This window comes from Nocardia aurea (assembly GCF_003123685.1).
Lineage (GTDB): Bacteria > Actinomycetota > Actinomycetes > Mycobacteriales > Mycobacteriaceae > Nocardia > Nocardia aurea.
Genome location: NZ_QCYJ01000085.1, coordinates 171,655 through 228,278, shown reverse-complemented (window position 1 = coordinate 228,278; position 56,624 = coordinate 171,655). Strand labels below are relative to the sequence as shown.

At 67.6% G+C, this 56,624-nt stretch carries 60 protein-coding genes (2 of these 60 only partly in view); 15 read left to right on the top strand and 45 right to left on the bottom strand.

What is annotated here, in order from left to right; genetic code table 11:
• From DAT37_RS17770 to DAT37_RS17740, 7 genes are all read right to left on the bottom strand, one after another.
• On the bottom strand, positions 1-107 hold the 5' end (the start) of the coding sequence (locus tag DAT37_RS17770) for a hypothetical protein (protein WP_109525885.1). Its footprint begins 607 nt before the window's first position; only the first 107 of its 714 coding nucleotides appear in the window; its start codon is at positions 105-107; the stop codon falls past the left edge of the window.
• Positions 108-110: 3 nt separating this feature from the next.
• Positions 111-1,172 carry a DUF7405 family protein gene (locus tag DAT37_RS17765; RefSeq protein ID WP_109525884.1) on the bottom strand — a complete coding sequence of 354 codons (1,062 nt, stop codon included), beginning with the start codon at positions 1,170-1,172 and terminating at the stop codon, positions 111-113.
• On the bottom strand, positions 1,169-1,882 hold the full coding sequence (locus DAT37_RS17760) for an NAD(P)H-binding protein (protein ID WP_109525883.1): 714 nt from the start codon (positions 1,880-1,882) through the stop codon (positions 1,169-1,171). Before DAT37_RS17760 ends, DAT37_RS17765 begins: the two co-directional genes overlap by 4 nt.
• A gap of 49 nt (positions 1,883-1,931) precedes the next feature.
• Entirely contained in the window at positions 1,932-3,245 is a 1,314-nt protein-coding gene (locus DAT37_RS17755; RefSeq protein ID WP_109525882.1) for an NtaA/DmoA family FMN-dependent monooxygenase, read from the bottom strand.
• A gap of 27 nt (positions 3,246-3,272) precedes the next feature.
• Positions 3,273-4,337, bottom strand: a complete 1,065-nt coding sequence (locus DAT37_RS17750; RefSeq protein WP_109525881.1) for an aldo/keto reductase — start codon at positions 4,335-4,337, stop codon at positions 3,273-3,275.
• 355 nt (positions 4,338-4,692) lie between these two features.
• Complete coding sequence (locus DAT37_RS17745) at positions 4,693-5,598, bottom strand: TIGR03564 family F420-dependent LLM class oxidoreductase (protein ID WP_109525880.1); 906 nt, start codon at positions 5,596-5,598, stop codon at positions 4,693-4,695.
• 115 nt (positions 5,599-5,713) lie between these two features.
• On the bottom strand, positions 5,714-7,213 hold the full coding sequence (locus tag DAT37_RS17740; protein ID WP_109525879.1) for an aldehyde dehydrogenase family protein: 1,500 nt from the start codon (positions 7,211-7,213) through the stop codon (positions 5,714-5,716).
• Positions 7,214-7,499: 286 nt separating this feature from the next.
• Here DAT37_RS17740 and DAT37_RS17735 point away from each other — a divergent pair, with 286 nt between their 5' ends.
• From DAT37_RS17735 to DAT37_RS17715, 5 genes are all read left to right on the top strand, one after another.
• Positions 7,500-8,144 (top strand): ABC transporter permease, encoded by a 645-nt coding sequence (locus DAT37_RS17735; RefSeq protein WP_109525878.1) that lies wholly within the window; start codon positions 7,500-7,502, stop codon positions 8,142-8,144.
• A complete protein-coding gene (locus DAT37_RS17730; protein ID WP_109525877.1) occupies positions 8,141-9,424 on the top strand; it encodes an ABC transporter ATP-binding protein in 1,284 nt (427 codons plus the stop codon). Before DAT37_RS17735 ends, DAT37_RS17730 begins: the two co-directional genes overlap by 4 nt.
• On the top strand, positions 9,421-10,158 hold the full coding sequence (locus DAT37_RS17725) for an ABC transporter permease (protein WP_109525876.1): 738 nt from the start codon (positions 9,421-9,423) through the stop codon (positions 10,156-10,158). The genes DAT37_RS17730 and DAT37_RS17725 overlap by 4 nt, the downstream gene beginning before the upstream one ends.
• Positions 10,155-11,138 (top strand): glycine betaine ABC transporter substrate-binding protein, encoded by a 984-nt coding sequence (locus tag DAT37_RS17720; protein WP_109525875.1) that lies wholly within the window; start codon positions 10,155-10,157, stop codon positions 11,136-11,138. The genes DAT37_RS17725 and DAT37_RS17720 overlap by 4 nt, the downstream gene beginning before the upstream one ends.
• 263 nt (positions 11,139-11,401) lie before the next feature.
• Positions 11,402-11,659, top strand: coding sequence for a hypothetical protein (locus DAT37_RS17715; RefSeq protein WP_109525874.1), 258 nt, complete (start codon positions 11,402-11,404; stop codon positions 11,657-11,659).
• Here DAT37_RS17715 and DAT37_RS17710 read toward each other — a convergent pair.
• Positions 11,644-12,396, bottom strand: a complete 753-nt coding sequence (locus tag DAT37_RS17710) for a DUF4184 family protein (protein ID WP_157978531.1) — start codon at positions 12,394-12,396, stop codon at positions 11,644-11,646. The genes DAT37_RS17715 and DAT37_RS17710 overlap by 16 nt on opposite strands.
• Before the next feature lie 90 nt (positions 12,397-12,486).
• The gene (locus DAT37_RS17705; protein WP_109526062.1) at positions 12,487-13,371 is read right to left on the bottom strand and encodes a LysR family transcriptional regulator; all 885 of its coding nucleotides are present in this window, start codon (positions 13,369-13,371) and stop codon (positions 12,487-12,489) included.
• A 77-nt stretch (positions 13,372-13,448) separates the two neighbouring features.
• On the opposite strand from DAT37_RS17705, the gene DAT37_RS17700 reads away from it, so the two are divergent.
• On the top strand, positions 13,449-14,513 hold the full coding sequence (locus DAT37_RS17700) for a lactonase family protein (RefSeq protein WP_109525872.1): 1,065 nt from the start codon (positions 13,449-13,451) through the stop codon (positions 14,511-14,513).
• An 11-nt stretch (positions 14,514-14,524) separates the two neighbouring features.
• A complete protein-coding gene (locus DAT37_RS17695; protein WP_198654314.1) occupies positions 14,525-14,770 on the top strand; it encodes a hypothetical protein in 246 nt (81 codons plus the stop codon).
• A gap of 21 nt (positions 14,771-14,791) precedes the next feature.
• On the opposite strand, the gene DAT37_RS17690 is transcribed toward DAT37_RS17695, so the two are convergent.
• The 4 genes from DAT37_RS17690 to DAT37_RS17675 all read right to left on the bottom strand — a co-directional run bounded on the left by DAT37_RS17690 (position 14,792) and on the right by DAT37_RS17675 (position 18,545).
• A complete protein-coding gene (locus tag DAT37_RS17690; protein ID WP_109525870.1) occupies positions 14,792-15,253 on the bottom strand; it encodes an SbtR family transcriptional regulator in 462 nt (153 codons plus the stop codon).
• An 84-nt stretch (positions 15,254-15,337) separates the two neighbouring features.
• Entirely contained in the window at positions 15,338-16,462 is a 1,125-nt protein-coding gene (locus DAT37_RS17685) for an NADH:flavin oxidoreductase (protein WP_109525869.1), read from the bottom strand.
• Between the two features lie 333 nt (positions 16,463-16,795).
• Positions 16,796-18,043, bottom strand: coding sequence for an AI-2E family transporter (locus tag DAT37_RS17680; RefSeq protein ID WP_109525868.1), 1,248 nt, complete (start codon positions 18,041-18,043; stop codon positions 16,796-16,798).
• Positions 18,044-18,269: 226 nt separating this feature from the next.
• On the bottom strand, positions 18,270-18,545 hold the full coding sequence (locus DAT37_RS17675; protein WP_109525867.1) for a GlsB/YeaQ/YmgE family stress response membrane protein: 276 nt from the start codon (positions 18,543-18,545) through the stop codon (positions 18,270-18,272).
• A gap of 285 nt (positions 18,546-18,830) precedes the next feature.
• On the opposite strand from DAT37_RS17675, the gene DAT37_RS44150 reads away from it, so the two are divergent.
• The 3 genes from DAT37_RS44150 (at position 18,831) to DAT37_RS17665 (ending at position 20,433) form a co-directional block, all read left to right on the top strand.
• Positions 18,831-18,995 (top strand): hypothetical protein, encoded by a 165-nt coding sequence (locus tag DAT37_RS44150; RefSeq protein WP_157978530.1) that lies wholly within the window; start codon positions 18,831-18,833, stop codon positions 18,993-18,995.
• Between the two features lie 585 nt (positions 18,996-19,580).
• Complete coding sequence (locus DAT37_RS17670; RefSeq protein WP_109525866.1) at positions 19,581-19,859, top strand: HAD family hydrolase; 279 nt, start codon at positions 19,581-19,583, stop codon at positions 19,857-19,859.
• A gap of 193 nt (positions 19,860-20,052) precedes the next feature.
• Positions 20,053-20,433 (top strand): VOC family protein, encoded by a 381-nt coding sequence (locus DAT37_RS17665; RefSeq protein ID WP_109525865.1) that lies wholly within the window; start codon positions 20,053-20,055, stop codon positions 20,431-20,433.
• Between the two features lie 454 nt (positions 20,434-20,887).
• On the opposite strand, the gene ppk2 is transcribed toward DAT37_RS17665, so the two are convergent.
• A complete protein-coding gene (gene ppk2, locus DAT37_RS17660; RefSeq protein ID WP_109525864.1) occupies positions 20,888-21,826 on the bottom strand; it encodes a polyphosphate kinase 2 in 939 nt (312 codons plus the stop codon).
• A gap of 336 nt (positions 21,827-22,162) precedes the next feature.
• Here ppk2 and DAT37_RS17655 point away from each other — a divergent pair, with 336 nt between their 5' ends.
• Complete coding sequence (locus tag DAT37_RS17655) at positions 22,163-22,807, top strand: TetR/AcrR family transcriptional regulator (RefSeq protein WP_109525863.1); 645 nt, start codon at positions 22,163-22,165, stop codon at positions 22,805-22,807.
• 49 nt (positions 22,808-22,856) lie between these two features.
• Positions 22,857-23,339, top strand: a complete 483-nt coding sequence (locus tag DAT37_RS17650; protein WP_198654313.1) for a nuclear transport factor 2 family protein — start codon at positions 22,857-22,859, stop codon at positions 23,337-23,339.
• 52 nt (positions 23,340-23,391) lie between these two features.
• Here DAT37_RS17650 and DAT37_RS17645 read toward each other — a convergent pair whose 3' ends face one another.
• The 6 genes from DAT37_RS17645 to DAT37_RS17620 are packed head-to-tail and all read right to left on the bottom strand — an operon-like array spanning position 23,392 to position 30,347.
• Positions 23,392-24,093 carry a hypothetical protein gene (locus DAT37_RS17645; protein ID WP_232839815.1) on the bottom strand — a complete coding sequence of 234 codons (702 nt, stop codon included), beginning with the start codon at positions 24,091-24,093 and terminating at the stop codon, positions 23,392-23,394.
• Between the two features lie 44 nt (positions 24,094-24,137).
• On the bottom strand, positions 24,138-25,199 hold the full coding sequence (locus DAT37_RS17640; protein WP_109525860.1) for an LLM class flavin-dependent oxidoreductase: 1,062 nt from the start codon (positions 25,197-25,199) through the stop codon (positions 24,138-24,140).
• 46 nt (positions 25,200-25,245) lie between these two features.
• Complete coding sequence (locus DAT37_RS17635) at positions 25,246-26,457, bottom strand: ketosynthase chain-length factor (protein WP_109525859.1); 1,212 nt, start codon at positions 26,455-26,457, stop codon at positions 25,246-25,248.
• Positions 26,454-27,716, bottom strand: coding sequence for a beta-ketoacyl-[acyl-carrier-protein] synthase family protein (locus tag DAT37_RS17630; RefSeq protein WP_109525858.1), 1,263 nt, complete (start codon positions 27,714-27,716; stop codon positions 26,454-26,456). The genes DAT37_RS17635 and DAT37_RS17630 overlap by 4 nt, the downstream gene beginning before the upstream one ends.
• A 31-nt stretch (positions 27,717-27,747) precedes the next feature.
• Positions 27,748-29,343, bottom strand: coding sequence for an FAD-binding oxidoreductase (locus tag DAT37_RS17625; RefSeq protein WP_157978529.1), 1,596 nt, complete (start codon positions 29,341-29,343; stop codon positions 27,748-27,750).
• Positions 29,340-30,347 carry a ketoacyl-ACP synthase III family protein gene (locus DAT37_RS17620; RefSeq protein WP_198654312.1) on the bottom strand — a complete coding sequence of 336 codons (1,008 nt, stop codon included), beginning with the start codon at positions 30,345-30,347 and terminating at the stop codon, positions 29,340-29,342. The genes DAT37_RS17625 and DAT37_RS17620 overlap by 4 nt, the downstream gene beginning before the upstream one ends.
• A 202-nt stretch (positions 30,348-30,549) precedes the next feature.
• On the opposite strand from DAT37_RS17620, the gene DAT37_RS17615 reads away from it, so the two are divergent.
• On the top strand, positions 30,550-31,578 hold the full coding sequence (locus DAT37_RS17615) for an acyltransferase domain-containing protein (RefSeq protein WP_157978528.1): 1,029 nt from the start codon (positions 30,550-30,552) through the stop codon (positions 31,576-31,578).
• Here the strand turns inward: DAT37_RS17615 and DAT37_RS17610 are convergent.
• The 20 genes from DAT37_RS17610 to DAT37_RS17515 all read right to left on the bottom strand — a co-directional run bounded on the left by DAT37_RS17610 (position 31,562) and on the right by DAT37_RS17515 (position 51,425).
• Positions 31,562-32,962: a dihydrolipoamide acetyltransferase family protein gene (locus tag DAT37_RS17610; RefSeq protein WP_109525854.1), complete on the bottom strand. Its 1,401-nt coding sequence runs from the start codon at positions 32,960-32,962 to the stop codon at positions 31,562-31,564. The two genes, DAT37_RS17615 and DAT37_RS17610, sit on opposite strands and share 17 nt — an antisense overlap.
• A gap of 10 nt (positions 32,963-32,972) precedes the next feature.
• Positions 32,973-33,926 (bottom strand): alpha-ketoacid dehydrogenase subunit beta, encoded by a 954-nt coding sequence (locus DAT37_RS17605; RefSeq protein WP_198654333.1) that lies wholly within the window; start codon positions 33,924-33,926, stop codon positions 32,973-32,975.
• A 41-nt stretch (positions 33,927-33,967) separates the two neighbouring features.
• Entirely contained in the window at positions 33,968-34,921 is a 954-nt protein-coding gene (locus DAT37_RS17600; RefSeq protein WP_109525853.1) for a thiamine pyrophosphate-dependent enzyme, read from the bottom strand.
• Positions 34,922-35,061: 140 nt separating this feature from the next.
• Positions 35,062-35,844: an SDR family NAD(P)-dependent oxidoreductase gene (locus DAT37_RS17595; RefSeq protein ID WP_109525852.1), complete on the bottom strand. Its 783-nt coding sequence runs from the start codon at positions 35,842-35,844 to the stop codon at positions 35,062-35,064.
• 98 nt (positions 35,845-35,942) lie between these two features.
• Positions 35,943-36,797 carry an SDR family oxidoreductase gene (locus DAT37_RS17590; protein WP_109525851.1) on the bottom strand — a complete coding sequence of 285 codons (855 nt, stop codon included), beginning with the start codon at positions 36,795-36,797 and terminating at the stop codon, positions 35,943-35,945.
• Between the two features lie 11 nt (positions 36,798-36,808).
• A complete protein-coding gene (locus DAT37_RS17585; protein ID WP_198654311.1) occupies positions 36,809-37,651 on the bottom strand; it encodes an AfsR/SARP family transcriptional regulator in 843 nt (280 codons plus the stop codon).
• Between the two features lie 323 nt (positions 37,652-37,974).
• Positions 37,975-38,910: an MBL fold metallo-hydrolase gene (locus DAT37_RS17580; protein WP_109526060.1), complete on the bottom strand. Its 936-nt coding sequence runs from the start codon at positions 38,908-38,910 to the stop codon at positions 37,975-37,977.
• A gap of 66 nt (positions 38,911-38,976) precedes the next feature.
• Positions 38,977-39,867, bottom strand: coding sequence for a glutathione S-transferase C-terminal domain-containing protein (locus tag DAT37_RS17575; protein ID WP_109525849.1), 891 nt, complete (start codon positions 39,865-39,867; stop codon positions 38,977-38,979).
• A 5-nt stretch (positions 39,868-39,872) separates the two neighbouring features.
• On the bottom strand, positions 39,873-41,603 hold the full coding sequence (locus tag DAT37_RS17570; protein WP_198654310.1) for an ABC transporter ATP-binding protein: 1,731 nt from the start codon (positions 41,601-41,603) through the stop codon (positions 39,873-39,875).
• On the bottom strand, positions 41,600-42,415 hold the full coding sequence (locus tag DAT37_RS17565) for an ABC transporter permease (protein WP_109525847.1): 816 nt from the start codon (positions 42,413-42,415) through the stop codon (positions 41,600-41,602). The genes DAT37_RS17570 and DAT37_RS17565 overlap by 4 nt, the downstream gene beginning before the upstream one ends.
• Complete coding sequence (locus DAT37_RS17560; protein WP_157978527.1) at positions 42,402-43,391, bottom strand: ABC transporter permease; 990 nt, start codon at positions 43,389-43,391, stop codon at positions 42,402-42,404. Before DAT37_RS17560 ends, DAT37_RS17565 begins: the two co-directional genes overlap by 14 nt.
• A complete protein-coding gene (locus tag DAT37_RS17555) occupies positions 43,391-44,962 on the bottom strand; it encodes an ABC transporter substrate-binding protein (protein WP_109525845.1) in 1,572 nt (523 codons plus the stop codon). Before DAT37_RS17555 ends, DAT37_RS17560 begins: the two co-directional genes overlap by 1 nt.
• Positions 44,959-45,432, bottom strand: coding sequence for a nuclear transport factor 2 family protein (locus DAT37_RS17550; RefSeq protein ID WP_157978526.1), 474 nt, complete (start codon positions 45,430-45,432; stop codon positions 44,959-44,961). The genes DAT37_RS17555 and DAT37_RS17550 overlap by 4 nt, the downstream gene beginning before the upstream one ends.
• A 38-nt stretch (positions 45,433-45,470) precedes the next feature.
• Entirely contained in the window at positions 45,471-46,430 is a 960-nt protein-coding gene (locus DAT37_RS17545; protein WP_109525843.1) for an aromatase/cyclase, read from the bottom strand.
• 36 nt (positions 46,431-46,466) lie between these two features.
• Positions 46,467-47,213, bottom strand: a complete 747-nt coding sequence (locus DAT37_RS17540; RefSeq protein ID WP_109525842.1) for an SDR family NAD(P)-dependent oxidoreductase — start codon at positions 47,211-47,213, stop codon at positions 46,467-46,469.
• Complete coding sequence (locus DAT37_RS17535) at positions 47,210-47,434, bottom strand: ferredoxin (protein WP_109525841.1); 225 nt, start codon at positions 47,432-47,434, stop codon at positions 47,210-47,212. The genes DAT37_RS17540 and DAT37_RS17535 overlap by 4 nt, the downstream gene beginning before the upstream one ends.
• Positions 47,435-47,443: 9 nt before the next feature.
• A complete protein-coding gene (locus DAT37_RS17530; RefSeq protein WP_109525840.1) occupies positions 47,444-48,646 on the bottom strand; it encodes a cytochrome P450 in 1,203 nt (400 codons plus the stop codon).
• 34 nt (positions 48,647-48,680) lie between these two features.
• Complete coding sequence (locus DAT37_RS17525) at positions 48,681-49,625, bottom strand: SRPBCC family protein (RefSeq protein WP_109525839.1); 945 nt, start codon at positions 49,623-49,625, stop codon at positions 48,681-48,683.
• Complete coding sequence (locus tag DAT37_RS17520; RefSeq protein ID WP_109525838.1) at positions 49,622-51,118, bottom strand: MFS transporter; 1,497 nt, start codon at positions 51,116-51,118, stop codon at positions 49,622-49,624. Before DAT37_RS17520 ends, DAT37_RS17525 begins: the two co-directional genes overlap by 4 nt.
• A 40-nt stretch (positions 51,119-51,158) precedes the next feature.
• Positions 51,159-51,425, bottom strand: a complete 267-nt coding sequence (locus tag DAT37_RS17515; RefSeq protein ID WP_109525837.1) for an acyl carrier protein — start codon at positions 51,423-51,425, stop codon at positions 51,159-51,161.
• A 260-nt stretch (positions 51,426-51,685) separates the two neighbouring features.
• On the opposite strand from DAT37_RS17515, the gene DAT37_RS17510 reads away from it, so the two are divergent.
• Positions 51,686-52,033, top strand: a complete 348-nt coding sequence (locus DAT37_RS17510; protein ID WP_109525836.1) for a winged helix-turn-helix transcriptional regulator — start codon at positions 51,686-51,688, stop codon at positions 52,031-52,033.
• 24 nt (positions 52,034-52,057) lie between these two features.
• Here the strand turns inward: DAT37_RS17510 and DAT37_RS17505 are convergent, their stop codons facing one another.
• From DAT37_RS17505 to DAT37_RS17495, 3 genes are all read right to left on the bottom strand, one after another.
• Entirely contained in the window at positions 52,058-52,237 is a 180-nt protein-coding gene (locus DAT37_RS17505; RefSeq protein WP_157978525.1) for a hypothetical protein, read from the bottom strand.
• Positions 52,238-52,353: 116 nt separating this feature from the next.
• Positions 52,354-52,980 carry a response regulator gene (locus tag DAT37_RS17500; RefSeq protein WP_109525834.1) on the bottom strand — a complete coding sequence of 209 codons (627 nt, stop codon included), beginning with the start codon at positions 52,978-52,980 and terminating at the stop codon, positions 52,354-52,356.
• A complete protein-coding gene (locus DAT37_RS17495) occupies positions 52,977-54,128 on the bottom strand; it encodes a sensor histidine kinase (protein WP_109525833.1) in 1,152 nt (383 codons plus the stop codon). The genes DAT37_RS17500 and DAT37_RS17495 overlap by 4 nt, the downstream gene beginning before the upstream one ends.
• A gap of 137 nt (positions 54,129-54,265) precedes the next feature.
• Here DAT37_RS17495 and DAT37_RS17490 point away from each other — a divergent pair, with 137 nt between their 5' ends.
• A complete protein-coding gene (locus tag DAT37_RS17490; RefSeq protein ID WP_109525832.1) occupies positions 54,266-54,862 on the top strand; it encodes a hypothetical protein in 597 nt (198 codons plus the stop codon).
• A gap of 209 nt (positions 54,863-55,071) precedes the next feature.
• Here the strand turns inward: DAT37_RS17490 and DAT37_RS17485 are convergent, their stop codons facing one another.
• Both DAT37_RS17485 and DAT37_RS17480 read right to left on the bottom strand, forming a co-directional pair.
• Positions 55,072-55,533, bottom strand: coding sequence for an SRPBCC family protein (locus DAT37_RS17485; protein ID WP_109525831.1), 462 nt, complete (start codon positions 55,531-55,533; stop codon positions 55,072-55,074).
• 271 nt (positions 55,534-55,804) lie between these two features.
• Positions 55,805-56,624, bottom strand: the 3' portion of a protein-coding gene (locus DAT37_RS17480) for an alpha/beta fold hydrolase (protein ID WP_109525830.1). 5 nt of this gene lie beyond the right edge of the window; 820 of the gene's 825 nt are visible here — the last part of the coding sequence; its start codon lies beyond the right edge, outside the window; it ends in the stop codon at positions 55,805-55,807.

Sequence of the window (56,624 nt, the reverse complement as noted above, 5' to 3'; positions counted from 1 at the left end):
GCGGTGGTCGCCACCGGGATGGCGGGATCGTCCAGGATCTCTCGCAGAGCGTCCACCGAATCCCGGTCGATGACCTCTTCGGCGCGAATGTCGTTCGGAGCGACCATCGCTCAGCTCCTCAGGTACGGGTAGGCGCGCGACGCGCGTGGCGGTATGCCGACGGTCGCGCGATGGGTGACGTCGAAGAAGGCGTTGATGCCGTTGCGCCTGCGCGCTCCCACCGCGCGGTGGTAACCCGGCCCGTCCGCGGCGTTCATGATGGCGCGAGTGTTGTTGAAATCGCGCAACTCTCGTTGCAGTGCGACGAAATGCGTGCCGGGTTTTCCGTCGTCGACGGTGGCGAAGTCACGGCGGTTGATCACCGGCACGTTGTCGACCCGTGCGCGGGCGGCGGCCTGGGCGTGGCCGACGATGCCGTGCGACCTCGCGGTCTGTTCGTAGGACTGGTAGTCGCTCGGCGCGTCGTCGGCGAATTTCTCGGCCTGCGCCGCGGTGACGGTCGGCGCGTACAGCAGCGCGGCCTGCGCGTCGCGGCTTCTGGCGTGCCAACGTTCGACATCGAGTTCGATCCGGCTGACGTGCGCGGTGGTACCGCCCGCCAAGGGACCGTCACCGATGGTGATCGACTGTTCGGTGGCCTGATTTCCGCGATGGATCGAGTGGAATCCGAAGAGCAGCGGTGAATGCTGCGGAATCCCGAGTTCGGGCAGCGCCTCGCTCGGCAGCCCCGCGCCGACGAATCCGCGCCGCACGCTCTGTGCCTTCAGGTACTGCCCCTGCGCGTTCGGTCCGTCACCGAACAGGGTGTCGAACGCGTCGTCGAGAACCTCGGCGTGATCGCTGGCCAGGTGGAAGATCGCGTGCGGGGTCTCGATCACCGGGTCTTCCCAGCGCGACATCCGCGCCGCGACATTGATCAGCCCGAGGTGTTCGGTGTGCCGGTCGAACCACGCGGTGCCCCAGCCGACCGTGGTGAGCAGTCCGTCGGGACCGTAGGGGTAGCGGCTCTCCAGCAGCGTGAGCGCCGATTCGAGATGGGCCGCCCCCGCCGCGCTCGGCGCGTCGGCCAGATCGGCGAACACCAGCAGTTGCCGTCGCGGCGGTATCGGACGGTCGAGTTCGTCGTGACCGAAGGTGGCTTCCCATTCGTGCTGGCCCGCGGGCAGACTCATTCGGTCACCGCCGCGAACACGAGTTCGGCTTCGAAATCACGGTCTAGCGCGCCGAATTGGGAGACGAGATCGGTGCTACCGGTCTCGGGGATGCTCAGGTTGTAGATCGCCGCGGTCCGGCCGCTCGCGGCCTCCGGGTTCTCGATGGCGGTGAGCACCGCGGCGGCCACGCTCTCGGTGCTGACCAGGCCGTCGGCGTGGCGGTCGCCGGTGAGTCTGGTCTGGTAGGACGGATCGTGAATGGTCGACAGCCAGGTGGGCCGAAGAATGGTCCACGGATTGGGGCCTGCGCGCAGATGCGCCTCCAGCGCACGCAGACTCCAGGTGTTCGGCTTGGCGTTGCGGTGGGTCACGCCGTGGCCGACGAGGAAATGCGAGACGAGCACGATATGCAGATCCGGGCGGTGCTCACCGATCCGGTCGAGGACACGGTGACCGATGAGCCTGCCCGCTTCCTCGCCGTCGGCGGGCTGCCACATCCCGGTGGCCGCGGCGACGGTCGGGGCCAGGATCAGCGCGTCCGCGCTCGCCAGTGCCTCGGCGGCCTCCTCGTAGGTGACGCCGCCGTCGGCGGGACGGTGGTAGGCGTGCCCGCGTTCGCGGGCCAAGAGCTCGGTGGGCTTGCGCGAGTTCCAGATTCCGTTGACGTGGTGGAAGCGCGAGTCGGCGGCCTCGGCGAATACCGGGCTGAACTCTACGATGTCGACCATGGCGGTTACTCCTCGTTCGAGTGACGGTCGGGGTGGGATTCGGGCGCGATCACCACGTGGGGGTGGGAAGTCCCAGGTGATCGCGCAAAGTGGTGCCGTGATAGCGGCGACGGAAGAGGCCGCGCTCCTGCAGGATGGGTACGACTTCGTCGACGAAGGGATCGAAACGTTCGTCGATCACGTCGAACATGATGTTGAAGCCGTCGACGTAGCCGGTCGAGAACCACGCCTCGATCGTGTCCGCCACGGTCTTCGGGCCTCCGGTCACCGCGAGATGACCGATACCGTCGCGCACGATCTCGCGCACCGTCCTGCCTGATTCGCCGAGCGAGGCCAGTGAGCGCAGGAATCCCTCCGAGGTGGCGTGGCGCTGCTTCTCGAAATGCGAGTCGTCCAGTGCCAGCGGGGAGTCCAGGTCGATGTCCTCGGCGGGGACGCCGAGCCGCTGGGCGAGCATCGCCAGCGTCGCGGCCTCGGATTCCGGGTCGGCGAGTTCCTCGCGTCGTCGCCGAGCCTCCTCGTCGGTCGATCCGAGCGTGAGCACGAGACCGGGCAGGGCGAGCACCGGTGTGCGCCCGGGCGTCCTGGCGGCCGCGGAGGCCGCGTCGAGTCCGACGCGGTAGTCGCGGGCGGCATCGATGGTCGCGGCCGCGACGAAGGTGGCGTCCGCGTGACGCGCGGCCAGGTCGAGGCCGTCGGCCGAGCCGCCCGCTTGGAACACGACGGGAATGCCCTGCGGTGACGGTGGCACCAATCCGCCGCCGGTGACGGAGAAGAACTCTCCGCGGTGCCGGATCGGTCGGACGCCGTCGGCCGCGGCGTATCGCCCGTTGCGTTTGTCCGCCACGATCGCCTCCGGCGACCAGGTGTGCCACAGATCCTGCACCACATCGAGGAATTCCCGTGCCCTGGCGTACCTTTCGGTCTTGGGCGGCAGCACGTCGAGTCCGTAGTTCGGCGAGACCAGCGGGTTGTAGCTGGTCACCACATTCCATCCGGCCCGCCCGCGCGAGATCCGATCCAGCGTGGCGATCGAACGCGCCAGGTTGTACGGGTGGTGCCACGTCGAGGAGACCGTGGCCACCACCCCCACGTATTCCGTCTCGTGGGCGGCGAGGGTCAGCGCCACTACCGGATCGAGCGTGGCGCGCTGGGGTTCGGTCTCCCAGCTCGGTGTCAGCGCGGGGACGTCGGCGGTGAAGATCGCGTCGAAGAGTCCGCGCTCGGCCGTTCGTGCCACGCGCACATAGAAATCCGGATTGGCGGTGCCGAGCGGATCGATGCCGTCACGACGCCAGGCGTTGCGGTAGGACCCGAGCCCCGGGCAGTTGACACCCAGATGCAGCGGCGGTTGTCCTGACATGACCTCACCTCACCCCGACAGCGGGTTTCAGACGGCCGCGAGGGCGGCCGTCGCGCGGACCGGATGGTGGCGTCGCCGCGACGCGGGCTCGTTCTTCAGCCACGGCGGCAGCCAGCCCTCGTCCGCGCGATTGAGAGTCACGCCGGGCGGGACGATCTCGTCGATCGCGTCGAGCACGGACTCGTCGAGCACGATGTCGGGAACCCCGAGCAGGCTCTCCAGATGGTCGAAGGTGCGCGGGCCGACGATCACACTGTCCACGTCCGGATGGTTCAGCACGAACGCGACCGCGAGTTCGGGCAGGCTCAGCCCGGCCTGTCGGGCCAGCTCACCGAGGCGGATCGCGATATCGCGTTTGGTCCGGTTGATCGGCAGGTCGGGATCGTGACGGTCGGGCTGGCGCGCGGCACGTGCCGACGGCCCGGCCTCACTCCCCTCGACATGCCTACCCGACAGCCAACCGCCCGCCAGCGGACTCCAGGTCAGCACGCCGAGCCCGTATTTGCCCGCGATCGGCAGGGTCGCGCGCTCGACGCCCCTGGCGAGAATGGAATACGGGGCCTGCTCGGTCGCGGGGCGGCTGCGCCCGTCCCGGGTCGCCGCCCACTGCGCCTCGACGAGCAGGTGCGGTTCGTTGGTCGTGGTCCCGTAGTAGCGGATCTTGCCCTGGCGCACCAGGTCGTCGAGCGCACCGACGGTTTCGGCGATATCGACCTCGGGGTCGGGTTTGTGCTGCTGATACAGATCGATGTAGTCGATATCGAGTCGGCGCAGCGAGTTCTCGACTTCCTGGAAGATCCATCGCCGCGAGCTGCCACGGGTATTGACCCCGTCGCCCCACTGGCTGTGGAATTTCGTCGCGACGACGATATTGTCGCGATGACCCTTCAATGCCTTGCCGACAATCGTTTCACTCTCACCCTGCGAATACGAGTCGGCGGTGTCGACGATATTGATACCCGCGTCGAATGCCCGGTGGATGATCCGGATCGCTTCGTCGTGATCGCCGGTGGCACGCGAACCGAAGTTCATCGCGCCCAGGGTCAGCGGGCTGACCTTCACTCCGGTCCTGCCGAGCGTGCGGTAACTCAATGCTCCATCCCATCCTTCGTCGGTGCGAGCGCGTCCGCGACTCCGGCACGGTCGTGAGAGACGTGCCGCGCCATTCACTTCGGACACGCGCAGACCAAGTCTGGAATCTCGACGGGATGCGATCAACGAACTTCCGCTACGACAATTGCGAAGAAAATCCGATGAATGGCACGGAGAGTGCCACTCATGGATTTCGCGATATATATCCGCAGGATGATTCGAATTATCGGGCAGGTCGTCGGCGCACCGGAGAAAAAATCATGGAGGACCGAATGATTCCCGTCGACGGGCGCGAATTCGCGTGACCGCCGACTCTACGCCGACCGCGCCGCGGCGGACTACTCGAAGCGGGCGGTCATCGCGGGCCCTCGCGCCGTAGCGAGGCCAGGAGGTCGAGTGTGCGGCGCTGTTCTTCCTCGCCGCCACGCACGCTGAGGACGAGATCGGTGGTACCGACGGCGGCGAACGCGCGAATTCCCTCGGCCACCACCTCTTCCGATCCGAGCAGGGCGGTCTCGTGGACTCCGCTCAGGCCCTGTCGGTCCAGAAGTTCTCGATAGCTCGGCAGGTCGGACACCCCCGCGGTCTGCCGCGCCAATTCCCGGCGCAACGCGTCCGGGTCGTCGGTGACGGCCGTCGACACGACCGCCGCGATCCGCGGCGCCCGCCGTCCCGCCGCCGCGGCCGAGAGCCGGGGTGCGATATGTTCGGCGATGATCTGCGGTGTGGCCCAAGTGGTTACGGTGCCGTCGGCCAGTTCGCCCGCGATACGCAACATGGTCGGCCCCAATGCCGACAGCAGTACCGGCGGCGCGACCGCGCCGGGAACCTCGACCGTGCCCGCGGCCCGCAACGTCTCCCCCCGGTAGTCGACGGTCTCCCCGCGCAGCAGCGGCACGAGCGCCGAGAGGTATTCGCGGATGTGGCGAGCGGGACGTTCGTAGCTCAGCCCGAACATGTTCTCGACGACATGCGGATGGCTCGGGCCGATCCCCAGGGTGAAGCGGCCCGGCCCGAGCGCGGTGACGGTGAGCGCCTGTGACGCCAGCGCGAGGGGATGTCGCGGAAATGTTTGCGCGACCGCCGTTCCCAGTTCGATATCGGGCACCTCGCGCACCGCGAGCGCCGCGACGGTGATCGCGTCCCAACCGAACACCTGGTTCAGGAAGACACTGTCCAATCCGGCCCGCGCCGACGCCCGGATCCGGTCGAGCACGTGGTCGATCGGTGGTGTGCCGCCGATGTAGAGACCGATGCGCACCGCAGCCCTCCAAAGATGAATCCGATATTCACATTCCGATGCCGAGGCTACCTCCATGGAGACCATCGCCCACCGCGCCGGCGCGGTGGGCAGCGTGCGCGCAGATCTTCCCGCACTACTCGGCGAACCAGCCACCGACGGCCGGTGCGGTGTTGTGCCAGATGTGTTTGGTCTCGCGATACTCGGCCAATCCGCTCGGCCCCAACTCGCGACCGTTGCCCGAGCGTCCGAAACCGCCCCATTCCGCACCGGGCGTGTACGTCCCGAAGTCGTTGAGCCACACCGTTCCGTGCCGCAGCGCGCGCACGACCCGCTCACCCCGGGCCGGATCACCGGTCCGGACACCCGCCGCGAGCCCGTAGGAGGTGTCGTTTCCGAGTGCGACGGCCTCGGCCTCGGTCTCGAATCGCTCCACGGTGAGGATGGGGCCGAAGGTCTCCTCCTGGACGATCCGCATATCGCGGCGGCAGTGGTCCAGAATCGTGGGCAGGTAATAGCTTCCGTCCGCCAACCGGGGGTCGGCCGGGCGTCCACCACCGGCGACCAGTACAGCTCCTTCCGAAATGCCCAGCGCGACATACGCTTCTACCTTCGCTCGATGCTCCGGCGACACCAACGGCCCGGTCTGCGAGGAAGGATCGGTGCCGGAACCGACGCGGATCAGGGCGGCGCGGCGGACCAGTTCCGCGACGAAGGCCTCGGCGATGGACGCGTGCACGATGAGCCGGGTACCCGCCGAGCACACCTGCCCGGAATGCAGGAATGCTCCGGTCAGCACCGCGTCGACGGCACTGTCGTAGTCGGCGTCGGCGAAGACGATATGCGGATTCTTACCACCGAGTTCCAGGGTCACCCGCGTGACGTTCGCGGCGGCCCCTCGCGCGATGGCGGCCCCGGTCGCCGGACCGCCGGTGAAGGAGATCAGATCGACGTCGGGGGTTTCGGTGAGCGCGGGCCCCACGACGGCGCCGTCGCCCTGCACCAGATTGACCACACCGGGCGGCACTCCGGCCCGGTCGAGCAGCCGTACCAGCGCCAGTGTGCTCAGCGGCGTCACCTCGCTCGGCTTCATGACCATCGTGCATCCGGCCGCCAGTGCGGGCGCGATCTTCCACGACATCTGCAACAGCGGATAGTTCCACGGGGCGATCAGCGCGCACACCCCGACCGGTTCGTGCACGACACGACTGATTACGGCCGGATTCCCGGTGTCGACGATGCGGTCCGCATCCGTGGTGACCAGGTGGGCGTAGTAGCGGAAGACCGCGATCACGTCATCGATGTCGAGCAAACTCTCGCGCAGCGTCTTGCCGGTGTCGAGTGTCTCGATTCGCGCCAACTCGTCACGGTGTACCGCCAGCAGTCCGGCGAGACGAACCAGCAGCGCGGCTCGCTCTTCGCTGGTGGTGGCCGCCCAGCGGCCCTCGTCGAACGCGGCGCGGGCCGCCGCGACCGCCCGCACCGCGTCCGCTCGATCCGCCTCGCCGACGACGGCGATCACCGTGCCGTCGGCCGGATCGTGGATCTGCCTGGTGCCGCCACCGGCGGGATGGACCCAGTTGCCGTCGATGTAGAGGCCGGGTGAGCCGAGTGCGGGCTCGTCGTGGAGGAGCATCGCGACCTTCTCTCGTTCGCCGACGGTGCCGAGTTTCGATCAGCCCGACTGTAATACTGGCCGCGCCCGTGGCCCGGCGGTTATGTCTGATGTCCGTCCGGTTCGAGCGAGAGGCCGAATTTGTTTCGCGTTCGCGATCGCGGGAAAAGCTGGACAAGATCGGCGATCGGCACCCCGCGCGCCGTACGGAGTGGACACGTGGATTCGATTAGTCTTCGACGGCTGCGCGTCCGGTGATCCTCGGCAAGGAAATCTCGACCGGTATTCGGCTGACGATGGGAATCCCGTGAATCTATGGAACTACATCCAGGGGCGGGGGGAGTTTCTGACGTTCCTGACGTATCAGCACGCGTCCCTGGCGTTCCAGACGGTGCTGGTCGGAACACTCGTCGCGGTGCTCGTCGCGGTCGCGGTGTATCGACTCCCGCTCGTGTCGGCCCTCACGCTGACCTCGAGCCGCGTCGCCCTGACGATTCCGTCGCTGGCCCTGCTCGCGTTGTTGCTCGTCCCGTTCGGACTCGGCGTCGTTCCGTCGTTCATCATGCTGGCGTTCTTCGCCGCGCTGCCCGTCATCGGTAACGCGATCGTCGGATTGCGCTCGGTACCGGAATCGGTCATCGAATCCGCGCGCGGCATCGGGCTCTCGCGTCGGCGCATCCTGCTGACCGTCGAATTGCCGATCGCCTGGCCGGTGATCCTCACCGGCATCAGGGTCTCGACCCAGATGATCGTCGGTGTCGCCGCCATCGTGGCCTATGTGCTCGGCCCCGGTCTCGGCTCGCTGATCTTCAACGGCCTGTCCCGGCTCGGCGGCGCGAACGCGCTGGCGATGGCGTTGACAGGCACCATCCTCATCGTCGTCATCGCGTTGGTGTTCGACGCCCTGCTCGTCCTGCTCGGACGCTTCACCATCGCAAAGGGACTGTCATGACCGACGCTGTGACCAGCAGACCCGCCCCGGCCGCCCCCGAGCGGAACGTGACCGGCGCTTCCATCCGGCTCGACTCGGTGGTCAAGCGCTACAAGGGCCAGGAAAAACCGGCGGTGCAGCGCCTGGACCTCCAGATCGACGCGGGCGAGATCGTCGCGTTCGTCGGTCCGTCCGGTTGCGGCAAGACCACCACCCTCAAGATGATCAACCGGCTGATCGAGCCGACCGAGGGCCGGATCTTCATCGGCGATCGTGACGTCACCAAGGAGGATCCGGACAAACTGCGGCAGTCGATCGGCTACGTCATCCAGTCCGGTGGCCTGTTCCCGCACTGGACGGTCGCCAAGAACGTCGGCGCGATCCCCCGAGTGCTCGGCTGGGACAAGAAGCGGATCTCCGAACGGACCGAATACCTGCTCGATCTCGTCGGTCTCGACCCCGCCACCTTCGCCGACCGGCTGCCCAAGGACATGTCCGGCGGCCAGCAGCAGCGAGTGGGTGTGGCACGCGCGCTCGCGGCCGACCCGCCGGTGCTGCTCATGGACGAGCCTTTCGGCGCGGTCGATCCGATCACCCGGGTCCGCCTACAGGACAGTCTCATCGCGATCCAGCACGAACTCGGCAAGACCATCGTGATCGTCACCCATGATTTCGAAGAAGCCACCAAACTCGGTGACAAGGTGCTCATCCTGTCCGAGGGCGGCCACGTCGAGCAGTACGCGCGGCCCGAGGAGATTCTGACCAGCCCGGCCACGCCGTTCGTGGAGGAGTTCGTCGGATCCGGCGCGAAACTGGCGTACCTGACTGTCTCGAGGGTTCGTGATGTGCCCTTCGACGAGGTGATCACCGCGCGGGTCGGCGAATCCTCCGGGACGGTGATCGAACGAGCGAAGGCCGCGGGCCAGAGCTGGGTGGTCGTCGTGGACGGGGCCGGGCGGCCGCGGTCCTGGCCGACACTCGGTGAACTGGCCAGTAAGCCGGAGGTCTCGGATTTCCTCGATCGGCGGCTACCCGTCGTCGCCCAGTCCTCGACCCTCAACGACGCGCTCGACGCCATGCTGGCGACCAGCCAGGGCGCGACCCTGGTCACCGACGGCCGCGGCGCGGTACTCGGCTCGCTCGGGATCGGCTCGGTGACCGAGGTGATCCGCGACAAACTCGCCGAAGGGCACTCCGACGGGGAGGACCCGTCCTACGAGACCTACGTCGACGGCAGCGATCCCACACCGACACCGGTGATCGCCGCCGACGAGGGCCCCGGATCGGCCGGACAGTCATGAACCGGTTGCGCCGCGTCCCGATCGACGTGTGGTTCGAGCCGATCATCATTCTCGTCGTCGGCATCGGCTACATCTTCTGGTACCGGTCCCAGGAATTCACCGCGACCGAGCAGGCATCGCTGGGCTGGGACAACCTCCGGACCACCATCCTCGAACACGTCAGACTGACCGTGGTCGCGACCGTGATCGTGGTCGTCGTCGCGATTCCGCTCGGTATCGCGTTGACCCGGCCTGCGTTGAAGCGGTTCGAACCGATCGCGGTCAATATCGCCAATATCGGCCAGGCCGCGCCCGCCGTCGGTCTGCTGGTGCTGTTCACCTTCTGGCTCGGCACCGGTTTCCGCACCGCGATCGTCGGCCTGGTCGTCTACGCGATCCTGCCCATCCTGCAGAACACCATCGTCGGGCTCAGGCAGGTCGACCAGCGCACGATCGAGGCCTCGCGCGGCATCGGCTATTCGGGCGCCAGGACGTTGTTCCAGGTCGAACTACCACTCGCGGTCCCGGTGATCCTCAACGGTGTGCGCACCGCGCTGGTCATCCTGGTCGGCACCGCGACACTGAGCACATTCATCGGCGCGACGAGCCTGGGCACCCTGATCACGACCGGCGTTACGCTCTTCCTGCCGAAACTGCTCATCTCCGGCGCCATCCTCGTCGGACTGCTCGCGCTGATCATCGATTGGCTCGGTCGACTCGTCGAACTGGCCGCGACACCGCGAGGAGTCTCATGAGATCGCGACGAGCCCGACTTGTCACCCTGCTCTGCGCGTTCGCCGCGGCGATATCGCTCACCGGATGCGGACTGGTCAGTTCCTCGGGAACATTCCACGACGCGACCCTGCCCGGCGGCGACAAACCACTCGACGGCGCGAAGCTGACCGTCACCTCGAAGAGTTTCACCGAGGGCGTGCTGCTGGGCAAGATCACCGCGACCTACCTGGCCGCGGCGGGGGCCGACATCACCGACCTGACCGGCGCGCCGGGATCTGCCTCGTCGCGCCAGGCCCAGCTCAACGGCGACGCCGACGTGCTGTGGGAATACACCGGCACCGGCTGGGTCAACTACCACAACGAGACCGAGACCATCTCGGACCCGGGCGAACTCTGGCAGCGGGTGCACGACGTCGAGAAACGCGATCACAACCTGGAGTGGCTCCCGCCCGCCAACTTCAACGACACCTACGCCTTCGGAGCGTCCACCCCGACCGCCGACCGCCTGAAGGTGAAATCCCTCTCCGATGTCGCCGCGCTCCCCGTCCCGGACCGGACCTTCTGCGTCGACGACGAATTCTTCAGCCGCTCCGACGGTTTCATCCCGATGCTGGAAAAGTACGGCATCCCCTACAACACTCCGAACGGCGTGCCGTCCGGCAACGTGACGCGCATGGACGCCGGCGTCGTCTACACCGCGACGGCCAAGAGCTCCCCGTGCAATTTCGGCATGGTGTACACCACCGACGGCCGGGTCAAGAATCTGAACCTGGTGGTCCTCGACGACGACAAGAAGTTCTTCCTGCCCTACAGCGGGACGGCGGTCGTGCGCGGCGAGATCATCGACCGGTACCCTCAGCTGCGGACCCTGCTCGGGACGATCTCCGAACGTCTCACCGATCAGCTGATGCAGGACCTCAACGGTCGCGTCGACATCGACGGCGAGGATCCCGCGGACGTGGCCTACGACTGGTTGAAAAGTGAAGGACTCATCGAGTAGGACCGCCGGAGTCACCCCGAAGTCCGCGCCCAGCTAACAGTAGGAAATCCGATGATGAGGCCGTTCGACCGGACTCGGCGGCCCGAACAGGGCGGACAACGCTTCGACAGTGGAAATGTTCCTGTTTCAGCCCGCTCGACTGTTCGCCTGCTGGTAACCATGTTACCGTGGTCCGATCCCGTTCCCGGGAACTGCCAGTCATCTCGAAGTGGAGGCGTGTTGCTCACACTCTCGCCGACCATCCGATCGGTTCGAATCATCGGATGCCACAGGTCATCGGCCTCGACCGAGCAAACGATCTCCCACGAGAACAATCGGTAGCGGTCATGGAGCGTCACGTATCGGTCGAGTTCGGCATCGAAGGCATGCCCGTACTGCACTATCGCGCGGAGGAATCCGCCGCGACGGAATTCGCCGCCGAGATGCGCAGGCTCCGCCCGACCGGCACGGTTAGCGTCGACGATTGCGTGACCGGGGAGATGGAACCCCTGCCCTGTCAGCGGCTCTACCGCCGCTGCTGAATCGGTCGATCGGCCCGGCCGGGTGCCGCCACGAGGTGCCAGGCCGCCGCGTAGATCATGACCGCGACCACACCGCCTCGGACCGCGCCGATGAGACAGGCCCGGACAGCGTCGTACCCGCTGTCGTGACCACCGCCGGCCGCCACCACCCCGCCCATGATCGCGAACACCACGATCGTGGGCAGTGCGAGACTCCGCCACGTGGGGGACGGATCGACGGTCCGGATCACGGGGGCACGCCGGTACCAGCGCACGGCCACCACCCCCACGAGCACCATCCCGCCGATCGATGACAGGTATCCGATCACGTTGTAGAGCTTGTGCGGTTCGACGACGCCGACCCGCAACCACGCCCAATGCCGCACCGCCATACCGTCGGTCTGGGTGAACGCGTCCCATGCCAGATGCGTCCCCGCGCCGACGACGATCGCGACAGCCGCTGTCACCCATTCCGCAGGCGATCGAAACCCGCTGTCGAACGCGGGGATTCGCCGACGAAGCCCGGACGGGGCGAGCGCGAGCAGCGGATTCACGGTGAGGCGGAAGATCGCGAGCAGCGTGAATCCGAACAGCAGATCCCACCCCGGCAGTGCCGCTGTCGCATGTGTCGACACGGGCGGCGACAACGGCAGGTAGTAGACCACATCCGGTGCCATGGTGCCCGCCACGAGCGCCGCGAGAGGCAGGTGACGACCGAACAGGAGCGCTGCGGCCGGGTGGGCGAGGGTGAACGGCACCGGACCGAGACTATCCCGCCGCGAAATCCTCAGCAGGACAACGCTCCGCAGGGCGCGCACCCGCCGCACGTCGCATCGGGAGTTCGGCCGTCACACCGCCGAGAAATGAGCTTCCGCCACATCGAGAAAGCGTTGGCCTATCGCCGAATTGCCGGATTCGGCCCAGGCGATCGCCAACGGCACGGCGGGCGCGCCCGCCACCTCACGGAACACGACGCCGGGACGAGTCGCCGCCGCCACCCCTCGGGTCACGAATCCGATCCCCGCGCCCGCGGCGACCAGGCCCGCCAGTGTGGTCACCGGCGTGGCTTCCTGCACGATCCTGGGTTCGACACCGGCGGAGCGCAGACACGAGGTCACGGCGTCGAACAGGACGGGGCCGACGTTGCGCGGGGCGGCGAGCATCGGTTCTCCCGCCAGATCGGCGAAGCCGATACTCGACAGCCCGGCCAGACGATGTCCCGCCGGAATCGCCAGGACGAACGGTTCGTCGGGCAGTGCGCGAGTTCGCAGATGAGAACGTTCCAGGGGCGGGTGCAGTACGCCGAGGTCGATCTCGCCGCGATCGAGCGCCGCTTCCACCGCGGGGGAATTGATTTCGAGCAGGTCGAGGGTCACTTGCGGACAGGCGTGCCGAAACGCCTGGATCGCCCCGGGCAATGCCGTGTAGGAGGCGATCACGGTGAACCCGAGACGCAGTCGCCCGTGCAGCCCCCGCGCGGCACGGCGGGCGGCATCGGCGGCTCGCTCCCCCTGTGCGACAGCGGCTTTCGCGGGCTCGATGAAGGCCTGTCCGGCCTCGGTCAGCCGGACACCGCGACGATCGCGATCGAGCAGAACAGCGCCGACATCACGTTCGAGAGTCCGGATCCGTTGACTCAGCGCCGGCTGGCTCAGGTGCAACTCCGAGGCCGCCCGCCCGAAATGCAGCGTCTGCGCCACCCGAAGGAAGCATTCGATCGACCGAAGATCCACGCTGTGATCGTATTTCACTATCACAGCGTCCGATATACCGATTGAAATACGATCACAGTCGCGCCAACACTGGGCCTATGACCGGAATGAAAGCCCTCAGCCTCTGTCTGGCCGCAGGTGTGGTCGCCGCGTGCGGATCCGGCGATCCCACGACCGGCCTCACCCTCGACCGCGTCGTCGCGATCTCCGACGGCGACTACCTCGCGAGCACCTACGCCGACGGCATCCTCCCGCCCGCCGAGGCCGGTCACCGCGACCTGTTGACCACCACCGGCATCATCGACGGCACCGTCCGCACCCAGGAGATCGAAATCTCCAACTCGGTCACCGCCGCACCCGAAGTCCTCGCCCTCTCCCCCGACGGTTCCACCGCCTTCGTCGCCGAACGACTCGGCCGACGCGGGTCCGGCGACACCATGGCGGGACAACTGCCGCCGGGGAATCAGCTTGCCGCCGTGCGTATTTCCGAGGAGAACACGATGGCGGTCGCCGCCTCGGCGACCATCGCCCCGGCGCCGGAGGCCATCGCGGTCAGCCCCGACGGGAACCACATCGCCGTCGTGTCCAGCGGTGCCGAGGCCACGCGTTTGCAGCTGATCCCTTGGAGCGGAACAGCATTCGGCACGCCTGCGGACTTCGACCTGGCGGCCCTCGGCATCACCGGGAACTCCCCCGGCCCCAGGGGCGGAGTCCTGGCGACCAACGTCCAGTGGCATCCCGGCGGCCGCGCACTGGCCGTCAACATCACCACCCAGGACCGCGTGGCATTCTTCTCGGTCGACGCGCGGCCGAACGGCACGGTGGCCGTGGCACCCTGGGGTGCGCCGGTGCGCACCGGCCCCGATCCTTTCGTCGGCCGCTTCACCCCCGACGGACGCCACTACCTCACTTCCGACTGGGGCCGCGACCTCGCCGCCACCACCCTCGCCGACCGACTGCCCTCGGACCGCTCGAAACTCGGCGTCATCCGACTCGGCGAGCCCGGCACGACCAGCCGACATCGGGTCTCGCCACCGCCGACACGGACAAGTCGGCCGAAGGGCTCGCCATCAGCCCCGACGGCACGCATATCGCCACCGTCAACATGCACGGCAGCGCGTTCCCGCCCGGCTCCCCCGGCTACGACGAGTACGCGTCGGTGACCCTACTGCGCATGGACGGCGCCACCGGAGCGGTGACCAAGATCGGCGACTACCCACTGCGGGGCGTCCTGCCCGAAGGCGGCGCCTTCGACCCCACCGGCGAATACTTCCTCGCCACAGTGTTCCAGGGACGCGGCCCGCAGGACCCGGGGCCGGGAATCGAGATATTCCGGGTCGGCTCCGACGAGCAACCGGGTCTGACTCCCGTGCAACGGATCCCGCTACCCCACGGTGTTCACCACGTCGCCGTCGGCTGACCGACCGGGAGCTGTCCGGTGTCAGTTCCGCGGTGCCGCATCGTTCGAAGACCGCGACAGCATGAGCCCTTCGAGTGTGAGCTCGAGCAGGCGGTGTGCCCGGCCGGGGTCGTCGCTGATGTGGGCGACCGCGGAAACCAAGGCCATCAGTTCGTCGACGCGCAGGTCCGTTCTGATCACCCCTGCCGCTTCGGCATCGGCCAGCAGCGGTTCGACGGCGGCATCGGTGAGGCGATGCCACTGCTCGACTTCGGGCGACGGTTGCCCATCGCGGAGTTGGTGTGCGTCGACGAACGCTTCACGCAGGCCACGACCAGCGGCGAGATCGTCGATGACCGCACGCAACCAGCGGAGCAACGCGGCGCCCGCGGGTTCGCGGGCCCGCATGTCGACCGCCAGAGCGCACAGCGCACCGATCCGCTCGGCGTAGACGGCCGAGATCAGCTGGGCTCGGGTCGGGAAATGCCGAGAACTTCTTCTCACACAACAGAAGTCACCACGAAGCCAGCCGTGCCGCCCCACCGGCACGCACGGCAGGTTCGCGGCACATTCGGTATTCGCGGCAGGCTAATGCAGCGAGGACAGGTGCTCAACGCTGTACGGCAGCACATCCTCCGACCGCCCGGTCAGCGTCTTGCGCGCCCACTCGGCATCGGCGATCAAGGCTCGGCCGACCGCGACCAGATCGAATTCGTCGCGCTCGGCCCGGTCGAGCAATTCCTCGATACCGGTCACCGCGCTTTCGGATGCCCTCCCGGCGGGGCCGACGAATTCCTTGTCCAGGCCGACCGAACCGACGGTGATCGAGGGCTTTCCGGTCAGCTTCTTGGTCCAGCCGGCCAGGTTCAGCTCGCTGCCGTCGAATTCCGGGAGCCAGTAGCGACGAGTCGACGCGTGGAACACGTCCACGCCCGCCTCGGCCAAGGGAGTGAGGATGCGCTCGAGTTCGGCCGGGTTCTCCGCGATCCTGGCGTCGTAGTTCTCGGATTTCCACTGCGAGAGGCGGAAGAAGATCGGGAACTCCGGTGTCACCGCGGCGCGCACGGCGGTGACGATCTCCTCGGCGAAGCGGATGCGCGACTCCAGGTCACCCCCGTAGCCGTCCGTGCGCCTATTCGTGCGCTCCCACAGGAACTGGTCGATGAGATAGCCGTGCGCACCGTGCAATTCGAGACCGTCGAAGCCGAGGCGTTGCGCGGCGGCCGCGGCGTCGACGAAGGCCGTGACGACATCGTCGATATCCTTCGCGCTCAACGCCTCACCCTTGGGCGCGCCGTCCAGTCCGATACCGGAGGGGCCCACCGGCGGTGCGTCGGCGACCGGCCCCGAGCCCGCTTCCCTGGTCACCCCCACATGCCACAGTTGCGGAATGATCTTCCCGCCGGCATCGTGCACGCCCGCGACCACACGGGCCCAGCCCGCGAGCGCGTCGTCACCCCAGAAACGCGGGATCCGGTCACTCATCCCGGCCGAAGGATGTCCGACGAAAGTCCCCTCGGTGATGATCAGCCCCACGTCCTCCGCGGCCCGCCGGGCGTAGTACCGCACGACGTCGTCGTCGGGTACGCCACCGGGCGAGAATTTGCGCGTCATCGGCGCCATGACGATCCGGTTGGGCAGTGCGAGATCACCGATACGGAACGGCCTGCCGAGAATCTGCCCGGCCCTGGCGGTATCGATGGTTCTTGTCACGTGTGCCTCCCGGCCCGATAAGTGCGCGACACTCGACCCGGGTCGTGCGCCGTCACGACTGAAACTGCTCCGAAATGCGACGATGCCGCTGCGTATGCATATCGACGCAGTGGCATCAACCTTCGGATCCCCGCGTTCATTCCCGGAACGGCTGTGGATTCGCCCACGGTGACCGGCGGTATCTCCTCGCGTATCGGCGGCGCCTCAGCAGCGGCGCCGAGCGAAGGCGCAGGCAGGTCGTCGTTTCCTCATGACAGCTTCGCGCGCGGCCATCCGCGGGTAGACAGGTCATCGGCGCGGCCCGCGCCGATCCACCGCGACCCCGAGTTCGGGCTACGCGGTGCCGGATTCGGGCGAGGGTGCGGTGACCTTGCCGGGATCCGGCTCGTCCGCTTCCGGTGGTGGGGCGGTGACCGCGTCGATCTGCTCGCCGATGTAGCGGATCACCACCGCGAACATCGCGACCACCGGAACCGCCAGGAACGCGCCGGTTATGCCGTAGAGCGAACCGCCCGCGGTCACCGCGAGCAACACGATCACGGCGTGCAGTTCCATGCTGCGGCTTTGCAGGACCGGTTGCAGCACATTGCCTTCCAGCTGCTGCACCGCGATGACGATGCCGAGCACGATCAGCGCGGTCGTCAACCCGTTGCCGACCAGGGCGACGAGTACGGCCAGGGCGCCTGCGACGAAAGCGCCGACCATGGGGACGAATCCGCCGATGAAGGTGATCACCGACAGCACCATCGCCAAGGGGACGTCGAGGATGAACAGGCCCGCGCCGATGAATACCGCGTCGACGAAGCTGACGACCGCTTGGGTCCGGATGAATCCGCCCAGCGTCGCCCATACCCTTTCGAGCACCGCTTCGACGTGGCGGCCGCTGCGGTTACCGAACACCGAATGCATCCACGGCAGCAGTCGTGGGCCGTCCTTGAGGAAGAAGAACACCAGCACCAGCACCAGGAATACGGTGATCAGGACCGACGTCGCGGTGGTCACGCCGGTGAATACGCCGTTGGCGATCTGCGCGCCGCTGGACTGCAGTCGTTGCACGATGGCGTCGACGGCGGAGTCGAGTTGCTCGTCGCGGATGTTCAGCGGCGGTCCCTGGACCCAGTCGCGCACCTGGTTGACACCGGCGGTGGACTTGTCGGCGAGTTCGGGCGCTTGATCGGCGACCGACGGCACGATCAGCGCGATCACACCGGACAGCAGCGCGAGGAATCCCAGCAGCGCGAGCGAGGCCGCGGCCGCGGGCGGCAGCCCGCGCCGGGTCAGCCAGCGGGTGGGCGGCCACAGGATCGTGGTCACCACGATCGCCAGCGCGACCGGCAGGATCACCACCCACAGCCGGGCGGCGACCGAACCCAGTACCCACGCTCCGGCCGCGATCGCCACGATGCACAGCGACCATTTGGCCAACCACAGCAAGCCGCCACCGATCACGTCACCGCGATCGCGCCACGACTTTCCATTCTGTTGCGTCCCAGCGCTTTTCTTCCCCGTCCCGCTCACGCTGTCAGTCTGACACGCGACGCGGTGGTGAGCGCGCTCGTCATTACCTGCACGATCTCCCATCGAGGAGGTGGTCCTTTCCTGTCGGCGAGGCGGTGCCCGCCCGTCTCACAAGACGCGAAGGGTTGCGGGTCGGACGAAACATCGACCTGCGGTAGCGAAAGCGGTCCGAAGCCTTCTCGGCTGTCGGACCGCTTCGATGGAGAGTTCCCCGGCGAGGGCTGCGGTCGGGTCGCTCTCGGCTGGAACAGCCGATCACGACCCTGACGCCACCGCGCCTTCGGTGTGATTACCGCAGCGCGCGATTGCGGCCGGTGACGAGTCGAACCAGGAACAGCAGGATGACCGCGCCGCCCAGGCAGGTGAAGAAGCTGAACCACAGCCCGCCGCCCTCGACGTCGGTGCCGAGCAACTTCAGCAGGAATCCGCCGAGCAGACCGCCGATGATTCCGACGACGATATTGAGCAGAATGCCCTGCTGGGCGTCGGTTTTCATGAGCTTGCTGGCGATCCAGCCCGCCAGTCCGCCGATGATGATCCACCCGAGAATTCCCAGACCCAGCATTGCCTTCTCCTCTGTTCACGAACCGTCGACGCTCACCGTCCGAGCGTGCTTCGCTGCCCGACATACCCCGTATCTCGGGAACAAACCTCCACGACGAGCAAATCCGATCTCCCTGCCGAGCAATGGGGTTCGCACCTCCGGTCGGGTTCGAGATCGACACCGGGGACTCGGTGCCATGTCGTGACGATTGGCACCGGTCGGAGGCGGGTACTCCACGTTCATTCCGCGGGTCCGGATGGCGGGGCGGATGGATTGTCGGGGATCGAACTGCGAGAGGCGTCCGCGATGACGAAGAAGCCGTATTCGAATGCCCACATTCGTGGTGCCGTGGTGTGGCCCGACCCGAGTCCGTTGAGTCAGTGGTGGGCTCAGGTCATGGGACTGCCGACGCGCGGGGACGAGAGCGGTGAGAACACCGAGGCGACGCCGGGGCCTGCTCTGGCCGCCTGACCGTAACCGACAGGCGGGGATCTCCCGTCGGATCCGCCCTGCGATCGCCATCCGGCAGGACAGACCCGCGGGGCCCACGAAGCGAGCCGCACGGGCGCGAAGGCCGGCACGGTCGTGTCGTGGCCTGGATGCGACCCGAGTCGAGGTGGTCGCACCCTGAAGTGCCGCATACCCGCACCGACGGTGTTGTCACATCGAGACCCGAGGACTGTTCGCGGTCAGTGACGAAAGCGCGGCATATCGACCGATGTGGACGGGCGATCAGGTGCGCTGGAGAACACCGGGACCGGCACGACCTGCTCCTGTGCCGAGGCAGGCAGTGGTTCGCACTGCGAGGGATGGCTGAACAGCCGGGCGTAATCGACGTCACGCACGTGAAAGTACCTCCGGTACGGATGATTTCGCCGTCGGACATCGACGACACCGATCCAGCATTACCCAGCACGCGTGAACTATTCACCGCGTGCACGAGATCATCCGACTTGTTACCGAATACACGGATTCGCACCCCGGCCGGGGCATCACCGCACCGTTTCGCCGCGGATGAGGTGGGTTGGACACGGCGAGCGTGGGTAGCCGTCGCAGGTGACCGACTCCGCCATCGCCGTCCTCGACATCGACGGCACACTCATCGATTCCAACTACCATCACGCGCTGGCCTGGTATCGAGCTCTGCGCTCGGTGGGCGAGACCTTCCCGGTGTGGCGTCTGCACCGGCTGATCGGCATGGGCGGGGATCAGCTGATCACCGCCGTACGTTGCGGCGGCTTCGGCGACGACGAACTCCGCGAAGCCGGTGCCATCGCCCCCTACGACACCCCCGCGGACCTCGTGCGAGCCCTGGCCGACACCCCACTCGCCTGATTTCGCCACCGTCGATCCTCTGTCCGGATTCGGCGGCGATTGCGGGACCGTGGTGGTCGGCGGTTTGTCGGCGCGGCGGGCCGGGTAGGGCCATGGTGGTATCGCGGGTGTGTGGGGCCGATTCCAGCACGAGTAACAGCGATCCGCCGTGGCGGTCGGTCCTCGCCCAGGAACTGTCGGGAGGAGACAGAAGGTGACAACCGAGCAAGGGGTCGGCACACTGCGCAGTGTCGTCCTGGATTGCCCCGATCCACGCGCACTGGCCGATTTCTACGGGCATCTGCTGGGTGCGCGGGTCGTGTCCGACGAAGAGGACTGGGTGGTTCTCGCGGACGCGTCGGGAAGGCGCATCGCCTTTCAGACCGCACCGAACTACGAGCCGCCGGAGTTTCCGGATACCAAGGGTTCTCAGCAAATCCATTTCGATGTGCTCGTCGACGACATCGAGGTCGCTCAACCCCGTGCGCTCGCACTGGGAGCAGAGCTGATCCAGGCCGAGACCGACGGCGCGTTCCGCGTCTACCGTGACCCCGTGGGCCACACGTTCTGCCTGGTCTGGCTCCCCGAATCCTGAGCGGACCGGGCGCGGCGGAGTGTTCGAGCCCGGCCGCACGGCCGTAGCACGGACGTAACCGGGAGAGAAACCGGGGCCGTTAGGCTTCGGATTGCCCGGCAAGGCGTACCGGGTCTCGCGGATCGCGTGGGCGCCCACTCGATCCGCGCAGCCGGACGGGAGGACCGAGCCGACCGGAGCCGTGCCCCCGCGTGTATCCATCGGGTGACCGCGCCCCTCCGATGCGGTCGCGAGACCACGATTCGGTGTTCGGCGTTCGGGGGTCTACGATCGTTGTGGTCATCGGGGAAACCGATGCCCGAAACCGCGTGAACGGCGTCGTGGATGCCGCCCACGCCTGCTGTGAAAAACGGTGGGGCCGCCTTTCGGGGGTCGGCCCCACTGTCCAGCATCGAACCGGCAGATACCGGACAAACCACAGCGGATCGATGCGCGGAAGCGCGGGTACCGACCGTCACGAACCGATGACGTCGCGGGCTCGGCCGATGATGAGCGGATCCGCCGCGGTGACGATCTCGCGGTCCTTGTTCTCGTAGTCGAACAGGCCGAGCACGTAGCGCATCGCGTTGAGGCGCGCGCGTTTCTTGTCGTTGCTCCTCACCACGATCCACGGGGCGTAGTCGGTGTCGGTGTGTTCGAAGTTCTCCTCCTTCGCCGCCGTGTAGTCGTCCCACTTGTCCAGCGAGGCCAGATCCATCGGCGACAATTTCCACTGCCGGACCGGGTCGACCTGACGGATCGCGAAGCGGGTGCGCTGTTCCAGGGGTGACACCGAGAACCAGAACTTCACCAGGTCGATGCCGTCCTCGACCAGCATCCGTTCGAACAGCGGCACCTGGGCCAGGAAACGCCGATGCTGTTCGGGGGTACAGAAACCCATCACCCGCTCCACCCCGGCCCGGTTGTACCAGGACCGATCGAACAGCACGATCTCCCCGGCCGCGGGTAGGTGCTCGACATAGCGCTGGAAATACCACTGCGTCTGCTCACGAGTGGTCGGCTTCTCCAGCGCCACCACCCGGGCACCGCGCGGATTGAGATGTTCGGTGAACCGTTTGATCGTTCCGCCTTTGCCCGCGGCGTCGCGGCCCTCGAACACCACGACCAGGCGCCGCCCGGTGGCCTTGACCCAGTTCTGCAACTTGAGTAACTCGATCTGCAACAGCCGCTTGTCGGCCTCGTAGACCGGGCGTTCCAGGCGCCGGTCGTACGGGTAGCCCTCACGCCAGGTGTCGACGACGAACTCTCCGTCGGCGGTCAACAGCAGCGGGTCGTCGTCATCGACGTCATCGACGGAGAAGCCGGTGGTGTCGGTCAGATCGATCGCCGATTCCAGATCGGCGATCTCACTCAGATCACGCAATGAACGCGGGGAGGCAGCGAAGTGGGTCATTCCGCGACGTTAACGACGGAAATCGACCGGCCGGTGAACACCGGGCGCACCTTCGCCTACCCGGACGGCCGGCAGCCGATCTCCTCCTTGTCGACTTTCGGGGGGTGCCGAGTAGTTGGGCAGTGTCGGACATCCGTGGTGCGAGTTCGAATGTCGGGGCGGACCGAGGACTCCCCGGTCCGCTCGCCGTGCTTCTTTGCCTTCCTGTGCAGTTGAACTGAACTCAAGAGTTCAATACACTGACCGCATGCGGACCCAGCTCGTCGGCCGACACGTGAACTCACCGGTCGAGAGTCGAGTCCTCGACGCGACCGGACCTCCGAAATTGGGAAGCGGATGACGACACCGACCGGTGCGACCTCCTCGCGGGGGCGGATCGACAAGCGGCAGGCCATTCTCGACGCGGCATTCGTCGTGTTCGCCCGGCGCGGCTACGCACTCGCGGGGGTCCAGGAGATCGCGGAGGAGGCCGGGGTCGCCAAGCCGACCATCTACAACCACCTCAACGACAAGGAAACCCTGTTCCGGCACGCGTTGACGGCCGTCGCCGATTCGGTGCTGGCCGAGAATCTGACGGTGGTGGCGCGGCTCCGGAATCCGGGGCCGGATCTCGGTGCGGCACTGCGGGATCTGGCGCTGCGACTGATCCGGGTCTGCTGCGCCGAACGATCACGATCGCTGCGGTGGCTCACCTATGCCCAGGTCGCCCAATTCCCCGACCTGATCGATATCGTCGTCGGCCGCACCTCGGACCGCCTCGGCGAGGCGCTGGCCGATCGGCTGGCACGACTCTCACTGTCCGGTCGGCTGCGCCCGTGCGATCCCGCGGTCGCCGCCGAACAATTCCTCGTGCTGATCACCGGACCGATGGAAGGACGCTCACGGCTGGGCACCCGCAAGGTCGCCGTCGCCGAGATGCGCGCCGTCGCGGACACGGCGGTCGATACGTTCCTGCGCGCCTACGGACCGTCGGAAACCTGAACTCCCCCTGTTTATCACGTCGAACCTCGACGCCGAGAGAAGGATGAACGTGACCGGTCAGACCGACAATCTGCTCGCGACCATCGAAGCCGAACGGGCGATCTATCGAACGTTCCACCATTTCTTCCGCATCGCGGATACCCAGGACAGCGAGCGGTTCAGCGAATGTTTCACCCCCGACGCGCTGATCGAGTATCGGATCATGCCCGGTCCGGTGCAACGCTTCCACGGACGCGACGAATTCACGTCGTTCATGTGTCGGGTGCCGAAGGCCCGGCGCAACATGGTCGCCCATGTCATCGGACAGTCCTCGATCGAATGGGACGGTGATCGACCTGTGCTCACCGCCTACGCGACGGTGTGGCATTGGTTCTCCAGCAGCGCTTTTCCCGACCACAACCGGCCCGCCGATTGGACGGTTATCGGTCTGGTGCGGGACGAGTTCGAGAAATACGACGGTCGATGGCTGATCTCGCATCGTGACGTGCGGCCGGTGGCGGGCCGCGTCGCGGCGGGTCGCGGCCCGATCTGATGCCCGACCGGGCCGTACTCGTTTCGAGTCCGGCCCGGTCGCCGCTCGCGACCTATTTCGCCGGTGCGGGGAAAGGCGAGTTGATCGTCGTGAAGTATTGGACGGCAGCGAGTATCGCGATCGGCGCGGTCACGAGCAACTGACCGACGAGGGTGCCGAGCGCGCCGATGGCGACGATCCCCCCGACGCAGCCGACCACGGCCGCCGGAGCGAACGCGCCGAACAGTCCGATGATCGCCGCGGAGGCGACCGTCGCACCCGCGATGCCGCCCAGTACGCAGCCGACCGCCCCGCCGGTGAGCCCGCCCGCCAGCGTGCCGATGGCGGCACCGGCGCCGATGGTGCTGGTGAGCCTGTTCCAGGCGGCCAGTTCCCGGTCGTAGGGGGTCTTCCAGGGCGCGTCCTCCTCGAAGGGCAGCGCCACCGGGCGGTAGGAAGCGTGCTCGAGGTCGAAACGCGGCGTGAGCACGGCGTTGTTCCCGGCGATGTCGGCGGCGATCGGGAAGACGAAATCATCGACGCGGAAGGATAATTCGGCGCCCGCGAGCACACTGCCGTCGGCCGACCGGATCGTGAACCTGTCCCCGTCGCTCGCCAGTTTCCCCGAGTCGGTTTCGATGTGCACCGATTCCGGGGTGGTGGTGGCTTTGTAGTTCACCGGCGCGACGTCGCCGGTGACGTCCGCGTGGCTGATTCCCGGCAGGGCGCTCAGGCCCGCGGCCAGGAGCGCCACGGCGCCCATTCGTTTGTTCATGGATATCCGATTTTCTTTCTCTCGTTGGACGACATGCGTTCGAGTCAGTGCGCGAATTCGGGCGCGATCTTGTCCGCGACGAAATCGAGGGTCCGTTTGGCGACCTCGATCGGGAGATTGCCCGAGTGGATGGTGAGACTGACGGTGATATCGGTGCCGTATGCCGCACCGAGTCGGGACAGTTGCGCGCGGACGTCCTCCACGGTGCCCGCCAGAATGTGGTCGTCGCCGAGTCGTTTGTCGAAATGCAGGAGGGCGCCGACGTTCGCGAGATTCTCGTAGCCGGGGTAGTCGGCGCTGCGCTCGGTCGACCACGCGCGGGTGGCCTCGGCGATCTTGTCGGAGTAGAGCTGCTCGTCGCGCCTGCCCAGGGTCAGTGCCTCGTCCCTGTCGTCGGCGATGAACGCGCCCAAGCTGATCTGTACGTCCTCGGTGCCCTGCGGTCGGCCGCCCGCGACCCAGCCCCTGCGGTAGGCGGCCAGGATCTCGGCGAAGCCGTCGGGGCCCGCGATGGCGGGAACCGCCTGGAGACCGCGGCCGAGGAAACCGGCCTGTTCGGCCGAGGCGGGGCTGGTGGCCGTGGCCACGTACACCCGGGGTCCCGGCCGCTGGAAGGGACGCGGGAGCAGAGTGACCGGCCCGAACCGGTGGAATGCCCCGTCGACGACGACGTTCTCCTCCGCCCAGAGCCGCTCGACGGTCCGCACCCCTTCGTCGAATCGGGCGCGGCTCTCGTCGAGGCTCACCCCGAACGCGGCGAATTCGCCGGGCAGGAAGGCGCGGCCGAAGCCGACATCGAGCCGCCCGTGGCTGAGGTTGTCGAGTACCGCGAGGCGACCGGCCAGCTGGATCGGGTGGGAGAACGCCGGGATGACGGCGCCGGTCGCGATCCGGATGGATCGGGTCCGCGCGGCGACCGCGGAAAGGAACGGCACCGGGTCCGGGCTGTAGCCGCCGTAGGGGAAGAAATAGTGTTCAACGGTTTTGACGTGGTAGAAACCGCGCTGGTCGGCATAGACCGCCAGTTCGAGCGCGTCGTCGAAATATTTGTCGGCGGACAGGTCTTCGGGTCCGACCGCGGGGAAGAAGGTGATGCCGAATTTCATTGTCGTCCTTTGTCGAAAGTCTCGGTCGGTGGCGTCGCGTCGCGGCTCAACGCCGGATGACGAGTGCGGAGTTGAAGCCACCGAAGCCGCGCGCCAGGATCAGGGCCGTACGCAGTGGGGCGGGTCGGGAGGAGCCGACGACGAGGTCGATCTCGTATCCCGGCGCGGGTGCGGCGGTGCCGACCGTCGGTGGAATCACCTGATCGCGCAGTGCCAGCAGCGCTGTCGCGACATCCAACGGCGGTCCGCCCGCGATGAGGCGGCCGACGGTCGATTTCGGCGCGGTCACCGCGACGCCGTCGGGTCCGAAGATCTCCGTGATCGCCGCGGCCTCGGCGGCGTCGAGTTCGGGCAGACCCGCGGCGTCGGCGAAGACCACGTCGACCTCGGCGGGCTCGATGCCCGCGTCGTCGAGTGCCGTGCGGGCGGCCCGGCTCAGGTTGGGCGCGCGACCGCTGTCGGGGTGCGGGTCGAACGAGGACCCGTACCCGATGATCGAGCCGTACACCTGCCGGGCTCCGCGCTCTCGCGCGGAGTCGGCGTCCTCCAGGATGAGCAGTGCCCCGCCCTCGCCCGGCACGTAGCCCGCGGCGCGCGCGTCGAAGGGCAGGTAGGCGTCCTCCTTGCTGCCGGATCGGCTCAGCCTGCCCAGCGCGATCTGGGAGACGAAAGCGTAGGGATTGAGCGGCGCCTCCAATCCGCCCGCGATGGACACACGCTGGCCGCGACGGACCAACCGGCGTGCGTGTCCGATGGCGTCGAGTCCTCCGGCCTGGTCGGCCACGATGGATCCGCCCGCGCCGCGCAGGTCGTTCCTGATCGAGATCTGTCCGGTGTTGACCGCGTAGAACCAGGCGAAGCACTGATACGCGCTGACGTGGTCGGGGCCGAGGGTCCACAACTTCTGGACCTCGCGCTGGGTGAAATCGAAGCCGCCGCTGGCGTTGGACGTGGTGACACCCAGCGTGTCGTTGTCGAACGCGGACAGTTCGACGCCCGCGTCCGCGATGGCCCAATCCGCTACCGCGATAGCCAGTTTCGTGACCGGGTCGGTCTGCGGAACGAGTCTGCCGGGGATATGGGCCGCCACGTCGAAATCGAGGATCTCGCCGGCGAAACGCGACGGATATCCACCGACCTCGTATCTGCTCACCCGGTCGATGCCAAGGCGCCCGGCGAGTACGGCGGACCAGTAGTCGGCCGCGCCGAGCCCGTTGGGCGCGGCCACCGACAGGCCGGTGACGACGACTTCGCTCATGCCGCACCTACTTTCGACAGCAGCACCGCGCTCTGGAAGCCGCCGAAGCCGCTACCGACCGACAGCGCCACATCCACCCGCGCGGCGCGCGCCTCGAGCGGTACGTAGTCCAGATCCAATTCGGGATCGGGGGTGTGCAGGTTCGCTGTCGGCGGGATGGTCGAATGTTCGATGGCCAGCGCACAGGCGACGAGTTCGATGGCGCCGATCGCGCCGAGGGAATGCCCGATCATGGATTTGATCGAACTGACCGGCGTCTCGTAGGCGTGGTGGCCGAGACTGCGTTTGAAGGCCGCGGTCTCGTGGCGGTCGTTCTGTTTGGTTCCCGACCCGTGGGCGTTGATGTAGTCGATATCGCCCGGGTCGATCTTGGACTCGCGCAGCGCGGCGTCGATCGCCGAACTCATCTCGATACCGTCGGGCCGCAGCCCTGTCATGTGGTAGGCGTTGCAGCGTGAGGCGTGCCCGCGCACCTCGGCGTAGATGGTCGCACCGCGCGCCTTGGCGTGCTCGTATTCCTCGAGCACGAGCGTCGCGGCGCCCTCGGCGACGACGAATCCGTTGCGCGTGGAATCGAAAGGGCGCGAAGCGTGTTCGGGATCGTCGTTGCGCGGTGAGGTCGCCTTGATCGCGTCGAAGCAGGCGACCGCGAGCGGGGAGATCGGTGCGTCGGCCCCGCCCGCGACGACGATATCGGCCGCGCCCTCCAGGATCAGGTCGCGTCCGTATCCGATGGCGTCCAGACCGGAAGTGCAGCCGGAGGAGATCAGCGCCGTCGGGCCTTCGGCGGCCGCCGCCCACGCGACCTCCGCCGAGATCGAACTCGGCACCAGATAGCTGTACAGGTGCGGGGTCGCGTACTCGCTGTCCAGTTCCCATAGTCGCCCGGTGTCGCTGAGCACCAGGTACTCGTCCTCGAGCGACGTCGTCGCGCCGACCGCGCTGCCGACGCTCACCCCGATCCGGGACGGATCGAGACCGTCGAGTTCCAGGCCCGAATCACGCAGGGCCTCCCGGGTACTCGCGACGGCGAGTTGCGACGCGCGATCCATGCGCCGTTCCTCGCGCGCGGTCAGGCCGTGCGCGCTCGGGTCGAAATCGCATTCCCCCGCGCTCTGGGAACGGAACGGCGCGGGATCGAATCGCGTGATCCGCCGGGTCGCGGTCGTTCCCGAGGTGAGCAGTTTCCAGAAATGCTGGATATCGTCGCCACCCGGTACGACCGACCCCAGGCCGGTGATCACCACTCGTCGTGTCATCTGTCTGTCCTCACGTTGGTTCCGGCGGCCGTCACGGCAACCGGATCGACTGGGGGTGATGGAAGATGTCGTGCGGGTCCCACACCGACTTGACGTATTGCAGGCGGGCATAGTTGCCCTTGTAATACAGTTCGTGCCAGGGGATTCCGGACAGATTCGCGTCCGGATCCGCCGCGCCGGTATCGGGATAGTTGATGTAACAGCCGTCGGTGCGATCGTTGGGCACCGGGACATTGCCGGTGTCGGCGTACACGGCGCGGAACAGCCGGGTCGCCCACGCGATATTCACCGCGTCGTCGGCGGGATCGGTCCACAGCGACTGGTAGAGCACCTTCATGATCGCGCCGCGCTGGGCGACCGCGGTGTCGTCGGGGCCTACCGCCCCGACCCGCCCGCCGACGGGATTGATCACGACCATCGCGTGGTGATTGTGGATCTCGTCGCTGGTGAGCGCGCCGTAGATGATCGCGGCCTGCTCGTCGGTATGCCCGCGCAGGTGGTAGGCGGCGTGGTTGTCGCTGCGGACCGCCGGATTGTTGCCGATCGCCGAACCGGTGCTCAGGAATCGTGTGGCGCGCAGCCAGGGAAAAAGCTTGGGCGGCGTGATGATCGACGCGTCCGCGACACCGTCCAGGAGCGCGCGCAGGTAGTCGTCGAGCAGTGTCCTCGCGTCGGTCACGCCCGCGTCGATCTGGGTGAGCAGGGTCAGTGCTCCGCTGGAGGCGTGTGTCAGCGTCACCGATCCGCTCAGCGCGATATAGGGGCTGTCGACGGCACTGTTGGCCTCGTACCACCGACCGACATTGCGCAGCAGGCGGACGAACCGCTCCTCGGTCAGCGCCGCCCACGGCACCGGGACCGCGCTGACCAGTACCTTCTCCGGCGGGTTGACCAGCTGGTCACGCGGCGCGGGGCCCCTGACACCGGGTGAACGGAACCAGTACCGGGTGATCACCCCGAAATTGCCGCCGCCGCCACCGCTGTTGCCCCACCACAGATCGCGCAGCGGGTCGCCCGGTTCCCGGGTCGCCAGCACCGCGCGCGCGACCCGATCGGGTCCGACCACGACGATCTCGACGCCGTAGAGGTGGTCGACGGTCAGACCGTCCCGACGCGACAGCAGCCCGAAGCCCCCGCCGCAGACATGTCCCCCGATACCGACCGAGTAGCAGAATCCGCCCGGGATGGTGACACCCCACGACTTGTACAGCTCGTCGTACACGTTGAGCAGCAGCGCGCCCGCCTCGACGCCGAACGCGCCGCGTTGTGCGTCGTAGGAGACGCGCGTCATCGCGGACATGTCGACGACGGCGGTGACCGAGTCGTTGAAGACGTGGTCGGCCAGGCAGTGCCCGCCACTGCGCACGCTCAGCGTCTTGTGCTCGTCGACCGCGCGCTGGACGGCGGCCACGACTTCCTCGGTGGTCCGTGGCACCGCGATGTATTCGGGCTCGGCGACCCACCGTTGGTTGACTCCCGTTGTCAGTTCGTCGTAGCGGGGATCGTCACGGTCGACATAGGCCGGCGCGGCGGGCGCGGCGGCGGCTTCGGGTGTGGCCGCGAGCAGGCCCACTCCGGTCACCGACATCACGCGCAGCGCCGATCGCCTGCCGAACCGGGTCGTCACAGGATCTCCGCCACGGCCGCGCTCCACGAGAATCCGGCTCCGACACCGGCGAACAGCACCGCGTCCCCGCCGCGCAACAGATCCCGCTCCCGCAGGTGGGCGAGTCCGGCGAGCTGGTCACCCGCGCCGAGGTGTCCCACGGTGCGCGCCAGGCTCCATGTCGTGCGTTCGACATCGATGTCGAACGGACGCAGGTAGGTGCTGCGCAGGCGGCGGCTGCCGAAGTGCGGCAGCACGAACCAGTCGATATCGCTGATCTTCACCCCGGCGTCGTCGAGGCTGCGGGCGATGACCCGCTCCTGACCACGCCGGACCTTCTCGACGTTGGGCAGCACATTCGATCCGGTCAGGAACGCCTTCTTGAGCGGATCGAGGTCGACGCGCGGACGCACCGAGAACGGCGCGACGCCGAAGGGATCGTCGCCGCGATGCATCCGCTCGAGCGTGGGGTCCGCGGCCTGGACGAACGAGCGGAACACCGCGAACCCCTCTGTGCGCGAGAGGATCACAGCGGTGCCGCCGTCTCCGTAGATGGTTCCGGGGTCGCTGATGAAGCGGTCGAAGCCGGGGGCCGCGAAACGGTCGCCCGTGGTCACCAGCGCCAGGTCGCCGTCGCGGGCGCCGAGGTAGGCGGCGGCCAGATCGATGGCGGCCATGCCGCCGTTGGACATCTGCCTGACCTCGACCGCTACCGCGTCGGCCGCTCCCGCGGCGTGCTGGATATACGCCGAAGGCGACCACAGATCATGGCCCTGGTAGTACACATTCGAATGCGCGACGATATCGATACGCGCCCCGTCGACACCGGCGTCGGCGATCGCCGCCCGGGCCGCCGTCGCGGCGAGTTCGACCCCGGAAGGTCCTTCGGAGACCGCGACGGATTCGATGCGGTTGGCGTCGGCGATCTTCGGCGGGCACTCCCCCGACGCCACGGCGTCCGAGATCGGCCTGCGTGGGGCGAGCGCGGTGCCGATACCGCTGATATAGATGCTGTCGTTCGCCACGATGGGATGACCTCGCGATCGAGTTCGGCTGTGCTGTAGGGCATTTGCCCTTGCGCCGATCATGGTCGAGGCCGATGGACGGCCACTGGAGAACCGGTCCAGGGGTCGGCTCGAGACAACCTCTACCGCGCGCCCAGGATGTGCGGGCACGGTCATGCGGATATGCCCGCGATCGGCGGGTCGAGTGCGAAGGACAGCGACCGTGACCGAGACGACAGACCGCCTGGACGAACCGAGGAAAGACGGTGCGAGCGCGCGCACCTCGCGACGGATCGTCGTCGTTCTCCCCGGGCAGGGTGTGCAGAAGGCCCGCATGGGGGTGGGGCTGCACGCGGCGCTCCCCGAATTCGCCGAACGCGTGGATCATGTTCTCGCGCACTGGGGAAGGGCGGGTGCGGAGATCCGCGCGGATTGGCTGGCCGAGACGCCCGTGATCGATATCGACGACATCCGCAGATCCCAGCCGCTGCTGTTCGCGATCGACTGGGCGCTCGGCCGCTTTCTGCTCGATCGGGGGATCGTCCCGGCGGCGCTGGTCGGCCACAGCGTCGGGGAGCTGGCCGCCTCGGTGCTGGCGGGAGTCCTGGATCTCGAAGACGCCGCCGCCATCATGACCGATCGACTGGTCCAGTTGGCCGACGCGCCGCCCGGCGCGATGCTCGCCGTCGCGGCGAAACCCGACGACGTGCGATTCTGCGCCGAATTCGGCGTCGACATCGGTGCCGTGAACGCCCCACGCCAAGTGGTGCTGGCCGGAGCGATCCCCGATATCGACCGCGCCGCGACCCGACTGGCCGAGGCGGGGATCAGCGCGCGGTTCGCGCGTTCGTCGGTCGCCTTCCACAGCGAACAGATCGGCGAACACGTCATGAGATCGGTTCCCGCACTGGAGCGCATCGTCTTCCGCGATCCCGCCCTGCCACTGTGGTCGGCCTACACCGGTGCGCCCCTGACGAGCGCGCAGGTACGCGATGTGCGCTTCTGGGCACGCCAGCCCGCCCTGCCCGTGCTCTTCTGGCCCACCCTCGAGCGGGTCCTCGACACGGCGGGTCCCGCCCTGGTGGTCGAGGCGGGTCCGGGCCGCAGTCTCACCACGGCCGCGCGCAGGCACCGCCGCGTCGCCGCGGGCGAATCGAGTACGGTCGCCCTGCTGCCGCACGCGGCGGGTTCACCGGAACAGGACCGCCGCGCATTCGACGACGCGCTGGATCTCATCAGCGCGGCGGCGTGACGCCGATCGGGATATGCCACAACGGGTCTCGCAGAATCGCCGCGATGCGGACGAGGGCCCTGGCGGCGGTGTCGCCGTCGATGAGCCGGTGATCGAAGCTCAGCGACAGCGGCACCGTCCACCGCGCGACCACCGCGTCATCGACCACCCGGGGTCGTTTGGCGATAGCGCCGACGCACAGGATCGCCGATTCTCCGCGATTGACGATCGGCGTCGCGGTGTCGATGCCGAGACTGCCCACATTCGAGATCGTGATCGTGCCACCTGTGAATTCGGCGGGCGTCAGTTTGCCCGCGCGAGCGCGGGCGACGACATCGCCGATCGCCTCGGCCAGTTCGATGATCGAAAGCCGCTGCGCATCCACGATATTGGGAACGAGCAGGCCGCGGTCGGTCGCAACGGCGATACCGAGGTTCACCGCGTGATACCGCGTGATCACCTCCGAGACCCCGTCCCAGGCGCTGTTGATCTCGGGAACCTCGATCGCCGCGATCGATACGGCAGCGGCGACCACGGCCGACGCCGTGACACCCGCGGGCCGGAATCGGGAATCGGCGCGGTATCGGTCGACCAGTTCGACGGTGCCGGTGGCATCGGATTCCAGGAATACGGTGGCGTGCGGCGCGGAGAAGAAACTCGCCGACACGGCCTCGGCGGTCGCCCGGCGCACCGGGCTCACCGGGTGGGTGCTGCCGGCGGGCACCGCGGTGTCACCGACATTCGGATCGGCCTGCTCGAGCCCAGCGGACGGCGGCCGTTCCCGACCGAGGCCGGGCTTGCCGCTCGTATGCCCGACACGCGCCGCCCGGTCCTGTCCGATCACCCCGCCCTCCTCCCGATCCGAAGCGGAGGAGGCACTCGAACCGCCGTCGTGACTCGATCGGTGTGCGGCGAGGTCTTCCTCGGTGATCCGGCCGTGCTGACCGGTCCCGGTGACCTCGGTGAGATCGATACCGAGCTCGCGGGCGAGTCTGCGCACATTCGGTTTGGCGAGCGATCCGTTCGACGAGCGCGTCGACGGCACCGTCGGTGATGGTGTCGACGACAGCTCCGCCGACGGCGAGGGTACCGATGGCGACAACTCGGACGACGGCGGCGTCGACGACTCGGACAGTGACGACTCGGACGGTGACGGCACGGAATCGGTGTGCGCGATGGTCAGCAGCGGCGCTCCCACCGGAACCGTCTCCCCCACTTCGGCTTCGAGCGCGACCACGACGCCGTCACACGGCGCCGGCACCTCGACGATCGCTTTCACGGTCTCTATCTCGAGCAAGGTCTGGTTGGTGTGCACCGGATCTCCCGGTGCGACCTTCCATTCGAGCACGACGGCGTCGGCGATTCCTTCGCCGACGTCGGCCAGTGCGACGACAGTGGTGGTCATCGGGTAACCCCTACCAGTTGAGCGACCGGCTGATCGCGTCGACGACGCGGGCCGGGTCGGGGAGGAATTCGTTCTCCAGGCGAGCGGGCGGATACGGCAGGTTGTACGCGCCGACTCGCAGGACCGGAGCCTCGAGGGAATAGAAGCATTCCTCGGAGACGCGTGCGGCGATCTCGCCGCCGAGACCGCCCGCGGTGTGTGCCTCGTGCACGATGACGACGCGGCCGGTCTTGCGCGCCGAATCGACAAGTGGCGCGTAGTCGATCGGCGCGAGTGAGCGCAGATCGATCACCTCGCACCGGGTTCCGGCGGCGTCGAGTTCCTCGGCGGCCGCCAGCGCGACGGCGAGCGCGCCGCCGTAGGCGATGATCGTGACCGCCTCACCCGCGCGTACCACCGCGGGGGCGAAGCGATCGTCGCCGCGATCGCCGATCGTGCCTTTGCGCCAGTACAGCCGTTTCGGTTCGAAGAACACCACCGGATCCTGGGAGGCGATCGCCTCCTGGATCATCCAGTACGCGTCGTCGGGCGTCGCACAGCTGACCACCCGCAGTCCGGCGGTGTGGGCGAAATACGCCTCGTTGGATTCGCTGTGATGTTCGACCGCGCCGATACCGCCGCCGGCCGGTATCCGGATGACCACGGGTGCGTGGAGCCGACCGAGTGTGCGTGCCCGCAATTTCGCGACCTGCGAGACGATCTGGTTGAACGCCGGGTAGACGAATCCGTCGAATTGGATCTCGCAGACAGGGCGGTAGCCGCGCAGCGACAGACCGAGGGCGGTGCCGATGATCCCGGATTCGGCGAGGGTGGTGTCGACGATCCGGTCGCTGCCGAACCGCCGTTGCAGACCTTCGGTGACCCGGAAGACGCCGCCGAGCGTGCCGACGTCCTGTCCCATCACCATCACCTTCGGGTCGTGTTCGAGCGCGCGCGCCAAACCCCGGTTGATCGCCTGCGACAGCGTGACTTCGGCGCCGATGTCGGGCGCGGCGATATCGGCGCTCACGACACCGCCACCGGGTGCCGTCGCAGGGACTGCGCCCGTTCACGCAACACGTCCGGGTCGGCATCGGCCAGGACATGGTCGAAGTAGGCCGCCAGGCTCGGCTCCGGAAGCGCAAGACATTGCTCGCGGGTGCGGGCCGCCGCGTCCCGCGCGTCGGCCGCCGCGGCGGCGAAGAATGTCTCGTCGGCCCAGTCTCGCTGTCGCAGCAGAGCTTCCACCCGATCGATCGGATCCCGGCTCGCCTGCTCGGAGACCTCGCCCTCGGGTCGGTAGCGCGACGGATCGTCGGCGGTGCTGTGTCCCGCGCGTCGGTAGGTGAGCGCTTCGACGAGCGCGGGCCCGCCGCCGGAGCGGATGTGGCGTAGCGCGCGCTCGGTCACCGCGCGTACGGCGAAGACATCGTTGCCGTCCACCGCGGCCGACCACAGCCCGTACGCCTGTGCTCGCACATGGACCGGGGAGGCGAACTGTTTGTCGTTCGGCGTGGAGATCGCCCACGCGTTGTTCTGGCAGAAGAACAGCACCGGGGCCGCGTTGACCGCGGCGATGTTGAACGCCTCCGCCGCGTCGCCCTCGCTGCTGGCGCCGTCACCGAAGTAGGCGAGGACCACGTCGGCGGCGCGATCGCGCTGGATGCCCATCGCGTAACCGGTGGCGTGCAGCAGCTGCGCGGCGAGCACCAGCGTGTAGATGTGGAAGTTGTGGTCGGCCGGATTCCAGCCGCTGTGTGCCACCCCGCGCCATTGGGCCAGGATCTGTCCGGGGCTCAGGCCGCGGGCCAAGGCGGCCGCGTGTTCGCGGTAGCTGGGGAAGACGTAGTCGCTCGCACGCAGTGCGCTGATCGAGCCGATCTGCGCGGCTTCCTGTCCGAGGCTGCGCAACCACAGCCCCAGTTCACCGCGCCGCTGTAGGTAGGTGGCCTCGTCGTCGACGGCGCGTGCCAGCGTCATCGCGCGGTAGTAGTTCCGCGCCGCGTCCGGGTCGATCGGGTGGTCATGTCGTCGGCGACCACGGCGCCGTCCGGCGCCACCAGTTGGAACGGTTGTCTCGAAATGGTTGTCACTGTCGCTCCCGTTCGCGCCGTCACCGGTCAGAAGTTGCCCAGTCCACCGCAGACATTGATCGCCTGGGCCGTGATCGACGCCGCGGGCTCGGACGCCAGATAGCCCACCAGCCCGGCGACTTCGGTCGGCGTCGAGTAGCGCCCGAGCGGGATGGTGGCGTTGAACTTGTCGAGCACCTGCTCCTCGGAGGTGCCCCACAATTGCGCGTAGCCGGTCCGAACCCGTTCCGCCATCGGGGTTTCCACGTATCCGGGGCATACGGCGTTCACCGTGATACCGGTCTGCGCCAGTTCCTTGCCCAGTGCCTTGGTGAACCCGACGACGCCGTGTTTGGAGGCGCTGTAGGGCGCCGCGAGCAGGACGCCCTGTTTGCCCGCCGTCGACGCGATATTGATGATGCGTCCCCAGCCCTTGCCCTCGAGGCCGCCCGCTGCCAGCACATGGCGGGTCAGACGGAAGACGCTGTTGAGATTGGTCTCGATGATGTCGTCCCACAGTTCGTTGGTGATCTGCGAGGTCTGTCCGCCGCCGTTGCGGCCCGCGTTGTTCACCAGGATCTCGATGTCGCCGAAAGTCGCTGTGGCAGTAGCGACCAGCGCTTCCAGTTGCTCGTCGGAGCGCACATCGGCGACGGCTCCGTCCACGTCGTGTCCCTCTTCGCGCAAACGCTCGACCGTTTTCTTCACCGCGTCCGCGGTGCGGGCCGCGATGAAGGTCCGGTGTCCCTGCCGCGCGAGTGCGGTCGCGATGGCGAGACCGATACCGCTCGTCGCTCCCGTGACCAATGCCGTCCGAGGTGTTTCGGGCATCACGCGCTCCTGCTCGTCGTTGGATCTACCGTCGACAACGACTCTCGCTCGAGCCGGTACAGGCACGCTCCAGTCGGACTCGCGGACCGCTGGACGGTCTAGTCGAAACGAGTTCTGTTGGCCAGGGCCCATTCTCGGAAAGTTCGTGCGGGACGGCCGAGCAGCGCGCTCACAGTGTCGTGCACGGTGGGGGTGATGGTGAGATAGCGTCGCTGCACCGGGATGTAGTTCTTCACGAATTCCGGCGGCTGGGTGCGCGACAGGATTTCGCGGGCCTCGTCCTCGCTCAGCCGGACGAATTCGATCTCGCAGCCGAGCACCTCGCCGAGGATGCGCACCTGGTCGGCGACCGTCACCACCTCCGGACCGGTCAGCGTGTAGGTCTTGTCTCGATGATCGTCGACGGGACTGTCGAAGACCAGGGCGGCCACGGCCGCGAGGTCCTCCGGGTCGAGCAGTGGAGCGGCCAGTTCGGGGAACAGCGCCTGGACGCGGTTGTGCGCGCGAATGGTCGGCGCCCAGCGCAGGGCGTTGGATGCCAGCCCGCCGGGGCGCAGGATGGTCGCCGGGATCTTCGACTCGGCGATATGTTGTTCAGCCAGAACGTGTTTGCGGTAGATCGGATTGTCGAATCCGTCGAATTCGGTGTTGACGACCGCTTTCGAGGACAGGAGTACGACCCGCCGCAATCCGCTGTGCGCCGCGGCCGCGTCGAGGAAGGCCGCCGCGCCGTCGTCGACGGTGAGCAGCAAGATCTCGTCGATGTCGGTGAGGGCCGCGGCGAGCGAACCGGCGTCGGTGAGGTCACCGGTGACGGTCTCGACGCGCGGATCGAGGCTGTGGCCGGGGGTGGTGTGCACCAGGACGCGGACCGTGTGCCCGCTGTCGAGCAATGTCGAGGGGAGGTGCCGTGCGGCATTGCCGGTGGCACCGGTGACGAGGATTCGTGACATAGGGTTGTTGCCTATCGTCGATCGTGAGACTGATACGCGAGGTCGAGGGAGATGCCGCCCGCCACCGTCGGTGTCTCGTAGAGGTATTCCGAACCGCGCAGCATCGCGTCGCGCAGGCGGCGGATCTTCAGCGAGGGTTCCAGGCCGAGTTCGTCGCGCACCCGGGTTTGCAGTTCCCGGTAGCGATCCAATGCGTCGGCCTGTCTGCCCGACCGGTAGAGGGCCAGCATGAGTTGGGCGAATATATTCTCGTTGAGCGAATATCGCGCCGACAGACTCGACAGCTCGCCGATCAATTGATGGTGACGGCCCAATCGGAGTTCGGCCTCGATGCGCTGTTCGATCGCGCCGAGCCTGCGTTCCTCGAGACCGCGCACATAGGTCTGGAGGGCGACCCCGGTCTGGATGTCGACCACGGCGTCACCGCGCCAGATATCGGCGGAGGAATTGAGCAGGCGAACGGCCTTGAGATCGTCGCCGGCCGCGGCCGCCTTCTCTCCCGCCCGCACCAGGCCGTCGAATCGGAAAGCGTCGACCGCGTGCGGTTCCACCCGCAGCATATAGCCGTAATCCTTGGTGATCAGGATGCTGCGCGCCGCCTCCAGCGAGCCGATCCCGGGCAGATCGCTCAGTGATTTGCGGATCTGGAGTACATAGGTCTGCAGGGTGGAGGCCGCCGTGGACGGCGGTCCGTCACCCCAGAGTTCCTCGACGCAGATTCCGGTGGTGACCACGCTGTTGGCGTTGAGAATGAAAAGCGCCAGGAGTTGTTTGGGTTTCGGCGCGCTCGGCAGTACCGAGCGACCGTGGAAACCGACGAACAAAGGACCGAGAACACTGTATTCGACAGACACGACTTGCATACCTTCGCGATTTCGGCGGCAGCGGAGCCGCATCGCGCGAAGTGCGTCACCGTCGGGAGACGGCACGGTGATCGAGCGATGGTCGGCTCCTGCGGGGCGCGGAATCCAGCACGTACACGACGGCGGCCCCCGGGCTACGTCGTGCGCGTCACTCCGCGACATCGGCCGGAACCGAGCGTGCCCCGGTAGCGAACGGGCGCGGCCGAGAACATCTCGCACGGTGTCGTCATCGCGGCCCTCCCTTCCGATCCCACTTCGAATGGTAAGTCTCATTCCGGGTCCTCACAACGCGAGCCGCGCGGGCGCCGTGCGCTCTAGGCCGCCGACCGGGGCACCTGTCCACCGTGGAAGGCGATCATGTCCGCGAAGGATCCGAGCACATCGATCGGCTGCCCAAGCGGCGGATCCGATTCCAGTTCCAGCAGGGCGCGGTGCAGATTCGACACCAGCCGTTCGGCCTCGCCCAGGGACCCGAATTCCGTTGTCGCGCTTGCCCGCGCGATCTCGAGCGCCGAGAGCCCCGCGGCGGCGCCCTCGCCCGCCGATCGCTGCACCCAGCGCAGGTAGCGGATGTTCTCGTCGATGACGTCCGGGCCGGAAACGGGCCCGTGGCCGGGCACGATGGTGACCGGATCCAGTGCGGCGACGGCCTCGAGCGCGCGGATCGTCCCGGCGACCGAACCCATCAGCGTGTACGGCGCGACTCCGGCCATGACGATATCGCCGCCGAACAGCACCCGCTGCTCGGGAAGCCACACCAACAGGTCTCCGGTGGTGTGGGCCGGACCGGGGTGGATCAACTCGACGCGGAGGTCGCCGACGTGCAGGACCGCGCCGTCGTCGACGGTCAGATCCGGTAGCCGCACCTCGATATCGCCCCAGTCCACCTCCGACCACAGGGTGGTCATGCCCAGGCCGGCGCGCTCGGCGTCGATCCTGGTGTTGGTGTGCGCGACGATCAGCGATCGGTCGAACACCACGTTGCCGAACGAATGGTCGCCGTGGAAATGAGTGTTGACCAACCATGTCGGCTGGGAGCCGCCGAGCAGCGCGCCGACGGTCGTCGCGAGCAAGGTGCTGCGGTATTCGGTGGCCGCCGTGTCCACGAGCACACTGTGGCGCGACGAGCGGATCAGGCCCGCGTTGTTCACACACCAGCCGCCGTCGGGCTGGATGTAGGCGAACACATCGGGAGCCACCTCCTCCAGCACCGGATCGACGATATGGGCGGGCGCGTGCGTGGGACTCATGTCAACAGCGTGACCGTGGACGGTCCAGCCACGGTCCACGATCGATCCAGCCCCCGAGCGGTCGGATCAGTCCCAGCGCGACGATCTGCCGCCGGGAACCACCAGGTGCTCGCGCAGGAACGCGAAGGCCACGGCGAAATTGCGGCGAATGATGTCGAAATCGGTCGTGGAGGAGAATTCGGGAATGGCGTAGAGGCCCCGCGCGTAGGCCCACAGGTGCGGGTAGCCGTCCGGGTAGAGGAAATTGGTCTCGAAGATCCCCGGATAGGCGCATTCGAAACGCACCAGCGAAACATAGAGTCGCACATCGGATTCGGTCAACACCTCACCGTTGAGATAGCGGCGATCGGCGAGCCGGTCGTTGAGCCGCCCCAGCGCGCGCAGCGAATCGGTGATCAGATCCCGATGATTGTCCTCACGCGCCTCGTGGCCGAGGATATGGATGACGCTGTGGACATTGTCGTAGAGCCATTCGTTGATCTCGTCGATCTCCGCGCGCAGGTCGGCCGGATACAGATCGATATCCTTGGTGGCCAATTCGTCGAAGTGGATCGCGAGGTCGCGGCTGATCGCGTCCGCGTCGTTGCTCACGATCACCCGATTGCGGGTATCCCACAGCGTGGGCACACCGGCCCGATGTCCCGGCTCCATGGCCTCCCAGACCGCCCGCAGCGCGGCGGGGTCGTCATCGGAATAGCTGATGTCCACGGCGCCTTCGAGGCCTTTGAGTTTTCTGGTGATGGCCGCGCGGTTGGACCACGAACAGCCCCAGCTGACGAACAGCCGGTAGCGTCCGGACTCGGCGGGGAAGGATTCGGTGCCGAGCCTGCCCTGGAAGCGGGCGGGTGGACGCACGATCGAGCCGTCGGGCCGTCGGAGCACTCCGGCGGCCGAATCCGGCATGTCACAGCTGGCCGCCGGTGCGGCGTCCTGCTCACGGAAGACGTTGGTCGGCATCGGTTCTACTCCTTCTCATCGGAGATCGTCACGGGCGCCGGGGTGGCGGCGACGAGCTCTCGGGTGTATTCGTGGCGGGGATCCGACAGCAGGGTCGCGGTCGTGCCCGATTCCACGACCAGGCCGTCGCGCAGGACGATGAGTCGATCGGTGAGATCGGCGGCGGCGCTCAGATCGTGGGTGATGAAGACGATGGCCAGACCGAGTTCGGTCCGCAGTTCGTCGAGCAGGTCGATGACCCGGCGTTTCGCCGAATTGTCGAGCGCGGAGACGGCTTCGTCGCAGATCAGTACCTCGGGATCGGTGGCGAGCGCTCTGGCGATCGCCACCCGCTGGCACTGTCCGCCCGACAGCTGTTCCGGGGTGTTGCCGAGCACCGATTCGGGCAGCCGGACCCGTTCGGCGAGTTCGGCGACCCGTCGTCTGCGCGCGGCGCGGTCACCGATCCCGAAGGCGCGCAACGGTTCTTCGATGGCTCGCCGCGCCGCGTAGCGCGGGTCGACCGAGGAGTACGGGTTCTGCGCGATCACCTGCACCGCGCGCCGGAACCGGCGACGCCCGGCACGGTCCAGCCCGCGCACGTCCTCGCCCCGGAAACGCACCACACCGCCGTCGGGCACTTCCAGGCCGGCCATCAGCCGACCGACGGTGCTCTTCCCCGCTCCCGAGCCACCGACCAGGCCCACCGCCGCACCGCGCACCAGATCCACCGAGACCTCGCGAACACCGGTGGGCCCGTGCACGCCGGGATAGAGCCTGCGCACCGACTCCAACCGGAGCAGATCCACGCTCGCGGTGGCCGTTTTTCGCGTCACCGCGACATCTTTCACGATATTCGTCGGCTCGACACGCTCCCGCGCCGCTCCGGATACGCGGCGGGCCGGGTTCGGGTCGACCACCTCCGTCGGCGCGGGCGACCGGTAGCGCACGCGCGCGGGCGCGATCGGCGCGATGGTTCGGATATCGCCGCGTGCCACGATCGTGCCGCCGTCGAGCAGTACCCCGCGGTGGGCACGCTGCGCGGCCAGCGCGAGGTCGTGGGTCACCATCAGTACGCCGACACGTTCGCGCTCGGCCAGTGCGGATATCCAGTCCATCACCCTGGCCTGGGCGAGCGTGTCCAACGCCGCGGAGGGTTCGTCGGCGATGAGCAGTGCCGGCCGGGCCGCCAGGGCCACGGCGATCAGGACGCGCTGCGCCATCCCGCCGGACAGTTCGTGCGGGTACCGACGCACGATGGCCGAAGGATCCTCGAACCCGACCTTTTCGAGCAGTTCCGCCACGCGCGCCCGCCGTTGCTCCCTGGACATCGAGCGCGCCTCGGCCACACCTTCGAGGATCTGCGGTCCCACCCGCAGTACCGGGTCCAGCGCGACGGCGCAGTCCTGCGGGATGAGCCCGACCCGGCTGCCGCGTACGGCACGCATCCGGCGACGGTCTCCGGGGTCGACGCGGGTCTGCCCGAAGGCGAGTTCGGTGGTCTCCACCGTGGCTGCGCGCGGCAGCAGTCCGAGTACCGCGTTGACGATGCTGGATTTGCCCGATCCGGATTCTCCGAGCAGGGCGACGATCTCGCCGGGCGCGACCGAGAGGTCGATATCGCGCACCGCCGCGACGCTGTTCGCGTATCGCACGGTGAGTCCGCGTACCAGCAGTGCCGGTGCGGGCTCGTCCTGGTGGTCCCCGCGTCGGATCTCGTCGCGGGGGTCGCGTACCGGTGCGGTGTGGGCGATCATATGCCCGCCTCCTCTGGCTGAAGGTAGGACGAGAGCATGTTCACCGCGACGACCACGATCGCGATCACCACGCCCGGCGCGATACTGAGCCACCATTCGGTGGAGACCGAACCGCGTCCGGCGGCGATCAACGCACCCCATTCCGGCGAGGGCGGCGCCGCGCCGAATCCGAGGAACGACAGGGCCGATATCCCGAGTACGGCGGCGGCGAATTCCAGTGCGGCCAGGGCCGCCACCGGCCTGGTGGCGTTCGGCAGCACGTGCAGCAGCAGCACCGCGGTGTGTCCGCGTCCCGACACCCGCGCGGCGGTCACATACGGCCGAGAGCCGATGCGCAGCACTTCGGCGCGCATCAACCTCGCGACGCTGCCGATACTCACGATTCCCACGGCGAGCGCCACATTGACGGTGCCGAAGCCGAAGGTCGTGATCAGGCTCATGGCCAGCAGGAACGACGGCACCGAGAGCAGCACGTCGACCACCCTGGTGATCACCTCCTCGACCGGGCCGCGGAAATACCCCGCGAGCAGTCCGAGCAGTCCACCGGCGAACAGCGCGATCACCACCGCAAGCAGGGCCGCGGGCACGGACGCAGCCGTGCCGTGCACGACCCGGGCGAACAGGTCGCGGCCGAGGCTGTCGGTGCCGAACCAGTGCGCGGCGCTCGGCGGGCGATAGGTCGCCTCGGGGTCGACCGTGTACGGGTCGTGGCGCGCGAAGACGCCGGGGGCCAGCACCCAGCCCGCGACGACCAGCAGCACACCGACGGCGACGATCATCCCCGCGCGGCCCGCTCTGTCAGGTGAGCGCATAGTCGCCACGCATCGTCGCTCGTGACCGGATCGCGCCACCGCTCGCGCGGATGCGCGGGTCGAGAGAGTGGTAGAGCAGATCGATCACCAGGTTCACGGTGACGATGAGCGCCGATCCGAGCACCGTCACCGCCAGCACGACGGGGGTGTCCTTGTCGACGATCGCGTCGGCGATGAGTTTGCCCATGCCGTGCCGGGAGAAGACGGTCTCGACGACCACCGATCCCGAGACGAGGCTGCCGATCAACATTCCGGTCATGGTCAGCGCGGGCAGTCCCGCGTTGCGGAGCAGGTGACCGAACATGATCCTGACCTCGCCGATTCCCTTGGCGCGCAACGTCCGTACGAAGGGCTGTCGCGACGTCGCTTCCAGGCTGCGGCCGAGGATCTGCCCGACCACGGCGGCGACCGGCACGGCCAAGGTCACCGCGGGCAGGACCACGGCACCGGGACCACGTCCTCCGATTCCGGGAAGCAGCCGCCATTCGAAGGCGACGAAATGGATCAGCAACAGCCCGATCAGGAACGTCGGTATCGAAATGCCCACGACCGGCGCGGTTTTCAGGAACCCGCCGATCCAGCGCTGTCGCACCAGTGTCGCGAGGACGGCGAGCAGCACCCCGACGGGTAGTCCGATGGCCAGCGCGACGCCCGCCAATTCCAGGGTGGCGGGCAGTGCTTCGGCCACGACGGCCCCGACGTTCTCGTTCGACCTGATCGAGAACCCGGGGTCGCCGTGCAGCAGGCCGAACGCGTAGTCCCGGTACTGCGCGAGCACCGACTCGTCGAGCCCGAGGTCGGCGCGTAGGGCCCGCACCTGTTCCGGGTCGAGCACGACGTTGTCGGCGCCGCTGCGACTGAGCTGGATCTGGACCGGATCCCCCGGCACGACCCGCAGCACGATGAAGGCGAGGGTGAAGGCGATCCAGATCGTCACGGCCGCGTGCGCGACGCGCGACAATACGAATCGGCCCATCACGGAGCCCATCTCGTGTCGTGGAAAGTACCGTCGATCGAGTACCCGTCGAGGCGGGAATCGGCGGCGACCAGCGATCCCGGCTCGTAGAGCGGAACGGCGAGCCCCCGTTGCAGGATCGTGCGCTGGATCTGCCCGACGGTCGCGCTGCGCTTATCCGGTTCGGCCTGCGCGGACTGCTGATCGAGCGCGGTGTTGAGCGGGTCGTCGGCCGCGATGCGGGCCCGGTTCTTGCCCGCCGCGGCGAAGACCGTGCGCAGCACATCGGGATCGCCCCGGTTCTGATTGAACACGAGCAGGTCGTAGTCACCGGCGTCCTGGGTCGGTGAGAGTTCGGCGACGGGCAGGCCGCGCAATCGCAGCTCGATACCGCTCTGGGCCCACTGCTGTTGCAGCAGTTCCAGCAGCGGACCGTTGACCTGGTCCACCGACGGATAGGTCACCGCGAGGCTGAGCCGCTGACCGTTCTTGACCCGGACCCCATCCGGGCCGGGCCGCCACCCCGCGCTGTCGAGCAGGCCGGCGGCCCGGTTCCGGTCGAAGGCGAGTTCGTCGCCCAGTTCCAGATAACCCGGAGTGTTGGCGGCGAGAATACTGGTCGCGAACGGTGCCCCGCCCGCGAGCGCGGTGCCGACCAACTGCCGTCGATCGGTCGCCGCGATGAGTGCGCGGCGAACCGTGTCGTCGGTCAAGGGACCCCGCGTGGTGTTCGGGGTGATGGTGTAGACGATTCCGGGTGACTGGATGCGCGTGGTCGTGTACCGGTCCCCGGCGAGGCTGTCGATCTGTCGTTGGGAGATGCCGGTGGCCGCGTCGACCGTTCCGGAGGACAGGGCGTCGAACTGCACGCCCGGTTCCTTGACCAGCTGGAAATCGATCCGTGCCAGCGCGGCCGCGCCCGGCTGCCATGGCGCGGCGCCCCACCGGTAGTCCTCACGCCGTACCAGCGAGACCCGCTCTTTGGCCTGGATCGACTGCAGCGTGAAAGGTCCCGTGCCAGCGAACTTTCCGGCGCAGCGCTCTTGCGGTCCGAGACTCCACGCCGCCGCCGATATCGGCGCGAGCGCGGTGGTCGAGGTCGCCTGGACGAAGGAACTCTTCGGGGTGGAGAACCGCACGGACACCGTGTCGAGGCTCTTCACCACCGATTCCACATAGCCCGCGAGCAGGCTGTTCGCCGTCGCCGCCTGCGCGCCGAGTCCGACGATCCCGTCCCAGGTGGTCTTGACCGCCGCGGCGTCGAAAGGTGTTCCGTCACTGAATGTCACATCGGTGCGCAGCACGAAGGTGAATTCGGTCGCGGTGTCGTTGCCGGACCAGGAGCGGGCCAGCCAGGGGTGCAGCGATCCGTCGGCGGGATTCTGGTAGACCAGTGAGTCGACCAGGGGCCGGACGAACGGGCTCGCGTTCGCGGTGAGGTTCTGCGCGGGATCGATGCAGTCGGCGGTGTTGGCCGTCGCGATGGTGAGCGTGTCCTTGCCCGACGCGGAATCCGTTCCCGCACAACCGGCGGCGAGGGTGCACAGCAATGTCGCGGCGAGCATCGCTCGCGCGGCTTCGGTGGATCTCATCGGCGCGCGGACCGCCGGATCGCGGGATCGAGATCGTCGCGGATCACCTGGCGGTCGGCCACCGACAGGGTGCCGTCGGCATTGCGGCGCAGTTCGTCCTCGACCAGGACGCTCGGCAGGAAACGCACGGCCCCTTCGCGATCCACGAGAGAGGTCAACGCGTAGTAGCTGACCAGCACGACGTCCTCGGAAGGACCCGGTTCGACCACGAACTGGTCGAACCAGTGCCGATGGGTCGCCTCGGCGTGCGCGGCCGCGGTCGCCCTGGTGGCCTCGGCGATGGCCTCGCGTCCACGCAGCGCGTCCTGGCGCGAGGCGTGCCGCAGTACTCCGTCCTCGGTGAACGTCGCCGCGAAACCCTCGGCGTCGACATCGTCGAGCAATCGGGCCTGCCCGGCCAGGAAACTCTGCACCTGCACATAGGTCTGGACGTCTCGCCCGATGATGCTCGGGTCATTGGTGATGGTCACTGTGGTCCTCCATGAGATATGTTCGGCTGCCGCCGGTGTCACGCGAGCGAGCGCTCGGCTTCGGTGAATGCCCGCGCGGCTTGCAATGTCGCGACGCTGTTACCGCCCAGGGCCGCGCGCACCCGCTGTTCGACGTCCTCGCGATCGGTCGCGCCCAGCCGCGCGCGCAGTCGTTCCAGGTCGAGCTGGACGTGGTGGTGCGAGGTGGCCACCGTCGTGTCGCCGTTCTCCTCCAACGTCCACTTGCCGTGGTGGGCGAGGAATCCGTCCGGGACGACGGTCTGTTTGTAGGCCAATTCGAAGCGATCGGTCACCACGCGGTAGGAGCGGGTGGTGTGGGCCTCGCCCGCGCTGTTCACGGTGTCCATCTCCAGGATCTGCGCGTCGTCGACGGAGGACAGCGCCACGCGCGACACGTGGGGCAGCCGCTCGGGCCACAGATCGGCCCGGTACAGGAAATCGAAGATCGGTTGCGCGGGTGAGGCGATGGCGACGGTGTCGGAGAACGCGAGGGAGACCAGGGAACCGTCGCTCCTGCCGACCGCGGTCGCCGCGACCGCCGCGAGTTCGGCGTCGCTGTTCGCGTCGAGGGCGCGCTGTATCCAGGCCACCGAGTCGGGATCGTCACCGACCGCGCTGAACCGGTGGTCGAGGGTCAGCGTCGAGGTGCCGTCCCCGGTGGAGTCGACCCGCCACGTCCCCGACATCGAGGCGACGGGCGCGGCGGAGACGAGTTGCCGGAAGGTCACCGTGTGGTTCCGGGCGTCGAGCTCACGCCGCGACCGCCACGTCTTGACCGTGTCCTGCGCCGTGGCCCAGATGTCGAGCGATTCGGTGCCGTCCGGGCCTGGTTCGCGCCGCACGTGGACCGTGGGCGGGAAGATGATCGGCCAACTCTGCGCGTCGGCGATCACCTCGTAGATGTGATCGGCCGACGCCGCGACCTCGACGCTGTGCCGTGTCGTGTATTCGGCCGGGCCGGAACCTGATTCGGACATGACTTCTCCTGGAGCTGGTGATTTCGAGAGTGCGCGTCAGCGCAGGTGTACGCCGCCGTCGACCAGGAGCACGGTCCCCGTCGAGTACGCGGACCCGGCCAGGCCGAGTACCGCTTCGGCGACATCGCCCGGCTCGCCGATCCGGCGCAGCGGGGCGATGGCGCTCACCTGTGCACGCGGGCCGGTGAGAGCGGTGGTGAATTCGGTGTCGATGAGTCCGGGAGCCACCGCGTTGACACGGATATCGGGCCCGAGCGTGGCGGCGAGCAGCCGGGTGAGATGTTCGATCGCGGCCTTGCTCACCGCGTACGGAATCGAACTGCCCGCGGGTCTGCTCGCGGCGATGGAGGAGATATTGACGATCTGTCCGTGCGGCGATTTACGCAGGTGTTCCACTGCGGCGACGGTCAGTCGCCAGGTGCCGAAGACGTTGACCTCGAAGATATCCCGCCAGACCTCCACCGAGGCGCCGGCGAGATCATCGTGCGGGATCTGCCTGGTCACGCCCGCGTTGTTCACCAGGACATCGAGTCCACCGAATTCGGCGACGACCCGGTTGATCAGATCGCCCGCTTCGGTCTCGTCGCTGATATCGGCCCGGAAGTAGAGCGCGCCGGGAATATCGGAGGCGACCTTCTCCCCCGCGTCCACCGAATTGGCGGAATTCACCGCGACCCGGTAACCGGCCCGCCCGAAGCGCCTCGCGATCTCGGCGCCGATTCCCGACGACGATCCGGTGACCAGGACGACGGACTGGTCCGCGTGTTCTGTCCTACTGCTCATTTTCCATTCCTTTCACCCGTGGTCGCGAATTCGATCGCGGCCACCGGGCACGAATCACGCACCTCGACCAGGCGGGCGCGCACTGCCGGATCAGCCGAATTCACCTCGGCGTCGACCACGACGACAGTGCCGCTGTCCTCGTCCTGCGCGAAATGTCGCGGCAGCAGCCGGGCACACTGGCCCGAACCGATGCACAGTCCCGGGTCGGCGTCGATGTACACGGCATCGCCTCACCACGTCACCCGCAGGCTGTGCAGCCCGTAGACGGATTTCTCCGGACCGAAGGTCTGGTCGCCGGTGAGTCGCAGCGTCGGGATCCGGTCGAAGAGTCTGGTCAGCGCGATCTCGAGTTCCTTGCGCGCCAGTGGCTGGCCCAGGCACTGATGGATGCCGAAGCCGAACGCGAGATGGCGGTTGGGCTCCCTGCGGATATCGAACCGTTGCGGCTCGGCGAAGGTCGAACCGTCCCAGTTGGCCGCGGTCACCGAGGCGATGACACCCTCGCCGCGCCGGATCAGGGTGTCGCCGATCCGCACATCCTCCAGCGCGACCCGGGGCACGCCGGTGTGCACGATCGACAGGAACCGCAGGAGTTCCTCCACGACCTTTCCGATCAGTTCCGGATCCGCGCGCAGTAACGCGTGCTGATCCGGATGGCGCAGCAGCGTGTAGACACCGAGGCCGATCATGTTCGCGGTCGTCTCGTGCCCGGCGATCAGCAGCAGCAGGGCCGAACTCTTCAGATCCTCTCGGTGCAGCTCACCGGAGGACTCGCGTTCGAGCACCAATCGTGAGAGCACATCGTCGCCGGGGTCCTCCCGTTTGCGGTCGGCCAGTTCGCCGAGATATTCGCGCAACTCCACGACCGCGCGCGCACTCTCCTCCAGGGTGAATTCCGAGCTGAGCATCCGGCGCCCCCGCTCCTGGAAGTACTCGTGGTCGCTGTAGGGCACGCCCAGCAATTCGGCGATTACCGCGGAAGGAATCGGCAGTGCGAAATTCGCGATGAGATCGGCCGGTTGTCCCGCGGCCAGCAACTGTTCGATGAAGCGGTCGACGATCGATTCGATGGCGGGGCGCAGCCCGTCGATCCGTTTGACGATGAATTCCCGGCTCAGCATCCGGCGTAGTCGGTCGTGCTCGGGCGGATCGAGCCGGAGGAAGGGAATGTGTTTCTGTCCCACGCTGGCTCGCAACGCGGCGGAGACGAAAGGGAATCCGGGATTGCGGGCGTCGGCGCTGAACCGGTGATCCGACAGCGTCGCCTTCACGTCCTCGTACCGGGTGAGCAACCATGCCTCGGCGCCGTTGTAGAGCGTGATGCGGGCGGCGGGCGAATTGCCGCGCAGCAGTTCGTATTCCCGCGGTGGCGTCAGGTCGTCGGCACGGTCGAACGGGAACGCGGGTATCTGGGTCTGCGTGTCTACTGGCAAGGCTCGAACCTTCCTTCGTTGAGCGAGGTGGTGGTCACGATGTGCCGAGCCGATCCCACGACAGCGCGGGATCGTGTGACCGCAAACGGTTCTCGGCGAACGATTTCGCGGCGTCGAGGGTGTCGAGACTGTGCTTTCCCAGGGCGGAGCGGACCAGGCGGGTGGCCGCCTCGACGGTCGCGTCGGCGCCGAGTACCTGCCGCACCCCGGCCGGGTCGAGCGCGATGGTGTGACGTCCGGTGATCGTGACCGAATCGGCGTGCTGTTCGACCGACCACTGTCCGAGGTGCGCGCGAGCGATCGGCGGCACCGTCAACGGCTTGTACACCACCCGCGCCTGCCCGAGGCAGAGGCGGATCGACGGGATACGGTGCCGGGTTCCGTCGTCACCGAGCACCGTCGTCGACACGGTCTGCACGCCGTCGTCGTCCTCGTCGTAGTCGACTTCGTGGACGTGGGCGATGCCGCCGGGCCACAACTCCAGCCTGCGCAGGAATTCGAAGACGTCGGCGACCGATCCGTGGGTGCGCACCACGTCCTCGAAGGTGTACACCCACGCGCCTGGCCCGCCGGGCAGGGCGGCGGACTCCGCCAGCTCGGTCAGGATCCGGCGAACCACGATCTCGAGGGAAGCTGTTGTGCCGGTGACGGTTCCGTTCGACGCTGTGGTCTCGATATCGACCGCGCCCGCGAGGTCGTCGCGGTAGCGCACGACGGTGGCCGGACCATCCGCGCCCGCGCGGAACACCAGGGCCGTCGGCACCTCGGACGTCCGGCGTTCCAGGACGACCGAGCGGACGGATCGATCCTGCTCCAGCCACAGTTCGAATGTCTCGACATCGTCGGTGGCGGCGAGCGCCCTGGTGTGGATCACCGGACCGGCGAACAACGGCCAGGAATGCACATCGGCCAGGATCCGGTCCACGGGCCGTGCGACCGATCCGGCGGTCGCGGCGGGGTGGGAGGGCAGTGCGGTCATCGTCGACTCTTTTCTCCTTGTGGACGATTCGTCGTTGTGGGCTGTCCCCCGGCTCGTCCGGGCAGCAGGGTCGCGCTGATCACGGCGCCGACCAGGATCACCGCCGCGACGCCGAACGCGGTGGCGTATCCCTCGGTCACCTCGGCCCCGGTCGGTGCGCCCGCGTCGTCGGTGCGCGCGGCGGCGACGATGGTCAGGACGGCCAGTCCCACCGAGCCGCCCAATTGCCTGGTGGCGTTGGCGAGGCCGGACACCACCCCGGCGTCCTGCGGGGCGACCCCGCCGATCGCCGTCGCCGCGGTGGGTGCGAGTGCGAGACCGATGCCGAGGAACACCACGACTCCCGGCGCGATCACCGCCCAGCCGATGGAGGAATCCGATCCGAGCAGGGTCAGTGCGGCGAACGCGGCGGCCGAGAGCCCCGCTCCGCCGATGATCACCGGCCGTGCGGGTATGCCCCGCTTCAACAGTTTGGCCGCGGACTGGGCCCCGATCACGGTGGTCACCGCGAACGGGACGAAGACCAGCCCCGCCTCCAGCGCCGAAAGTCCGCGCACCCCTTGCAGATACAGCGAGACGAAATACAGCACCGAGAAGAAACCCGCGCCGAGCAGGAACATGGTGAGATTGGCGACCGCGACGGCGCGCTGCCGCACGATCCGCAACGGAAGCAGCGGATGCTCGGCGATTCGTGCCTCGACCACCACGAATCCGAGCAGCAACACGATGCCGATCACCGTCGCGATGGCCGCGACGGCGTCGAAGCCCGCCGCCTTGCCGAATTCGACCAGGCCGTAGACCAGCGCGATGAAACCCGCCGTCACGGTGAGGCTGCCGAGGACGTCCAGCCCGCCCTGTGGTCGGGTGTCGTCCTTGCGCAGGTAGATCAGCGCGAGGACCGCGAGCACCAGCCCCACGGGCACATTGACCAGCAGTACCCAACGCCAGGAGAGGAATTCGGTCAGCAGACCGCCGAGTACGGCGCCGATCGCGCCGCCGACCGCGCCCATCATCGTCCAGGTCGCGATGGCCTGGGTGCGCTTGGGACCTTCCTCGAAGGTGGCGGTGAGGATGGCCAGGGTCGACGGCGCCAGTACCGCGCCACCGATGCCCTGCACCGTCCGAGCGACCACCAGCCAGACCGCGTTCGTCGCGAGCCCACCCGCCAGGCTCGCGAGAGTGAAGGCGGCCAGGCTGAGAACGAAAACCCTTCTCCGCCCGAACAGATCCGACGCGCGTCCCCCGATCAGCATGAATCCGGCGAAGGTCAGCGTGTAGGCGGTGACCACCCACTGCAGATCCTGTTCGGCGAAGCCGAGCGAGGTTCTGATGCCCGGCAGCGCGACGTTGACGATGGACACGTCGAGCACGACGATCAATTGCCCCGTGCAAGCCAGCGCGACCAGGATCCATTCCCTGGTGCGTGCCACGGCGGCCGCGGGTGGGGACACACCGGCGGATTCGGCGGTCGCTTTGTCGATTCTGTTCGTCATATCCGTTTCCCGATCGTGTCGTGGCGCTGCGCCGCGGCGTTCAGGCTCCGGCAGCGGCGCTCAGCCCGTTCTGAAGGTGGGTGAGTAATTGACGTGGGGTGGTGATGTTCTCGAGTTCGTCGTCGGACAACTTGACGCCGTACCGGCGCGAGATGACCGCGGCGGCCTCGAGCAGGGCGAGCGAGTCGTAGCCCAGATCGGCGAAATCGGCATCGAGCACGTCGCCCTCCAGATCCACCGATTCGTCCTCACCCGCGGCTTCTCGCAGGATGTCCTTCAATTCCGTGACGCCGACCTGCACGCTCATGATTGGCTCCTCCGCTTGTTCTCCGATCCGGTGATCGGAACAAGCCGAGCCTGACATCAGTCGCTGGACGTTCCCTGGAATCGCGCTGTAGCCGGACGAGCGGACGAGCGGCGACAGCGGCCGAGGTATCCCGGAACCGGTCGCGGAGCGGCGCGGAGACGGTCGGCTGGGCTATCCATACGACCAATGATGGGTGAGAAACAGTGGATTGGTAAGATGCCACTTTGAAGTGGGTTGCTAACCAGAAGAAAGTTTGCAGTATGTCGACCGAATCCCAGGCCCTGCTCCGTCGTGACTGCCCCGGTCGCGTACTCCTCGATCACATCACCGGCAAATGGGGAATCCTGGTGCTGACCTCGTTGACCGAGGGCCCGCTGCGCTTTCACCAACTGCGCGCCGGCATCGAAGGCGTCAGCGACAAGATGCTCACCCAGACCTTGCGCACCTTCGCGAGCGACGGATTGGTCGAGCGCACCGTCCTGCCGACCGCTCCCCCGTCGGTCGTGTACGAGCTGACCGAACTCGGCGCCGAGGCCGCCCGGGAACTCGAACCGTTCCTGCGCTGCGTGCGCGCCACCGCGAGTGCGGGCGTCGCCGTCCGGGTATAGCCCGAAAGCCCCCGGCGCTGTTCGCTATCCGAGCAGCCCGAGCGGACGAATCACCGCGAGACTGACACCGAGTCCGGCGATGACCACCGGCCCGATGAAGTGCACGACCGTCGCCCCCAGCCCGACCAGGATCGACACGACCCGTGGCCGCGATGTCGCGCTGTGCCGTGCCCGGCCGGGACGGGCACGATGCGTCGTCTTCACCGTCATACGTTTCGCTTACCCGACCGATGGTCGGTCAACCGCACCTGCTCCCGTTGTCCGGCAATCGTCATCCACCCGACCGATCCGAGGCTACGTGCGCGACGCGGAGCAACCTCTCACAGCAGCCCACGCCGGTGGGCGTAGATCGCGGCCTGGGTGCGGTCGCGGACGCCGAGGCGGTTGAGAATGCTGGAGACGTGGTTCTTCACGGTGCCTTCGCTCAGGTAGAGGGAGCGCGCGATTTCCCGATTGGCCGCACCGGCCGCGACCAGGCGCAGGACATCGGTTTCCCGGTCGGTCAGTTCGATCGGCGGCGCGGTGGTGCGCAGGCGGACCAGTGCGGCGAGGCGGGCGGCGACGGTGGCGGAGTACTGGTCGACGCCCGCGTGGGCGAGATGGATGGCCCTGGCGAGTTCGGGCGCGGGCAGATCCTTGAGCAGATAGCCGGACGCTCCCGCGTGCAGGGCTCGGACCAGGTATTCCTCGTCGTCGAAGGTCGTCAGCATCAGCACGGTCGTCTCCTCGCGCAGCACGGCGGCGGCTTCGACACCGTCGATCCCCGGCATGCGGATATCCATCAGCACCACGTCGGGTGCGAGTTCACGCGTGAGTTCTATGGCGGTGGCGCCGTTCTCGGCCGTGGCGACGACCTCGATCCCCGGCTGGAGGGCCAGCAGCGCGGCGATACCTTCTCGGACGAGGCGTTCGTCGTCGGCGATGAGAACGCGCAGGATGGTCGTCACGGTGCCGAGACCGACGCCAGCAGACGGGTTCCGGTGGGCCCGCTGGTGATGGTCAGTCGGCCGCCGACCAGACCGAGTCGTTCGCGCATACCGCGCAGACCGTGTCCTTCGGCGGCATCCGGCCGCAGACCTCGCCCGTTGTCGCTGATGTCGAGGGTGGGCGCGGTCAGGTCGACCTCGACGGTGACCGTGTCCGCGCCGGAGTGGCGGCGCGCGTTGGTCAATGCCTCCTGCGTGACGAGATACAGGGCCAGGCGCACGGATTCGCCGACCCGGTGTTCGTCGCCGGAGAGTCGCAGTGTCACGGTGAAATCGGTGTCACGCAGTCGGGCGATCAAGGCTCGCAGGGCGGTGGCGAGGGTGAATCCGTCGGTGTCGTCGTGCAGTGCGCTCACCGCCCGACGCACCTGTTCCAGCGCCTGTCTGGCCGAGTCGCGGCCGTCGGTGAGCGCCCGGTCGGCGGTGTCGGGTTCGAGCGTGCGGTAGGCGGCGGCCTTCTCCAATTGGATCGCGGTGACCACGAGGTGGTGGCCGACGGTGTCGTGGATATCGCGGGCGAGGCGGGTGCGTTCGGCGACCGTCGCCAGCGTGACGGCCTGGTCGGCGTACTCCGCCAATCGGGCATTGGCGTCGGACAATTCGACGAGCAGCGATTCGGCCCTGCGTCGGCCCGCTTCCTCGCGGCCCGCGATCACGGCGAGGGTGAGCGCGAAACCGATACCGACGGCGAACATCAGCAGATCGGGAACCGCCTCGGGATCGCCACCGAACCCCGGCCCCGCCGCGACCAGCACAGCGGCGAGAACCACCTCGGCCGCGCCGAGCCCGTAGGCGATGCGATGGCCGAGCGTGAAATAGGCGGTCAGCGGGATCAGGACGAACAACAGTTTCGCGTTACCCGCGCAATCGAGCGCGGTGACGACGGCGAACAGCATCGCGCGGGCGGTCAGTGTCACGACGGCGTGGCTCGCGGTGATCGCCATGCGCGATTCCACGAATTCGAGTGCGCACGCGACCGCGAGTCCGCAGGTGAAACCCCACAGACCGAGCGCGTCGCACTCTCCCGACGCGGCGACGACGAGCCCGGCGACCAGCACGGACAGGTAGAGGAACCACGCCACCCACGTCAGTGCTCGGGGACGGATCATCCCCCGAGCGTAGAGCCGGATCGGGACGCGCGGGAATCGCCGAACGGAAGTTCGGCCGAAAGTCATGGGTCGCACGACACTTCACCACGTGACCAGCGGATTCCTAGCCTCGGGCCTACCTGGAGAAGGGAATCGGCATGGATACCTCACTACTGCGGCTCAGCGCGGCGGCAGGCCTCGTCTGCGGCGCGGCCATCGCACTGGCGGGAGCCTTGGAATCGGCGATCGGCCGCAAGGTCACGCTGACGCAAATACTCAACGGCGGCTCGGTGCCGCTCGGCATCGGCCTGCTGATCGGGCTGTACCTGTGGCAACGCCACCGACTCGGACGATTCGGCACGGCGGCGTTCGTGGTGCAATTCCTGGGGTTCGGCTATTTCGCCGGTATCGCCTACGCGCGCAATGTCGTGCTGGTCTACCTCGATCGTTCCGTGGTCGACGAGTTACTCGAAGGACCGGCACGGTACGCGTTTCTCGCGACCGCGATTCTGGCGCTGACCGGCACCTGGTTGTTCGGCGCCGCGCTGCTGCGATCGGGCTCGGTGCCGAAAGCGGCTGTCGCACTGTATGTGGTCGGGCTCTCGGCCCTGTGCCTGACGTTCCTGCTCCCCGCACCGGTGGTCCGGATCGGGCATGTGCTCGGCGGCGCGGGGCTGGTGTGGCTCGCCGTCGCGCTGTGGCGGCACGCCCGCGACAGCGAATCGTCCCCCGAACTCCGTCCCGCGTACGGGTGAACAGCGAACCGCTGATCGTTGGTCGGGCGTCGTGGGTGCGCTGCCACGACGGATAGGCGATCCTGATGCAAGCGAAGATCCCGACGACCTGATCGATCCGGCGCATGCGGAACAGAATTCGGTGCGCGGCGATCGAGGTCGGATACTCGGGGTACGAGAGAACCGCGCGCCCCGCACCGACTCGGTGCGGGGCGCGCGGTTCGCCGGGATCAGGCGTCCGGACGCGGGATATCTCCGCGCCACGCGCCGGTCTCGTTGTGCTGTTCCTCGATGAAGTCCTTGAATCGCTTCATGTCACCGTTCACGCGGTGTTTGAGGACGCCGAGTTTGTCGGCGGCGTTCTCCACGAAACCTTCCGGATCGACCTCCATCTGCGCGGTGATCCGGGTGTGGGTGTCATCGAGACGATGAAAGGTGATCACACCCGCGTGGTTCGGGCCGCTGTCGGATTTCCAGGCCACCCGCTCGTCGGGGTGCTGCTCGGTGATCGTCGCGTCGAATTCACGGGTCGCCGGACCGACGTGGATACGCCAGTGCGTATGCCGGTCGTCGAGCTGCCGAATCTCCTCGACACCTTCCATGAACTTCGGGAACGACTCGAACTGCGTCCACTGGTTGTAGGCGGTCCGTACCGGTACCTCGACATCCACGGTGGCTGCCAAAGTGCTCATGATGTACCCCTTTCGTGCGAACGTTCGGGTCACATGTCGCCTACCCGGGCCACCGGGGCTCAAACCGCGCACGCCATTCCCGGCGGTGAGGATCGGCGTGAGCGCACCGGAAACGTCTTCGGCGGCAAAGGTTTCGATGTCGGCTCATCCGGGCGAACGTGGACGAGCGCGCTCCTGCGCACAGCAACCGGTCGATACCCGTGTACCGCGATCAGCCTCCGCGGCGCGGCCGGATCGAACTCCTCGCGCGGAGCCTGCCGTCGACTTCGGATCAGGCGCGAAGAAAAGCAAGCAGATCGGCGTTGATGGTGTCGGCGTGCGTGGTGGGCATTCCGTGCGGGAACCCCCGATAGGTCTTCAGCGTCCCGTTCTTCAACAGTGCCGCCGATTTCGGACCGGACGCCACGTAGGGCACGATCTGATCGTCCTCGCTGTGCATCACGAGAACCGGAATCCCGATCTGCTTCAGATCCTCGGTGAAATCGGTCTGCGAGAAGGCGACGACTCCGTCGTAGTGCGCCTTCGCACCGCCCATCATGCCTTGACGCCACCAGTTCGCGATGACGGCCTCCGACGACTCCACGCCCGGCTGGTCGTAGTTGTAGAACGGGCCCGACGGCAGCGCCCGGTAGAACTCCGAGCGATTGGCCGCCAACTGGGCCTGGATGTCGTCGAAGACGGATTTCGGTAGACCTTCGGGATTGGCGTCGGTCCGCACCATCAGCGGGGGCACGGCACTGATCAGCGCGGCCTTGGACGCTCTGCCCTCGCCGTGCCGCGCGAGGTAGTGCGCGACTTCACCGCCGCCGGTCGAGTGGCCTACGTGCACGGCGTCACGCAGGTCCAGGTGCTCGACCACCGCGGCGAGGTCGTCGGCGTAGTGATCCATGTCGTGACCTTCGGCAGTCTGCGAGGAGCGACCGTGGCCGCGTCGATCGTGGGCGACGACCCGGTACCCCTGCGCGAGGAAGAACAACATCTGGTTGTCCCAGTCGTCGGCGGACAGCGGCCATCCGTGACTGAAGACGATGGGCTGTCCCTGGCCCCAGTCCTTGTAGAAGATCTCGGTCCCATCCGCGGTCGTGACTGTG

Coding starts and splice junctions, on each gene's coding strand:
- DAT37_RS17635 (WP_109525859.1), bottom strand. CDS start 26,457: ATGAGCGAAGTCGTCGTCACCGGCCTGTCGGTGGCCGCGCCCAACGGG.
- DAT37_RS17560 (WP_157978527.1), bottom strand. CDS start 43,391: ATGGGCCGATTCGTATTGTCGCGCGTCGCGCACGCGGCCGTGACGATC.
- DAT37_RS17490 (WP_109525832.1), top strand. CDS start 54,266: ATGGATACCTCACTACTGCGGCTCAGCGCGGCGGCAGGCCTCGTCTGC.
- DAT37_RS17695 (WP_198654314.1), top strand. CDS start 14,525: ATGGACGGCGCCACCGGAGCGGTGACCAAGATCGGCGACTACCCACTG.
- DAT37_RS17630 (WP_109525858.1), bottom strand. CDS start 27,716: ATGACACGACGAGTGGTGATCACCGGCCTGGGGTCGGTCGTACCGGGT.
- DAT37_RS17675 (WP_109525867.1), bottom strand. CDS start 18,545: ATGCTGGGTCTGGGAATTCTCGGGTGGATCATCATCGGCGGACTGGCG.
- DAT37_RS17565 (WP_109525847.1), bottom strand. CDS start 42,415: ATGCGCTCACCTGACAGAGCGGGCCGCGCGGGGATGATCGTCGCCGTC.
- DAT37_RS17555 (WP_109525845.1), bottom strand. CDS start 44,962: ATGAGATCCACCGAAGCCGCGCGAGCGATGCTCGCCGCGACATTGCTG.
- DAT37_RS17600 (WP_109525853.1), bottom strand. CDS start 34,921: ATGACGCTGGCACGCGCCGTCGACGACGAGGCCACCTACCTACAGCGG.
- DAT37_RS17540 (WP_109525842.1), bottom strand. CDS start 47,213: ATGAGCAGTAGGACAGAACACGCGGACCAGTCCGTCGTCCTGGTCACC.
- DAT37_RS17765 (WP_109525884.1), bottom strand. CDS start 1,172: ATGAGTCTGCCCGCGGGCCAGCACGAATGGGAAGCCACCTTCGGTCAC.
- DAT37_RS17720 (WP_109525875.1), top strand. CDS start 10,155: ATGAGATCGCGACGAGCCCGACTTGTCACCCTGCTCTGCGCGTTCGCC.
- DAT37_RS44150 (WP_157978530.1), top strand. CDS start 18,831: ATGACGAAGAAGCCGTATTCGAATGCCCACATTCGTGGTGCCGTGGTG.
- DAT37_RS17680 (WP_109525868.1), bottom strand. CDS start 18,043: ATGGGAGATCGTGCAGGTAATGACGAGCGCGCTCACCACCGCGTCGCG.
- DAT37_RS17740 (WP_109525879.1), bottom strand. CDS start 7,213: ATGCTCCTCCACGACGAGCCCGCACTCGGCTCACCCGGCCTCTACATC.
- DAT37_RS17545 (WP_109525843.1), bottom strand. CDS start 46,430: ATGTCCGAATCAGGTTCCGGCCCGGCCGAATACACGACACGGCACAGC.
- DAT37_RS17725 (WP_109525876.1), top strand. CDS start 9,421: ATGAACCGGTTGCGCCGCGTCCCGATCGACGTGTGGTTCGAGCCGATC.
- DAT37_RS17715 (WP_109525874.1), top strand. CDS start 11,402: ATGCCACAGGTCATCGGCCTCGACCGAGCAAACGATCTCCCACGAGAA.
- DAT37_RS17575 (WP_109525849.1), bottom strand. CDS start 39,867: ATGCCGACCAACGTCTTCCGTGAGCAGGACGCCGCACCGGCGGCCAGC.
- DAT37_RS17655 (WP_109525863.1), top strand. CDS start 22,163: ATGACGACACCGACCGGTGCGACCTCCTCGCGGGGGCGGATCGACAAG.
- DAT37_RS17595 (WP_109525852.1), bottom strand. CDS start 35,844: ATGCCCGAAACACCTCGGACGGCATTGGTCACGGGAGCGACGAGCGGT.
- DAT37_RS17495 (WP_109525833.1), bottom strand. CDS start 54,128: ATGATCCGTCCCCGAGCACTGACGTGGGTGGCGTGGTTCCTCTACCTG.
- DAT37_RS17645 (WP_232839815.1), bottom strand. CDS start 24,093: ATGAACAAACGAATGGGCGCCGTGGCGCTCCTGGCCGCGGGCCTGAGC.
- ppk2 (WP_109525864.1), bottom strand. CDS start 21,826: ATGACCCACTTCGCTGCCTCCCCGCGTTCATTGCGTGATCTGAGTGAG.
- DAT37_RS17515 (WP_109525837.1), bottom strand. CDS start 51,425: ATGAGCGTGCAGGTCGGCGTCACGGAATTGAAGGACATCCTGCGAGAA.
- DAT37_RS17700 (WP_109525872.1), top strand. CDS start 13,449: ATGACCGGAATGAAAGCCCTCAGCCTCTGTCTGGCCGCAGGTGTGGTC.
- DAT37_RS17755 (WP_109525882.1), bottom strand. CDS start 3,245: ATGTCAGGACAACCGCCGCTGCATCTGGGTGTCAACTGCCCGGGGCTC.
- DAT37_RS17590 (WP_109525851.1), bottom strand. CDS start 36,797: ATGTCACGAATCCTCGTCACCGGTGCCACCGGCAATGCCGCACGGCAC.
- DAT37_RS17730 (WP_109525877.1), top strand. CDS start 8,141: ATGACCGACGCTGTGACCAGCAGACCCGCCCCGGCCGCCCCCGAGCGG.
- DAT37_RS17570 (WP_198654310.1), bottom strand. CDS start 41,603: ATGATCGCCCACACCGCACCGGTACGCGACCCCCGCGACGAGATCCGA.
- DAT37_RS17580 (WP_109526060.1), bottom strand. CDS start 38,910: ATGAGTCCCACGCACGCGCCCGCCCATATCGTCGATCCGGTGCTGGAG.
- DAT37_RS17610 (WP_109525854.1), bottom strand. CDS start 32,962: ATGACCACCACTGTCGTCGCACTGGCCGACGTCGGCGAAGGAATCGCC.
- DAT37_RS17525 (WP_109525839.1), bottom strand. CDS start 49,625: ATGACCGCACTGCCCTCCCACCCCGCCGCGACCGCCGGATCGGTCGCA.
- DAT37_RS17485 (WP_109525831.1), bottom strand. CDS start 55,533: ATGAGCACTTTGGCAGCCACCGTGGATGTCGAGGTACCGGTACGGACC.
- DAT37_RS17510 (WP_109525836.1), top strand. CDS start 51,686: ATGTCGACCGAATCCCAGGCCCTGCTCCGTCGTGACTGCCCCGGTCGC.
- DAT37_RS17760 (WP_109525883.1), bottom strand. CDS start 1,882: ATGGTCGACATCGTAGAGTTCAGCCCGGTATTCGCCGAGGCCGCCGAC.
- DAT37_RS17640 (WP_109525860.1), bottom strand. CDS start 25,199: ATGAAATTCGGCATCACCTTCTTCCCCGCGGTCGGACCCGAAGACCTG.
- DAT37_RS17520 (WP_109525838.1), bottom strand. CDS start 51,118: ATGACGAACAGAATCGACAAAGCGACCGCCGAATCCGCCGGTGTGTCC.